Raw genomic sequence first — 56174 nt, forward strand, 5'->3', positions numbered from 1 at the left:
CAGCGCCGGCATCTCCTCTTTCCAGGCGCTGTGCACCACGCTGGCCGCGCGCGTCGGCACCGGCAATCTGACCGGCGTCGCCATCGCCCTGACCGCCGGCGGCCCCGGCGCCATCTTCTGGATGTGGGTGGTAGCGTTTATCGGCATGGCCACCTCATTTGTGGAAAGCTCGCTGGCGCAGCTCTACAAAACCAAGGACGATAACGGCAACTACCGCGGCGGCCCGGCCTACTACATGGAAAAAGGCCTTGGCATGCGCTGGATGGGCGTGTTGTTTTCCATTTTCTTGATCATCGCTTTCGGTCTGGTGTTCAACGCCGTACAGGCCAACTCCATCGCGCAGGCCTCCGCCGTCGCCTTCCACTTACAGCCGCTGCATGTCGGCATCGGCCTGGTGGTGCTGAGCGGCGTGGTGATCTTCGGCGGCATCCGCTCCATCGCCAAAGTGGCCGAGCTGGTGGTGCCACTGATGGCCGGCGCCTACCTGCTGCTGGCCCTCTGGGTGATTGGCCATAACATCGAACACATGCCGGCGATCCTGACGCTGATCTTCAAAAGCGCCTTCGGCCTGCAGGAAGCCGCGGCAGGCGCGGTCGGTTACGGCATTTCTCAGGCGATGACTCAGGGCGTGCAGCGCGGTCTGTTCTCCAACGAAGCCGGCATGGGATCGGCGCCCAACGCCGCGGCGTCCGCCTCGCCTTATCCGCCGCATCCCGCCTCACAGGGCTACGTGCAAATGCTCGGGGTGTTTATCGATACCATCGTCATCTGCAGCGCCACCGCGGCGATCATCCTCTCCTCCGGCATTCTCGATCAGCCGACCGACAGCATCAGCGGCATCGATCTGACCCAGCGCGCGCTGTCGACCGCCGTCGGCAGTTGGGGCGCGCCGTTCGTCGCCATCGCCATCTTCTTCTTCGCCTTTACCTCGATCATCGCCAACTACGCCTATGCCGAGAGCAACCTGGTGTTCCTCGAGCACAACCACCCGGGCGGCCTGCTGATCTTCCGCTGCGTGGCGCTGGGCATGGTGATGTTCGGCGCGCTGGCGGAGCTGCCGCTGGTGTGGAAAATGGCGGATACCTCCATGGCATTGATGGCGATCACCAACCTGACGGCGATCCTGCTACTGTCGCGGGTGGCGCTGAAGCTGGCCGACGATTACCACCGTCAGCGCCGCCTGGGCAAACTGCCGACCTTCGATGCCAACCGCTACCCGGAGCTGAAGTCGCAGCTGGAGCCGGGCGTGTGGGACGATCAACAGCCGCCGCGCTGAATTTTCCGGGGCGTGTGCGATGCGCGCCCCGCCTATTGGACCGATTGCCCCTTTTTTCCGCGCTTTTTGCTACAGTATGCGCACTTGGATAAACAGGATCTGGCCATGCTCGTTATTATTTCCCCTGCAAAAACGCTCGATTACGAAAGCCCGCTGGCGACACAACGCTTCACGCAGCCCGAACTGCTGGACAAGTCTCAGCGGCTTATCAAAATTTGCCGCGAGCTGACGCCGGCGCAAATCGCCAGCCTGATGAGCATCAGCGACAAGCTGGCCGGGCTCAACGCCGCGCGCTTTAGCGAATGGCAGCCGAAATTTACCCCGGACAACGCCCGCCAGGCGCTGCTGGCCTTCAAGGGCGATGTTTATACCGGCCTGCAGGCGCAGGATTTCAACGAAGCCGATTTCGACTTCGCCCAACAGCATTTGCGCATGCTGTCCGGCCTGTATGGCGTGCTGCGCCCGCTCGATCTGATGATGCCGTACCGGCTGGAGATGGGCATCAAGCTGGAAAACCCGAAAGGCAAAGACCTGTACAGCTTCTGGGGCGATCAGATCACCCAAAAACTCAACGAAGCGCTGGAGCAGCAGGGCGACGACGTGGTGGTCAACCTGGCGTCCGACGAGTATTTCAAGGCGGTGAAGCCGGCCAAACTGCATGGCGCGCTGATCAAGCCGGTGTTCCTCGACGAGAAGAACGGCAAGTACAAGGTCATCAGCTTCTACGCCAAAAAAGCGCGCGGGTTGATGAGCCGCTTTATCATCAAAAACCGCCTGACGCGCAGCGAACAGCTGGTGGACTTCAATCTGGAAGGCTACGCCTTCGACGAAGCCGCCTCGCAGGGCAACGAGCTGGTGTTCAAACGCCCGGAACAGGCATAAAAAAAGCCGTCGCAAGACGGCTTTTCGCATTTTAGCCGGCCGAACGTCAGGCCGGCAGCCCCATCAGGAATTTGCGCAGCTCGCCGAAATTGGCCGGCAGCGTGTGCGACAGCAGCGGCAGATCGGCCCGCAGCGCCAGCGCTTTCGGCAACGGCAGTTCCTGGCCGAGGATCGCTTCCACGCTCTCTTTAAACTTGGCCGGATGCGCGGTGCCGAGGAACAGCCCGAACTCCCCTTCCTGCAGCTGATCGCGCAGCGCGCGGTAAGCGATGGCCGCATGCGGTTCGGAGATATAGCCCAGCTCAGCCAGTTCACGCATGGTGTCTTGGGTGGTCTCATCGCTGACCGCCGCGTGCCCCAGCTCTTTCAGTTGCCAGACCTTACGACGGAACAGCTCCTCCACGCGCGGCCAGTTGTTTGGCTGGCTCACGTCCATGGCGTTGGACAGCGTCGCTACCGTGGCGTGCGGCTGCCACTGGCCGCTGGTCAGGAAGCGCGGCACGGTGTCGTTGGCGTTGGTCGCGGCGATGAAGCGCTTCACCGGCAGGCCCAGCGATTTGGCCAGCAACCCGGCGGTCAGATCGCCGAAGTTGCCGCTCGGCACCGAAATCACCAGCTGATTGCGCGCTTCCTGCGGCAACTGCGCCACCGCTTCGAAGTAGTAGCAGATCTGCGCCAGCAAGCGGCTGATGTTGATCGAGTTGGCCGAGTTCAGGTGCAGCGCCTCTTTCAACTCCTGATCGTCGAACGCCTGCTTCACCAGCGCCTGGCAGGCGTCGAAATCGCCGTCGATCGCCACGGTGTGAATATTGCCGCCCAGGGTGCAGAACAGCTTTTCCTGCAGCGGGCTGATTTTGCCCTGCGGGTAGAGGATCACCACCCGAACGTTCTTCAGGCCATAGAAGGCGTGCGCCACGGCAGCGCCGGTGTCGCCGGAGGTGGCGGTCAAAATGGTCACCGGCTGATCGCCGGCCACTTCCGCCAGCATCTGCGCCATAAAGCGGCCGCCGAAGTCTTTGAACGCCAGCGTCGGGCCGTGGAACAGCTCCAGGCAAGAGACATCCTCGGTCACTTTCGCTACCGGTGCCGGAAACTCAAAGGCGGCCTGCACGCGTTTTTTCAGCGCCGCCTCCGGCACTTCTTCGCCAATAAAGGCCGACAGAATGCGGCTGCTACGGGTGACAAAGTCCTGCTCCAGCAGTTGGTCAATCTCGGTCAGTTCGAACTCCGGCAGCTCCAGCGGGAAGAACAGCCCCTGCTGCTTGCCCAGGCCTTGTTTGATCGCCTGCGCGAAGCTGACCTGCTCGTTGTGATCCTTAAGGTTGTACAGTTTCATGCGTTATCCCAGTAGTCGAGCGCCTGCGGTATCCAGACGGCAAATATGAACAAAACCTTCGTCGTTTTGCAGATAGTGTTGTTGCAGCCAGGCGGCCATGCGTTGCGCGGTGGCGCCGTCGTTGCAGACGGCGAACAGCGTCGGGCCGGAGCCGGAGATGCCGCAGGCCAGCGCGCCGATCTCCTGCGCCGCCTTGCGCGCTTCGGCGAAGCCCGGCAGCAGCCGGGTGCGGTACGGTTCGGCGATCACGTCCTTCATCAATTTGGCGGCCAGCTGTGGCTGCCGGGTGTGGCAGGCGTGAATAAAGCCGGCCAGATAACGGCCATGGCTGATGCAATCCTGGCGGCGGTACTGCGCGGGTAAAATGGCGCGCGCTTCGGCGGTGGAGACCTTGATGCCCGGATAGGCCATCACCCACAGCCAATCGTCGAAGCACGGCACTTCCTGGCTGATAATGCCGTCTTCTTCCAGCATCAGCTGCAGACCGCCCAGGTAGCAAGGCGCTACGTTGTCGTAATGCACGCTGCCGGAAATGCGCCCTTCCAGCTCGCCCATCAACCCGAGCATTGTGTTTTTGTCCAGCGGGCGATCGCAGTATTCGTTCATCGCCATCAGCCCGGCGACCACCGAACAGGCGCTGGAACCCAGCCCCGAACCGATCGGCATGTTCTTTTCCAAACGCATCGCCACCGGTACTTCGCGGCCGATCTCCTGGCAGAAACGCTCCCAGCATTGATAGACGATGTTCTCTTTCGGATCGGCCGGCAGCTTGCTGACGAAGCGCCCGGCGTTTTGCAGACTGAACGTCTCGGCGGCTTCCACGCTGACGCAGTCGCCCAGCAGCGTGCCGTCGATCGGCGAAACCGCCGCGCCCAGCACATCAAAACCGACGCTGACGTTACCGATCGAGGCCGGTGCATACACCTTAACCATATTAAACTCCCAACTTCCATGACAGTGTGCGCAGCAGATCGGCGAACACGCCCGCTGCGGTCACATCGTTACCGGCGCCGTAGCCGCGCAGCACCAGCGGCAGCGGCTGATAGTAGCGGCTGTAGAAGGCCAGCGCGTTCTCGCCGTTCTTCACTTTATACAACGGATCGTTGCCGTCCACCGCCTCAATACGCACCTTGCAGCGCCCTTCGTCGATCAGGCCGACATAGCGCAGCACCTTGCCTTGCTCGGCGGCGTTGGCCACGTTGCGCGCGAACTCTTTATCCAGTTCCGGCAACCGCGCCAGGAACTGATCCACGTCGCCCGTGGCGTCGAAGGACGGCGGCAGCACCGGCTCGACCTCGATATCGCTCAGCTCCAGTTTGTAACCGGCCTCGCGCGCCAGGATCAGCAGCTTGCGCGCCACGTCCATACCGGACAGATCGTCACGCGGATCCGGCTCCGTGTAACCGTTGGCCCGGGCCTGCAGAGTCGCCGTCGACAGCGACAACCCTTCGTCCAGCTTGCCGAAGATAAAGGACAGCGAACCGGACAGGATGCCAGAGAAACGCACCAGCTCATCGCCGGCGTTCAGCAGGTTTTGCAGGTTCTCGATCACCGGCAGACCGGCGCCGACGTTGGTATCGTACAGGAACTTGCGATGCGAACCGGCGGCGGCCGCGCGCAGTTGCTGATAATAGTTCATCGACGAGGTGTTAGCCTTTTTGTTCGGCGTCACCACGTGGAAGCCGTCCGCCAGGAAGTCCGCGTATTGATCGGCCACCGCCTGGCTGGAGGTGCAGTCGACGATCACCGGGTTCAGCAGGTGATATTCTTTCACCAGCCGGATCAGGCGGCCGAGATTGAACGGCTCCTGCGCGCCGGCCAGCTCGTCGCGCCAGCTGTCCAGCGCGATGCCGTGCACGTTGGTCAGCATCACGCGCGAGTTGGCGATGCCGCACACCCGCAGATCGATATGCTTTTGCTTCAGCCACGGCTGCTGGCGGTAGATCTGCTCGATCAACGCCCCGCCGACGCCGCCGACGCCGATGACGAACACTTCGATCACCTGATCGGTATTGAACAGCATCTGGTGGCTGACGCGCACGCCGGTGGTGGCGGAGTCATTGCTGACCACCACCGAGATTGAGCGCTCGGAAGACCCCTGGGCGATGGCGACGATATTGATGTTGGCGCGCGCCAGCGCGGAGAAGAAGCGCGCGGAGATGCCGCGCAGGGTGCGCATGCCGTCGCCGACCACCGAGATGATCGCCAGGCGTTCCATCACATCCAGCGGATCCAGCACGCCGTCTTTCAACTCCAGATAAAACTCCTCTTCCAGCGCGCGACGGGCGCGCTGCAGCTCGCCTTGCGGCACGCAGAAGCTGATGCTGTATTCGGAAGAGGACTGGGTGATCAGCACCACCGAAATGCCGGCGCGCGACATCACGGCGAACACTCGGGCGGCCATGCCGACCATGCCTTTCATGCCCGGCCCGGAGACGTTGATCATCGCCATGTTGTTCAGGTTGGTGATGCCTTTCACCGGCATCGCGTCATCGGTGCCGTCCTGACCGATCAGCGTGCCGGGGGCCTGCGGGTTGGAGGTGTTTTTAATCAGGCAAGGGATTTGGAACTGGGCAATCGGCGTGATGGTGCGGGGGTGCAATACTTTGGCGCCGAAATAGGAGAGCTCCATCGCCTCTTGGTACGACATCGATTTCAGCAACCTGGCGTCTGGCACGGTGCGCGGATCGCAGGTATAAACGCCGTCGACGTCGGTCCAGATCTCGCAACAGTCGGCGCGCAGGCAGGCGGCCAACACCGCGGCAGAATAGTCGGAGCCGTTGCGGCCCAGCACTACCAGCTCGCCCTTGTCGTTACCGGCAGTGAAACCGGCCATCAGCACGATGTGGTCAGCCGGGATCGCCGCAGCAGCGATGCGCAGCGTGGATTCGGCGATGTCCACGGTGGACTCCAGGTAGTGGCCCTGCGCCAGCAGTTTCTCCACCGGATTGATTACCGTGACCGGGTAGCCCTTGGCGCGGAACACCCCTTCCATGATGGCGATGGAGAGCTTTTCGCCGCGGCAGATGATCGCCGCATTGACGCTATCCGGGCACTGCCCCAGCAGCGAGACGCCGTGCAGCACTTGCTTGAGCTGCGCGAATTCCTGCTCGACCATGCCTTTCAGGCGATCGTACTCAAAGCCCGGCAGCGCCTGCGCCAGGCCGCTCAGCAGGTCGGCAAAGATCCGCTCTGCGTCGCTGATATTCGGCAGAATGTCCTGACCCGCCACCGTTTTTTCGATCATCGCCACCAGATGGTTGGTGATCTTTGCGGGGGCGGACAAGACCGTGGCTACCTGTCCCTGACGCGCGTTACTCTCCATGATGTCGGCGACGCGCAGAAAACGTTCTGCATTCGCTACCGAGGTTCCGCCAAATTTCAGCACTCGCATTTGTGATCTCTCCGAATTTAAGCCGAAAAAAAAGCCCGCACTGATTAGGTGCGGGCTTTTTTCTGTGTTTCCTGTGCGCGTCAGCCCGCCCCGTTACCTGTGGTATCGGTGGTGGTAATAATTGTGGTATTCAGGCTGATGTTGCGCATGTTGTCTGTCTGTCTCATGAAATGTTCTGTCCCCTCTATTGGTTAAAGCAATCGCTATCCCAAGTCAAACGATTTCTTTTTTTTGCTTATTTTCCGTTCAACGGCATCATTGCGCGATATCGCAGGTAAAAAGCAAGATGACAGAACAAAAACACGACTTAGCGGCAATTTACCAGTAGATCACACTGAGTAACCACCTGATGTAGCCGCTATCACTTGGCGAGTTTTTTTTCGATGTCGTGCAGCAGCGTATGCAACATCGCCGTATCTCGCTGTTGCAGCGCACCGAGGCGCTGATGCAGCCAGTCGCGCAATTTTTGATCGTCGCCGACATCCAGGGTATTCAACAAAGCATCGGCGCGGCGGCGCAGCGCCTTGAGTTGCCCTTCCGACGCCGTGGTTTCCGGCGCCGTGCTGACGCCCATCAGGCTCGCCAGTTGGTAGCAGTACACCATCACCGCCTGCCCCAGGTTAAGCGACGGGTAATCCGCCTGCATCGGCACGCCGGTCAGCAAATCCGCCAGCGCCAGCTCTTCGTTGGTCAAGCCGGAATCCTCACGGCCAAACACCAACGCGGCCTGGCCGACCCATTGCCGGCGCTCGCTCAGCTGTTCCAGCAGTTCAGGCGGCGTGCAGTAGTAGTGAAAACGCGCGCGGCTGCGGGCGGTGGTGGCGACGGTGAAATCCACGTCCGCCAGCGCCTGTTCCAGCGTGGCGAACGTTTGCACGCCGTCGAGGATCTCGCCGGCCCCGTGTGCCACCCAGCGCGCCGCCGGCTGCAGATGTGCCTCGCTGTCGACGATGCGCAACGAAGCGAAGCCCATGGTTTTCATCGCGCGCGCCGCCGCGCCGACGTTTTCCGGCCGCGCCGGAGCCACTAAAACAATATGAAGCTGCATCACTCATCCACCGAAGGCGAGCCTGCGTTTTTGACGATGGCGCAGCGCCCGCTTATATTTACAATTGCGTAACAATAAACGCGTTAATAGCAACAAACAAGGTTAAACGGCTCGTTGAGCTAATAAACCCGTCGTAATAGTCATTATTCGTGCTTATGTTTTACCTCATTTATTTATCAATGAGTTAAAACAACACGATGATCAATAAGCGAATAATTGTATCCTATCGCACGAGATAATGCTGAATCGTTCACAGAATTTGAGGTTCTGTGACTTAAACTGGCATTTCTGTAAGTGTTTTTCACAAATCTGTTAACGTGCTACAATTGAATTTGATATATGTCAACAAAGCGTAGTTTTGTTGGGTGATGAATTCGGCACGCGCTGTTATATTGCTGTTAATGGGGTTAGGATATGCGCCGTTTTGGCACCTCAGGGGTTGTAGGGAACGGCATCCCCACCAAGCTAGCGATCTTGTTGACATGAGATGGAAAGTGCATCAAGAACGAGTTTACGTACTTTAGTCATTTGCTGAGAGGGAACGTGGCGCTATCTCTGCCCTCCTCTAAGAAAACAGAGACTTCTGTACTTCCGATTTTCTATTTTGTTGGCAATTTTAGGTAGCAAATATGCAGACCCCGCACATTCTGATTGTCGAAGACGAGTTAGTCACTCGTAACACCCTGAAGAGCATTTTCGAGGCGGAAGGCTACATTGTTCATGAAGCCAATGATGGTGCAGAGATGCACAATATCCTGTCCGAAAATGATATCAATCTGGTCATCATGGACATCAACCTGCCGGGCAAAAACGGCCTGCTGTTGGCGCGCGAACTGCGCGAACAGGCCAGCGTTGCCCTGATGTTCCTGACCGGTCGCGATAACGAAGTGGACAAAATCCTCGGCCTGGAAATCGGCGCCGACGATTACATCACTAAACCGTTCAACCCGCGTGAGCTGACTATCCGCGCGCGCAACCTGCTGTCGCGCACCATGAATCTGGGCAGCCTCGGTGAAGAGCGTCGCCTGGTCGAGAGCTACAAGTTCAACGGCTGGGAGCTGGACATCAACAGCCGCTCGCTGATCAGCCCGGCAGGCGAACAGTATAAGCTGCCGCGCAGCGAATTCCGCGCCATGCTGCACTTCTGCGAAAACCCGGGCAAGATCCAATCCCGTGGCGAACTGCTGAAGAAGATGACCGGTCGCGAGCTGAAGCCGCATGACCGCACCGTAGACGTCACCATCCGCCGCATTCGCAAGCACTTCGAATCGACGCCGGACACGCCGGAGATCATCGCCACCATTCACGGCGAAGGTTACCGCTTCTGCGGCGATCTGGAAGAGTAATTCCAGCCTGCCGTCATGAAAACGGGGTTCAGCATGCTGAACCCCGTTTTTTTATTTCGTCTCAGCCCACGGCATGATCGGCACCGCGCTCAGCGCGTTCTTCGGCGAACCGTCGATCACCTTGTCGGAGTAGCTCAGGTAAATCAGCGAATTGCGCTTGGCGTCGTAGAAACGCACCACCTGCAGCTTTTTGAATACCAGCGAAGTGCGTTTCTGGAATACCACATCGCCTTCCGCCTTGCCGTTTTTGATCTTGTCGCTCAGCTCGATAGGCCCCACCTGCTGGCAGGAAATGGCCGCGTCGGCGGTATCTTCCGCCAGCCCCAGGCCGCCTTTGATGCCACCGGTTTTGGCGCGACTGATATAACAAGTTACATTTTTAACATCAGGATCGTCGAACGCCTCCACCACGATTTTGTGGTCCGGCCCCAACAATTTAAACACCGTATCAACGGAACCGACCTGCTCCGCCTGTGCGCTACCCAGGGTTGCGCAAACCAAACCGAATAATAATATCCAGCTTTTTTTCATTTACTTAACTCCGATATAACCATGCCGTGAAAATAGGCTCGGCGATCACCATTATTTATGTCTAAGCTCACGGAATCGGGTTTTTACGGGTCCGCACCGTCCGTTTTAGCACAGAGCGTGACAAAAATCTTTGAGAGTCGCGGAGGAAAAAAATTGCTATGATGCGGCGTCGTTATTTCTTTGCGCCCACTACGGTGTACCCCAATCCAACTCTGGCGCGGCATGCGCAGCAGAGGCAAAGAGTGCAACGCATAATGGCTCATGGATCGGTCTGATAGCGCAGCACCAGCGTGACGAATCAACAGTTCGGGTTCCTACCCCCAAGCTTTACGAGGAAGATCTATGGATCAAGCCGGTATCATTCGTGATCTGCTTAGCTGGCTGGAAAGCCATTTGGACCAACCCTTGTCGCTGGATAACGTAGCGGCCAAGGCCGGCTACTCCAAATGGCACCTGCAACGGATGTTCAAAGATATTACCGGTAATGCCATCGGTGCTTACATCCGGGCAAGGAGGCTGTCCAAAGCCGCCGTCGCGCTGCGTCTGACCGGCCGGCCGATTTTGGATATCGCCCTGCAATATCGCTTCGACTCACAGCAGACCTTCACCCGCGCCTTCAAAAAACAGTTTGCGCAAACGCCGGCGCTCTACCGCCGTGCCGAGGACTGGAACGCGTTCGGCATCTGCCCGCCGATCCGTCTGGGAGCCTTCACCCTGCCGCAGCCGGAGTTCGTCTCGTTGCCGGATAAGCAGCTGGTCGGCCTGACCCAAAGCTACTCCTGTACGCTGGAACAGATCACCACCGTGCGCACCGAATTGCGCTCGCAGTTCTGGCGCCAGTTCCTCGGGGACGTAGAAACCCTGCCGCCGGTGCTGTACGGGCTGCATCACTCACGCCCGAGCCAGGAGAAGGACGACGAGCAGGAAGTGCTGTACACCACGGCGCTGGAGCCGGATCAGGTGCCGGAAAAGGTACAGGACGGCCAGCCACTGGTGCTGCCGGGCGGCGAGTTTGCCATGTTCAGCTATGAAGGGCCTACCGAGGGTCTGCAAGATTTTATTCTGACGGTCTACGGCACCTGCCTGCCGGCGCTCAAACTGACGCGCCGCAAAGGGCACGACATCGAACGTTTCTATCCGAAAGGCGAGCGCCGTCCACATCAGGCGCCTATCGAGATCAAGTGCGATTACCTGATCCCGATTCGGCGTTAACGCTGCAGTTCGTCCAACGCGGGCATGTCCAGATGCGTGACATCGCCCGCCGTTTCAACGATCCAGCCGGAAGCCAGCCACGGGCTTTGCTGGTGGTCGACGCGCGACAGTGAGCAGTTGCGCAAGCGCAAACGGCGTTCCGCATAGGCCGGCAGCCCCAACACCGTACTGATCAAACACCCCAACGCGATGCCATGGCTGACGAGCAGCGGCTTGCTGCCTTCCGGCAGCATCAGGCAGCTCTCCAGCGCGGCGCGCATGCGCTCGCCCAGCTCCTCCATGGATTCGCCTTGAGGGATGCGGCCGTCAGGAGTACCATCGACCATCTGTTTGCGCCACTGTTCTTCCTGCGGCGTCAAACTGTCGATCAGGCGTTCTTCCAGAACCCCCATGTGCAGCTCACGCAAACGCGGATCGCAAATCACTTCGCAGCCGCAGGCTTCGGCGATGATCTGCGCGGTGCGGCGCGTGCGCCCCAGATCGCTGGTAATGACGTGCGTGATGCCTTCCTTGCTGACGCGCCTGGCGACCAGGCGAGCCTGGTGCTCACCCATGGCGGTTAACGGGCTGTCGGACTGACCCTGGATGCGGCGAGCCGCGTTCCATTCCGTTTCGCCATGGCGAACGAGGTATACCTGTAACATTTTTGTTTTCCGTTATACTGCGTGAAATTTGCGTTTATCCCCGGCCCGGCGGCGCTGTTGCCGCTGCCCGGCGTATCGGCCAGAAGGATATCAAACCCGTTATGTACCATGTTGTCGCTGCAACTACCAACCCGGCAAAGATCAAGGCTATTCAGTTGGCCTTCGATGACGTCTTTGGCGCGGACCAGTACCGCATTGAATCCGTCGACGTCGCCAGCGGCGTCTCGCTGCAGCCGATAGGCAATCACGAAACCCGCACCGGCTCGCGTCAACGCGTGATGGAAGCGCGCCAGGTCAGGCCCGAGGCCGATTTTTGGGTCGGCGTGGAAGCCGGGATTGAAGAGAATATGACCTTCGCCTGGATGACCGTCGAGAACCCGCACATCCGCGGCGAATCCCGCTCGGCGAGCCTGATGCTGCCGGAAGTCATCTTACAGGGTATTCGCGACGGCCGCGAATTAGGCAGCGAAATGGCGGCGATCACCGGTAACGCCGAGGTGAAGCGTCAGGGCGGTGCCATCGGCGTCTTCACCGACGGCCGGCTGAGCCGCACCAGCGTTTACCATCAAGCGTTGCTGCTGGCGCTGGTGCCGTTCCACAACGCCATCTATCAGCAATAGCGCAGAGCCTGCTAGGGCGCATCGTGCAGCAGCTGTTGCTCAAGCCACTGTTTCAGCGCGGGCGACGCCGCTTTCAGGCTGTTCGAACCGCGGGTGATGGTGGCGATCCCCGCGCCCAGTTCATTTTTCAGCTCGCGTTGGCTCATCTCGCCGCGCATCAATTCCTGAATGATCCGTACCCGGGTGCCCAGCGCGGTGCGTTCGTCCGGCGTCAGCATCAGCTGCAACAGCGGTTGATGCAGTTCTTGCGCAAACGAATTCTGCAGCAGCGCGACGAAGCGCAGCCAATCCTCATTGCCTTGTTCTGAAAGAGCGGGGTCGTTTAACGATAATTGCGTCATGGCAGCCACCATACTATTTAACTAGTACAGCAGCATACCATAGGGCCGTCAAAATCAATAACGTCTCTGCCACTCGGCGTCGGTCAGCACCTTGGCCGGCCGATGCGTCAGGTAGCGGTAAAACGCGTCATAAGCCAGCACGTTCTTGACGTAGCCGCGGGTCTCCGAGAACGGGATGCTTTCGATGAACGCCACCGGATCGATCCGCCCCGCGCTGTTGCCCAGCCAGGTATTCACCCGCGACGGGCCGGCGTTATAGGCGGCGCTCGACAGAATACGGTTGCGACCGAATTGCTGATAGACCGACTCCAGATAGCTGGTGCCGATGGTGATGTTGGTCTGCGGGTCGAACAGCTGGCTCGGACCAACATAGCCGGGAATATTGAACATCTGCACCGTATGCTGCGCGGTGCGCGGCATGACCTGCATCAGGCCCGAAGCACCGACCGGCGACTGCGCCTTCGGATTCCAGGCGCTCTCCTGGCGCGCGATCGCCATCGCATAGCTGCTGGTGATCCCCTTGTCATCGGTGGCGCGGCGGAACTCCTGCGGCCAGGCAACCGGGAAACGTTCCTCCAGGTGGTCCCACAGCTTGCCGACGATAGTCGCCTGCACGCTCAGATCGGCCCATTTCTGCTCAAAGGCGTAACGCGCCAGCGCCTCTTGTTCAGGCCGGCTGCGGCTGGCGACGTAGGAGCCCCACTCGCTGCGGGCCAGGTTGTCCATGTTCCAGTACATCAGCTCGCGCACCCGGGCGACTTCAGGCCCGTCGGTCAGCGACGCGCGCGGCTTGGCCGCCACCGCCACCATCACCGGGTAAGTGGCGTTCAGCTTCTGCGCCGCCACCATCGGATAGAAGCCGCGTTCGGTCATCAGGTTGCGCAACATCTCCTCGCCTTCGGCGCGTTTGCCTTCGTCCATCAGCTGACTGGCGCGCCAGTAGCGCCACTCATCCTTGTTGCGCGACTCTTCCGGCAAGCGTGCCAGCCAGGTCGCCACCCCCTGCCGATCGCCGTTACCCAGCGCCATGCGCACCCGGCGCTCCAGCAGCGAAGGCGAACGGCTGCGCAGGATCACCTGATCGCGCCATTGCGCCTGCTCGTAGGTGGCATCGCTGCCCATCAGGCGCCAGGCCACCGCCTCTTCCAGCCCCAGCCGCTCGTCGTCGCTCATTTTCTGCAGCCGCGCGAGCGTCGGGATCATCGCCCGCGCGTTTTCCACATCCTGCCGCGCCAGGCGTTCAAAGGCGATGCCGGTGGCGGCGCGGGTAAAGTCGGTCGGCCCCACGCTGCGGGCGAAGGCTTCCACGGTGGTCGGATCGTTTTGCAAGCGCACCAGGGCGTTGCCCATGGTCTGATAATCGGCCGGCAGCTGGCTATAGAGGTTGCTGACCAGCGAGCTGTTGCCCTCTTTCAGCGCCAGCTTCATGCGCGCCAGAATATCCAGCGGGGTCTGCTTGCCTGCGCCGCGCCAGACGCTGAACAGCCGATCGCAGGCACCCGGCAGCGTTTTGCCGTTCAGCCACAGCTCGTCAGCGCCGCTCCAGGCCGCCTGCTGATCGCCGGTGGCCCATTTGGCGTAGTAATAGTTGCAGCGTGCCGCCACCGGTTTGGGCGGCTGCGGGCTGAAAGCCAACAGGGTGCGCCAGTCTTCGCGACGCGCCAGTTCATTGACGAAGCGCGGCGCCAGTGATTTAGCCGGTGGCAGCGTCGGATTGCGCTTGATGAAGTCGTTCACCTCGGAGAATCCCGCCTGGCTCAAATCCTGAGTCAGCTCGCGGTATTCCAGATAAGGATAAAGCGGGTAATCGCGTAGCGTCGGCATCAACTGCGCCACCACGTCCATCTGATTGCCGTCCCACGCCTGCTTGATCTGCTGGTAGCGCTGACGCTGCGCATCCAGAGAATCCGCCAGCGCCGCGCCAGAAAACGCCGTCAGGCACAGCCCCATCGCCAACAGCCGTCGCTTGTCCACCTTGACCATCCTCGCTCTTTCCTCACAGGTTGTGCCGCAGGAGCCGCCCAGCTCCCCGGTGACCGCCGCGCCACGGCGCCGCGGGACAAAATAAAACCGGGCGCACGGCCCGGACGCAGATATCTACCATAGACAGCGCGATCGCCCATCCATTCAATACTGTAGAAGAAGAAGTGTATCGCCATGGCGGGAGCCAGGTAAAAAACGTTTACTTAGGCTGACAAATCAGGACGCCCGGCTATTTTCGTCAGCCGGATTTTTATTAGCCGACCTCGCAGCTCAGAGATAAGTAAAATACCTTTTAATTATTAGCTATCACATTATTGCATTTACAGGATGGCGCAACCGTTGCGCAAATCGCCTGACAGCTGGCCAAACGCGCCAACTTTGCAGAAAAGCGGTGGCAAACCCGAGTGGGCATTTTTATACTATCAAAAATAAGTAGGATAATTCCGAGAAAACAGCACATAAAGCGCCCAACGAAGACATCTTATAATACAATCCGCGCCAATTATGGGTTAGATAGTGTTCATTAGGCAGTGCAACTGACAGCTTTCAGCAAAACGATTGTCCCTGCAAGCGGGCCGGATTTTCCCTTGTCGGGCCACGGCCTGCGGGCGGTGGATCAGACCGGAATGGCGGGTGAAGATGGCGAATAACACCGCGATAGTGATGCGTTGCGCAAAAAGCCCCGTGCCGGGCTTCCTTGCCGCACGTCTGCATATCGGCCGCCTGTTGCTGATCGTCCTGTTGGTTCTGCTGACGTTGCCCGGACCTGCGCACGCCGCCGATGATCCCTATCAAAAGCGCACGCACGCCGTGACGACCGTGGTGGTAGGCATCATCAGCTACGCCCGCTGGTCGCGTGAACCCAATCCTATCCGGTTGTGCGTGACCGCACCCACCCAGTATGCCGAGGGGTTGTTCGATCCGATTCTGCTGAGCGCGCCGCGTCCAATTAAAACTGAACGTGTGCCGTTCGACAGCCCAACGCTGAGTACCGGCTGTGATGTCATCTATCTAGGGAACATCAACGCCGCGCAGAGACAAAATTTCATGCAGCGCATTTCCGGCAACTCCATTCTCAGCATCAGCGAGAACGATAGCGAATGCTCCGCCGGCAGCGCATTCTGCCTGCAGATCGATGGGGATCAGGCCAGCTTCAAGGTCAACCTGGACGCCCTGGCGCGCAGCGGCGTACGCGTTCACCCCAACGTGCTGCAACTGGCGCGCAAACAGGCGCCGCCGCTATGAGACTGTTGCGTAAAAACCGTTCCGGCAATGCGCGCCCGACGCTGGGCCGGGTGCTGCAGCGGGTGCATCTTGGGCTGGCGCTGATCGCCGTCGGCACCGCCGGCATCTTTTTGACGCTGGTGGCGCTGTTTGCGCTGCGCGCTTACGCCAACCACAACCTGCATCTGATCGCGCGCTCCATCAGCTATACCGTTGAAGCGGCAGTGGTGTTTGAAGATCGCGCTGCCGCGCGCGAGGCGCTGATGCTGATTGCGTCCAACGAAGAGGTGTCGGACGCGCGGATCCTCGACAATAACGGCAAGATGCTGGCCAACTGGCGCCATCCCACCGACGGGCCGCTACACGGTCTGGAGCAGATCGTCGCGCACTGGGCGCTGCCCGAGCCGGTCATCCTGCCCATCACACATGAGGGCAAGCAGGTCGGTCAGGTCTGGCTGAGCGGCAACGGCGGCAGCCTGTTGCGTTTCCTGCTGCGCGGCCTGGTCGGCATGATCGCCTGTCTGGTGCTCAGTACCCTGTGCGCCCTGGTGCTGTCGCGCCGCATGCTGGTCGGCATCGTCAGTTCGCTGGACGACATCGCCAACGTGGCGCATGCGGTACGCCGCGATCGCACCTTCGGCCTGCGGGTGCCGTCGGCGCCGATCGCCGAACTGCACGAGCTCAGCAACGACTTCAACGGCTTGCTCGACGAGCTGGAGGCCTGGCAGGCCCACCTGAAACAGGAGAACGACTCGCTGGCCCACCGGGCGACGCACGACAGCCTGACCGGCTTGCCGAACCGCGCCTTCTTCGAAGGACGGCTGAGCCGCGCCCTGGGCGATATCGAGCCGTCAGCAAAATTGGCAGTGCTATTTATCGATGGCGATCGCTTCAAGGAAGTGAACGACAGTTACGGCCACGCCGCAGGCGATGCGGTGCTGACCACCATCGCCGGGCGCATTCGCGCGCAGCTGCGCGAAACCGATCTGGTCGCGCGCCTGGGAGGGGATGAGTTCGCCGTGCTGCTGGCGCCGGTGCACAGCACGGAAGATGTCCTGCAGATCGCCGATAATATTATCGACTGCATGACGCAGCCGGTCATTTTACCGAACGACGAGACGATCATCACCTCTCTAAGTATCGGTATTGCGCTGTACCCTGATCACGCGGCGACGCCTCAGGGTCTTTTGCACGAAGCTGACGATGCAATGTATCAGGCAAAGCATCGTTATCACGGAGGCTGGCGGCTGGCGATACACAAATAAGAGCCGCAGCTATAACACTTGAACTAGGGATTTTGACTATGATACAGCAACTGTTTAAAGGCCGTTTTTCACTGTTGACGATGGTGTTCGTCGCCCTGCTGACGCTCGCCGGCTGCCAGAGCAAACCGCAGGGGCTGACGCCCGAGCAGGTCGCGCTGCTGCAGTCGCAGGGCTTCAAACTGACCGACAACGGCTGGGAGTTCGGCCTGTCGGATAAAGTGCTGTTCGGCAACAACATCGGCAAGCTGAACCCGGAAAGCACCGAGACGGTGCAGAAGATGGGGCGCGCGCTGCTGAGCGTCGGCATCACCAAATTCCGTCTGGACGGTCATACCGACAACTACGGCGAAGACAGCTATAACGACCAGCTCTCCCTGCGCCGCGCCGATGCGGTGGCCGATCTGCTGGCCAGCGTCGGCATTCCGCGCGCCAATATCGAAACCCGCGGCATGGGCAAACGCGATCCCGTCGCCGACAACCGCACCTCCAGCGGCCGCGCAGAAAACCGCCGCGTCGCGATCGTCGTCACGCCATAAGCCACCAATATGCGCCTTTATCGGCGCATAAACGGTTATACTTAGCGATCGCTGAGCGATGTCTGGGATCCGAGATCGAAACGGGCTACACTCATGCCGCCAGACATCCTATAAATACTGATATAGAGAGGCTTAGAGCAACGTGGCTCAATACGTCTATACCATGCACCGCGTCGGCAAAGTGGTACCGCCGAAGCGTCATATTTTGAAAAACATCTCCCTGAGCTTCTTCCCTGGGGCAAAAATCGGCGTACTGGGCCTGAACGGCGCCGGTAAGTCCACCCTGCTGCGCATCATGGCCGGCATCGATACCGATATCGAAGGGGAAGCGCGCCCGCAGCCGGGCATCAAGATCGGTTACCTGCCGCAGGAGCCGCAGCTTAACCTCGAACACACCGTGCGTGAGTCGGTGGAAGAAGCGCTGGCGGAAGTGGTCGGCGCGCTGAAACGCCTGGACGAAGTGTACGCGCTGTACGCGGAAGAAGGCGCAGACTTCGACAAGCTGGCCGCCGAACAGGGCCGCCTGGAAGAGATCATTCAGGCGCACGACGGCCACAACCTCAACGCACAGCTGGAGCGCGCCGCCGATGCGCTGCGCCTGCCGGATTGGGACGCCAAAATCGCCCACCTGTCCGGCGGTGAACGCCGCCGCGTGGCGCTGTGCCGCCTGCTGCTGGAAAAACCGGACATGCTGCTGCTGGACGAACCGACCAACCACCTGGACGCCGAGTCCGTGGCCTGGCTGGAACGCTTCCTGCACGACTTCGAAGGCACCGTCGTCGCGATCACCCACGACCGTTACTTCCTGGACAACGTCGCCGGCTGGATCCTCGAGCTGGACCGTGGCGAGGGCATTCCGTGGGAAGGCAACTACTCATCCTGGCTGGAGCAGAAAGATGCGCGTCTGGCGCAGGAAGCATCCGCCGAAGCCGCTCGCCGCAAATCGATCGAGAAAGAGCTGGAGTGGGTGCGTCAGGGGGCCAAAGGCCGTCAGTCCAAAGGCAAGGCCCGCCTGGCCCGCTTTGAAGAGCTGAACAACACCGAATACCAAAAACGTAACGAAACCAACGAACTGTTCATTCCGCCTGGCGCACGCCTGGGCGATAAAGTGGTCGAAGTCAGCAACCTGCGTAAGTCCTATGGCGACCGCCTGTTGATCGACGACCTGTCGTTCTCGGTGCCAAAAGGCGCGATCGTCGGCATCATCGGCCCGAACGGTGCGGGTAAATCCACGCTGTTCCGCATGATGTCCGGCCAGGAGCAGCCTGATTCCGGCAGCATCGTGCTGGGCGACACCGTCAAGCTGGCATCCGTCGATCAGTTCCGCGACAGCATGGACGGTTCGAAAACCGTCTGGGAAGAAGTCTCCGGCGGGCAGGACATCATGCGCATCGGCAACACCGAGATGCCAAGCCGCGCCTATGTCGGCCGCTTCAACTTCAAGGGCGTCGATCAGGGCAAACGCGTGGGCGAGCTGTCCGGCGGTGAGCGTGGCCGTCTGCACCTGGCCAAGCTGCTGCAGGTTGGCGGCAACGTATTGCTGCTCGATGAACCGACCAACGACCTGGATATCGAAACCCTGCGCGCTCTGGAAAACGCCCTGCTGGAATTCCCTGGCTGCGCCATGGTGATCTCGCACGACCGTTGGTTCCTCGACCGTATCGCCACCCATATCCTGGACTACCAGGACGAAGGCAAGGTGGAATTCTTCGAAGGTAACTTCACCGAGTACGAAGAGTACAAGAAGCGTACGCTGGGCGCCGACGCGCTCGAGCCGCACCGCATCAAGTACAAAAAGATCGCCAAGTGATCCGAAAGGCGCCGCATGCGGCGCCTTTTTTTATGCCCGTATCCGGCGATACTCGCGCGGCGAGCACGCCATCACTCTCTTAAAGGCGTGGCTGAACGCGCTGTCTGAATCGTATCCCAAGCGCTGCGCGATGGCGGACACCGGTTCGCTGCCGGTACGCAAAGCCCGTGCAGCCAACAGCATGCGCCAGCGCGACACATACTCTAACGGCGCCATGCCGGCCTTCTGCTTAAAGCGCAACGCCAACGTCGAGCGGGAAACGCTCGCAGCGGCGGCCAGCGACGCCACCGTCCAGCGCCGGCCAGGATCAGCATGCACCGCCTGCATCGCGGCGCCGATGCGCGGATCGAACAAGGCGGGCAGCCAACCGGACGCCACGCTCTCTTCTCCCATCAGGTACATCCGCAGCGCCTGAGTCAACATGATCTGTCCCAGATGGTGTACCATCGAGGCACTGCCCGGCGAAGGCTTCAGCAGCTCGTCCGCCAGCCGCTGCAACGCCCATTGCAACACCGCGGCCTCTTCAGTGCCGCCTCGAATCACCATCAGCGCCGGCAAAGTACCCAATAACCGCTCCACCTCTTCGCCAAAGGTAAAACGCCCGCCGATAAACAGACAATCCTCCGCCTCGCCACAGCTCGCCACGCCGTTTTTTGCCTGCAGATAAAGTGCGTCAGCATCGAGTGCCGGCAGCGACAGATCGCTGCCAACGGTGACCGGCAAGCTGCGGGTCAGCAACAAACAGTCGCCGGCCGCCAGCCACAGCGGTTCGGCCAGCCCTTCCGCCGCCAGCCAACAGCCGCCACGCACCACAGCGTTGAACTTCCCGCTCTGCGGCGCAGGAAAATGAACAGCCCAGTCGCCGCCGGCCTTCAGGCCGCCGAAAAACGCATTCTGGCTGTTCAACGGCGCAAGCACTTCCGATAAAGGATCCATACCCTCTCCCCCTAAGGCCCTTTCAAGAGCATAGCCCGTGCGATGCCCCAGCCAAAGGTTTTAGGACGATGGCGACAGAAATTAGGTTTTTGTTGCATTCAGCCGCCGATAACGCCGACTTACACTCCCAGTGTCACAGTCAACTGCAGCGAGGAATTCCCAATGAACAGACAAGTGCCCCTCAACTCCGGCTTCAACGCTACCACCACCGCCGCCGACGTGCTCAAAGACCGTCAACTGGCCGGCATGACAGCGCTGGTGACCGGCGGTCATTCCGGCCTGGGGTTGGAAACGACTCGCGCTTTGACGCAGGCGGGGGCGAAGGTGATCGTCGCCGCCCGCGACCCCGTTATCGCCCACACGCGTCTGGCCATCGCCGGCATCAGCAACGCTGAGGTTTATGAGCTTGATTTGGCCGATCTGAGCAACATCAAAGGGTTCACGCAACAACTTCTGGCGACAGACGTCCACCTCGATATGTTGATCTGCGGCGCCGGCATCATGGCCTGTCCTGAAACCCGTATCGGCCCAGGCTGGGAGGCTCAATTCGCGATCAACCACCTTGGGCATTACGCTTTGGTGAACCACCTCTGGCCGGCGTTGATGGGCGACGCCCGCGTTGTCGTCATCTCCTCTTCCGGTCACCATGCCAGTGCCATACGCTGGAATGACGTCCAATTTCACAGCGGCTATGACAAGTGGCTGGCCTATGGCCAATCGAAAACCGCTAACGCGCTCTTCGCCCTGCAGCTTGACAAGCTGGGGAAAAACGCTGGCGTGCGCGCCTTCTCGCTGCATCCCGGCATGATCCCAACGCCGCTGCAGCGCTATCTCTCGCAGGAAGAGATGCTCGCGTTGGACTGGATCGACGCCGACGGCAAACCCGCTCACCCGGAAATGCTGAAAACCCCGCAACAAGGCGCGGCAACCCAGGTTTGGGCGGCGACATCGCCTCAACTCAATGGCCTTGGCGGATTGTATTGCGAAGATTGCGATGTCGCCCGGCGCAACGATGACAACGGCGTTTCCTTCAGCGGCGTAAAAAGCTACGCCGTCGATCCTGAACAAGCCCAACGCCTGTGGAAACTGTCGGCGCAACTCACCGGTGTCGATGCCTTCGGCAAGATTTAAACAGGGGACCTTCTATGCAGAATCGTCAAATCATCCTCGCTAAACTCCCGCAAGGAAAGCTGACCCTCGATTGTTTTCAGACTCGAGAGGCCCCCATGCCGCTCCCCGGCCCCGAAGAGGTGCTGTTGCGCACGCTTTACGTGCCACTGGATGCGGCCAGCAGAGCCTGGATGCAGGGCGTCACCTATCGTTCCGGATTGCAGGCGGGAGACGTCATGGCCGCAACCGCGCTGGCCGAAGTCGTCGAGTCGCGCTCTCCCCTGCTGGCCGCCGGAGATTTAGTGCTGGCGGAAACCGGCTGGCAAACCTTTGCGGCCGTACCGGCGGCTGGCGCGCTCAAGCAGTCGGACATCGTTCCGCATACGCACTTGCTCAGCGTTTACGGCGTGCCTGGACTCACCGCTTACTTCGGTCTGCTGGAATGCGGACGCCCAGAGGCCGGTGAAACCGTCGTCGTATCTGCCGCCGCGGGGGCGGTCGGCATGTTCGCCGGACAAATCGCCCGGCTTCGCGGCTGCCGCACGGTGGGCATTGCCGGCGGCGGCGCCAAAACGGCTCTGCTGACGGACAGACTGGGTTTCGACGCGGCGATAGATTATAAGAAGGAAAATCTGCATGACGCCCTGCGCCGCTCATGTCCCAACGGCATCGATGTGCTGTTCGATAACGTCGGCGGCGATATTTTGGCGGCCAGCCTGCCGCATATGGCGAAGCATGGACGCATCGTTTGCTGCGGTGCGGTGTCGCAGTACGATACGGCCTCCCCGCCGGCAGCGCCTGCCGGAATACCCGGTTTGTTGATCGTCAACAGTTTGACGATGCGGGGATTCCTGTTGGCCGATTTCCTTCATCGGCAAGAACAGGCGCTGGCGGCACTCGCGGCCTGGGTCACTGAAGAAAAACTCGCAATTATCGAAGACCTGATCACCGGTTTCGAGCTGCTGCCCGCCGCACTGATCGGCCTGCTGGCGGGCGAAAATAGAGGGAAACGCATCGTTCAGGTGGCGCGGCGCGCCGCCTGAACCTAAAAGGCTCTGCGCGCGCCCGCCGTCACTCCCGCGCCAGCTCGCGCGCGTAGTCGTCGAACGCCGGGTGCTGCAGCACCACATCAATGAAACAGGCCAGCGCCGGGGAGTTCAGCTTGCGGCTCGGGTAGACCAGATACAGCTCGTTGCCCTCTGCACGCCACGCCGGCAGCACTTCCACCAACAGCTTCTGCGCCACCACCTCACGGCTGAGAAACGCCGGCAGCAGCGTAATGCCGGCGCCGGCGATAGCGCATTCGCGCGCATACAGCAGGTTGTCGGTGGTGTGCGCCAGCGGCAACTGCCAGCGGTAGTAATCGTCGCCGCAACGCAGGTTCCAGGCCGTCCAGGCGCGATGGGCGATGCAGCGGTGCTGCTGCAGCTGTTGCGGATGTTCGATCGGCGGGTGCTGCGCCAGATAGGACGGCGCAGCCAGCAGATAGCGCGGCGCATAGCCGAGGCGGCGGCCGATCAGCGAAGAATCCTGCGGCTTGCCGGTGCGCAGCGCGGCGTCGAAACCTTCCTGCACCAGATCCACCATCGCGTCGGACACCGACACCTCCAGCGAAACGTCCGGGTACTGGCGTTGAAAATCCGCCGCCAGCCGCGCCACCAGGGTCGCGCCCAGCCCGGCCGGCGTCGAGATGCGCAGGCGCCCGCTCGGGTTATCGCGCAGCCGCTGCAGCGCCAGATCGGCCCGCTCGGCGGCGGACATCATCGCCTGACAATGCTCCAGATAGCGCTCGCCGGCGAAGGTGAGATTTAACTGGCGCGTGGTGCGATTGAGCAGCCGTAGCCCCAGCGTCTGCTCAAGCTGGCTGATACGCTGGCTGACGCTGGATTTCGGCAGCCCAACACGCTGCGCGGCGGCGGTGAAGCTGCCGCATTCCGCCACCAGCGCGAACAGCGCCATGTCCTGCAGCTGTTTGAATTCCATTGTTCACCTTAAACGAACACTCAGTTAGATATTGTCCATCTTATCACTCCACTATCGCGGGTCTACACTGTGGGCATCATTTGAAAGGAGTACAACCATGTCGATAAAAGCCATTGCCGTAGACCCGCAGAACCCTGCCGGTTTCATCGAAATCTCACCGGAGATGCCGATTCCCGGTCAGTACGATCTGCTGGTGGAAGTGAAAGCGGTGTCGGTTAACCCGGTGGATACTAAAGTGCACGCCGGCCTGCAGAAAAGCGGCCTGCAGCAGCCGCGCATTCTCGGCTGGGACGCCAGCGGCGTCGTGGTGAGCGCAGGCAGCAGCGTCAGCGGCTTCAAGCCCGGCGATGAAGTGTGGTACGCCGGCGACATCACCCGCCCCGGCAGCAACAGCAGCCACCAACTGATCGACTCACGCATCGCCGCGCACAAACCGCGCAGCCTGAACTGGGCCGAGTCCGCCGCCATGCCGCTGACCGCCCTCACCGCCTGGGAGGCGCTGTTCGAACACCTGAATATTCAGGACGCGCCGGAGCACAAGACGCTGCTGATCATCGGCGGCGCCGGCGGCGTAGGCTCGTTGGCGATCCCGCTGGCCGCGCTGCGCAGCAAGGTGAAAGTGATCGCCACCGCCTCAAGGCCTGAATCCGCCGCCTGGTGCCTCGAACGCGGCGCCGATCTGGTGGTGGATTACCGCGATTTGAAGGGCAACCTGGCGCAGCACGGCATCGAGCAGGTGGATTACATCCTGTGTCTGAACGATACCGACGGCCATTGGCCGGCGATGGCCGAGCTGGTCGCGCCGCTGGGCCATATCTGCACCATCGTCGAGAACGCGCAGCCGCTGGACCAAAACGCGCTGAAGCTGAAGAGCGCCGCGCTGCACTGGGAGTTCATGTTCACCCGCAGCATGTTCAGCACCCCGGACATCGCCCAGCAGGGCAAGATCCTGCAGCAGGTGGCGCAGCTGCTGGACGACGGCAAGCTGAGCACCACGCTGAGCGAAACCCTGCACGGGCTGACGGTGGAAACGCTGACCGCCGCGCATCAACAACTGCTCGGCGGCCATATGCAAGGCAAGCTGGTCATCGCGTACTGAGCCAACTCGCGGCGGCGCACAGCGCCGCCGTTACTGCGGCCGCACGAACCCGACGCATAGCCGTTGCTCATCGGCGTGCGGATCGGAACGGAACGTCATGTTCTGCTGCCAGTCGAGGCGCATCTTCGGCCAGTGGGCCAGCTCCCCGCCGAAATCGCTGTGCGCGCAATCGTCACCCAACCGGCCGAACAGGGCGACGCCATGCGGGGCAATCTGCGGATAGCTGATGTTGACGTTGTAGATATTTGGCCGCGCATGATTGGACCAGCGCGTAATGGTTTGTGGCCGGGAATCGGCATACACCGTCATCCATTGCGACAGATACTCACCGCCGACGTAGCGCAGATCGACGCCATAGCGCTCCCGCCAATGCTGTTCCACTTCACTGCTGAAGGCCTTGATGCCCACCATCTTCTGGCCGGCGTTGCGCACATTGCCCACCATCACTGCGGCATACCCCAAATAGACCGCCAGCGCCGCGCACATCAGCCCAATGGTCGCCGCGCGCAGCGAACGCACCGGCGGTTGACGCACGCAGCCGACCAGCAGCGCGGGCGCCAGCATGAAGAACGGCTGCAGCCACTCGGTCAGCCGGCCGCCGACGTTGAAGGAAAACCAGAAGGTGATGATGCCGAGCGGCAGCAGGTAGATCCACAGCAGCACCCGCATCGGCAACGCCTTCGGCCAGGCCAGCACCGCCCCGCTGCGGCGCAGGATCCACCACAGCACCAGCGACGGATAGAACACCAGCAGCAGCGACTGCAGCATGTCGAGATTGAGCTGCATCTTGATCTGTGAATCCACCCACTTGAAGGCGGCGAAGTCGTGATTCCACAGCCAGACCACGTTCGGCAGCACCAGCGCCAACCAGATCGCCACCGCCAGATAGAACTGCGGCTGGCGATAGCAGCGGCGAACCTGCGGCACGAACAACGTCGACAGCGCCGCGAAGTAAACGAAGGCGAAGGTCGAGTACTTGGCCATCATCGCCAGACCGGCGACCAACGCGAAGGCCGGCCACCAATTGGCCGAACGGGAGATCGCCATATGGAAGAACAACGCCATCCACGGCCATAGCATCACCAACAGGTAATTGTCGTTATAGGGAATGATGTCGAAATTGATGATGCCGGACAGGTTGAGCGTCAGCAGCGCCATCCAGGCCAGCGAGGTGCTGCCGCTCAGGCGTCGCGCCAACAGCCAGACGCCCAACATGCCGATGGCGATGGCGATGAAGTGCCCGCCATACCAGTAAACGTTTAGCGGCAGCCACGACAGCCAAATCGCCGGATGCATCGCCGCACCGACCAGCCACGGGTTTTTCGGTGAGCCCCACTCGCCGTTGAGGCCCCAGTTGAGCGCCTCGACGGCGTCGTAAGGCAGGGTAGGATCAAGATGAACCGTCAGCAGCGTCCAGGCTGCGGCATAGCAGACCAACCAGAGAGCAAGTAAGCGATAAGACATGTCTTCTTCTAAGCGTTATTGTAAAGAAAATCTTAACTTAGTCGCTGTCGAATGAACCATGTTTAAACAAGCCGTTAAATGTGCGCCCGGGTGACGTTTCTGCCGCCGCGATCGCACATTCCGCTAATTCTGCTCAGCCTGCGGCGTGGCGAGAAGCGGGCGCGCTCAACCGGCCGGCGTCCGCCGCCAGCAGCTGTTGCACCAGCTCGACGCAGCGCAGGAAACGCTCCTCGTAATCGCTGGATTCAACGTGCACATACTCGATATTGTTGGCGCGCAGCATCTCCTCCAGCAGGCGCTGGAACGCCAGCCGATCGGCGGTGCTGCCGAGGCTGCGCAGGCCGTCCGCCACCCACGGCGTATTGTTTTCCAGCAGGATCACCAGATCGAAACGGTATTCGTCGATCAGCGCCTGCACGAAGGGGTGTTCACGCCCTTCGTACTTTTTGCAAAACGCCTGGGTGGTGACGAAATCGGTATCGATAAACGCCACCTTGTTGGCGTACTTGACCGCAAAATCCACGTATTGCGCCTGCCCGAGGGCGATTTTGTCATAGTCGGAGTACTGCAGCGCCATCTCGTCGCCGCCCAGATGCGAAAACACATAGTCGCGGCCATATTCCCAGGCGCTGGTGGTGTTGAAGATGTTGGCCAGTTTGTTGACCAGCGTCGACTTGCCGCTCGATTCGCCGCCGAGGATCGCCACGGTACGCACGAAGAACGGCTTCACCTCGGTCGGGATGTAATCCCAATAGCGGAACGGATCCTGGCGGATCTGATTGCCGCTGATGTTCATGAATGAACGCTCGGGGTCGACCAGAATGGTTTCGATGCCCAGATGCTCGCGGTAACGCGGCGCATCCTGCGCTTCGCTGGAATAGATGAAGCTCGGCACGATGCCCTTCTGTTCCATAAAGGCCTTCATGCCGTCGCTCCATACGTTCCAGCCGTGCGGGTAGGGTTCGATGCCCTGCTCGTCGAATGAGTGGATATGGATGTTTTTCTGGTACTTGAAGGTCTGCAGCAGCCAGCGCAGGCGATCGCTGACCGTCGGCTGTTGCGACATCGAACTGTTCTCGAACAGTTCGCGGTCGCGCGGCTCGTCGTGGCACAAAATGACGTGCAGCTCATCCACCTGGCTGCAGGCGCGCTGGATCAGATAGATGTGGCCGGTGTGCAGCGGGTAAAATTTACCAAACACCACACCGACTTTGACCTCTTTACGCGGGAACTCAAGCCCGAGAAAACGGTGCAGCGCCTCCAGCTTTTGCGCGCTCGGGCTTTTGATCTTGTCGTTCAACAGCTGGCTGAGATAGCCTTTGGTCATGCCGCTGGCATCCGCCACCTGCTGCAAAGTACAGCCTTTTTGCTTGATGGACGTCTTCAGGTAATCAAATTGCGGCATGGCCACCTCCGTTTAGTATGCTAAACAAAATAGCATATCTCTCTCGCCGCCGGCGACATTAATAAAACTCTTCCAGCACGTCCAGTGCGTCCGCCAGCTTCTTGACCCCGAACACCTGCATGTTGGCCGGCGGCTTTTTCGGCATATTGCCGTGCGGCACGATGGCGCGCTTAAAGCCGTGCTTGGCCGCTTCGGAGATGCGTTCCTGACCGCTCGGCACCGGACGAATCTCTCCCGCCAGCCCCACTTCGCCGAACACCACCAGATCGTTCGGCAATGGCCGATCGCGCAGGCTTGAAACCAACGACATCAGCAACGCCAGATCGGCGCTGGTCTCGCTGACCTTCACCCCGCCGACCACGTTGACGAACACGTCTTGATCCGACATCTGCAGCCCGCCGTGTCGATGCAGCACCGCCAGCAGGATCGCCAGGCGGTTCTGTTCCAGGCCCACCGCCACGCGGCGCGGGTTGGACATCATCGAGTGATCCACCAGCGCCTGGATCTCCACCAGCAGCGGCCGGGTGCCTTCCCACACCACCATCACCGAGCTGCCGGAGGTGACTTCATCGCCGCGGCTGAGGAAAATCGCCGACGGGTTGCTGACTTCGCGCAGCCCCTGTTCGGTCATAGCGAACACCCCCAGCTCGTTGACCGCGCCGAAGCGGTTCTTGTGGCTGCGCAGGGTACGGAAGCGGGAATCGGCGTCGCCGTCCAGCAGCACCGAACAGTCGATACAGTGTTCCAGTACTTTTGGCCCGGCCAGCGAGCCGTCTTTGGTGACGTGGCCGACCATCACGATCGCCACGCCGCGCGTCTTGGCGAAGCGCGTCAGGTAGGCGGCGGTTTCACGCACCTGCGCCACGCTGCCCGGCGAGGACTGAATGTCCGCCATGTGCATCACCTGAATCGAGTCGATCACCATCAGCTTCGGCTGTTCCTGCTCGGCGATCAGGCAGATCTGCTCGATGCTGGTTTCCGACAGCATGTTCAGGCCGCCGGTCGGCAGCCCCAGACGGTGAGCGCGCATCGCCACCTGCTGCAGCGACTCCTCGCCGGTGACGTACAGGGTTTTCATCTGTTCGGACAGCTTGCACAACACCTGCAGCAACAGGGTGCTCTTGCCGGCGCCGGGGTTGCCGCCGATCAGAATCGCGCTGCCGGGCACCACGCCGCCGCCCAGCACGCGGTCGAACTCGAGAAAGCCGGTGGTGAAGCGCGGCAGCGCCTCTAGGCTGATTTCCGACAGCTTCTGCACCTTGCTGACGCCGGCGTCGCCGGCATAGCCGCTGAGGCGATCGTTGCGCGCCGCTGCGGGCGACGCGGCCAAACGCACTTCCGTGATGGTGTTCCAGGCATGACAGGCGCTGCACTGCCCCTGCCAACGCGGATAGTCCGCCCCGCACTCATTGCACACAAATGCCCGTTTTGCCGCTTTTGCCACGTCTTACCTCAATCTTTCGTTATCGCACTTCGTGTTTCAGGCTGCCGGTGAGAATGCACAGCACGCCCATCAGATCCGCATGCCGGATCGCCACCTGCGCTTTTTCATATACTTTCGGTTTGGCGTGGTAGGCGATGCCCAACCCCGCCGCCTGCATCATTTTCAAATCGTTGGCGCCGTCGCCGATGGCCACGGTTTGCGCCAGCGGGATCTCCAGCTTCTCCGCCAGCCGCAGCAGCGTATCGGCTTTGAACTGCGCGTCCACCACCGGCCCCAGCACTTCGCCGGTCAACTTGCCGTCGCGAATCTCCAGCTCATTGGCCGCCGCCGCCACCAGCCGCAGCCGGTTGCGCAGATGTTCGGCGTAGTAGGTGAAGCCGCCGGAGGCGATCGCCACATGCCAGCCCATCGCCTGCAGTTTACCCACCAGGCTGGTCAGCCCCGGCATCAGCGGCAGCTCGTCGCGCACCTGTTTGAGGATGTTGGCGTCGGCCCCTTTCAGCGTGCCGACGCGCTGACGCAGACTGGCGGTAAAGTCCAGCTCGCCGCGCATCGCGCGTTCGGTGACTTCCGCCACCTGCTCGCCGACGCCCGCCAACTTGGCGATCTCATCGATGCATTCGATCTCGATCGCCGTCGAATCCATGTCCATCACCAGCAGCCCCGGCGTGCGCAGGTGCGGGATCTTGCCGAGCGGCGCCACGTCCAGCCCGTTCTCCGCCGCCAGCAGCTTGGCGCGCGGCGTCAGGGTGCCCGCCAGCCGCACCACCTGGTAGTCGTCCACGCCCCAGGCGGTGACGATCACCATCGCCGCGCCCAGCTTGCGTTGAAATTGGGTAATGCGCGCCTTGTCCAGTTTTCTGCCGTACAACAGCCACCCGGTATTGCCCGCCCGGTAATCGAGCGGCATCACTTCGTCGCCGCTGAGCGAAAGGGGAAGACCCGGCCATTGAGAGATCTCCGCCGGAAGATCGCAATAGGTCAGACTGTTTGACATCATTGACTCCTGAATGGACAAAAACGCTGCATGATAAAACGACGCATCAAGCTATCCTATCGCCAGCGGTTCTGGCAACATAAAGTGTCCCCGATGCCCAAGGAACCTGCATGGCCCGCGCTAAACTGAAATTTCGCCTGCACCGCACCGCTATTATCCTGATTTGCCTGGCTTTGCTGGTGTTGCTGATGCAGGGCGCCTCTTATTTTAGCCTGAGTCACCAAATGGCGCGATCCGAGCAGGTTGAAGAGCTGGCCCAGACGCTGACCAAACAGGTCGCCTACAGCCTGGCACCGCTGCTGGACGACGACGGCAACAACCCGCGCATCGACGCCATCCTCAAGCAGCTCACCGATCACAGCCGCATTCTCGACGTCAGCGTTTATCAGTTGGACGGCACACTGGTCTCCCACGCCGGGGAACAGATAAGTATACGCGATCGCCTGTCGCTCGACGGCAAACGCGCCGGCAGCTACTTCAACCACCAGTTGGTCGAATCCATTCAGGGCAAAGACGGCCCGATCGGCTTTATCCGCATCACCCTCGACACCCACGTGCTGGCGACCGAATCCAAACAGGTGGACAACACCACCAACCTGCTGCGTCTGATGATCCTGCTGGCACTGGCGATCGGCATCATTCTGGCGCGCACCCTGCTGCAGCACCGCCGCAGCCGCTGGCAGCAGTCGCCGTACCTGTTGACCGCCAACACGCCGTTGGCAGAAGGCAATACTGTGGAAGACGACGAAGAGGATGCGCCGGAGAACAAGCAGGAAGCGCCGAAGAAAGAGTGACTCAGGCCAGGTGAAGTGAATAGATTGACAGGCGGGCGCCATAACGACGCCCGCCGGGGTATTAGGCTTTGTCGCCCAGCAGTACGGATTCCAGCGCGATAACGATCATTTCGTTAAAGGTGGTCTGGCGTTCCGCTGCAGTGGTCGCTTCGTGACGCAGGATGTGGTCAGACACGGTGCAGATGGTCAGCGCTTTACAGCCGAACTCTTCATACAGCTCCGCCGCCACGCCGTAGATGCCGGCCGCTTCCATTTCCACGCCCAGGATGCCGTACTTCTTCATCACCTGGAACATATCCGGATCCGGGGTATAGAACAGATCGGCGGAGAAGATGTTGCCCACGCGCGCCGGAATGCCCTGCGCCGCCGCGGCGTCGACCGCGTTGCGCACCATGTCGAAGTCGGCGATCGCCGCGTAGTCGTTGTCCTTGAAGCGCAGACGGTTCACCTTGGAGTCGGTGCACGCGCCCATGCCGATCACCACGTCACGCAGTTTGATATCGTCACGCACCGCGCCGCAGGAACCCACGCGAATGATCTTCTTCACGCCGAATTCGGCGATCAGCTCGCGCGCATAGATGGAGCAGGACGGGATGCCCATGCCGTGGCCCATTACGGAGATGCGGCGGCCTTTATAGGTGCCGGTGAAGCCCAACATGCCGCGCACGTTGTTCACTTCCACCGCGCCTTCCAGGAAGGTTTCGGCGATGTATTTTGCGCGCAGCGGATCGCCCGGCATCAGTACTACGTCAGCGAAATCACCCATCTCAGCATTAATGTGCGGCGTAGCCATAATTCTCTTCCTTTAAATCGTATTAAATAGCGTTAAACGTATAAACCGTGGCATGTCAGACGGCGGCCAGCTGCGCCGCCGTCTGAGACTCACGAATTAAAACATGCTCTTACCGTAATCCATCGGCGACAGGCCAAAATAATTGGCGACGGTCTGGCCGATGTCGGCGAAGGTCTCGCGGTGGCCCAACGAGCCCGGTTTCACTTTCGGGCCGTAGACCAGCACCGGGATATGTTCACGGGTGTGGTCGGTGCCTGGCCAGGTCGGATCGCAGCCGTGGTCGGCGGTGAAAATGATGATGTCTTCATCTTTCACCAGCTTCAGCAGCTCCGGCAGGCGGCGGTCGAACAGCTCCAGCGCGGCGGCGTAGCCCGCCACGTCGCGGCGGTGGCCGTAGGAAGAGTCAAAGTCCACGAAGTTGGTGAACACGATGGTGTTGTCGCCGGCCTTTTCCATTTCCGTCAGGGTCGCGTCGAACAGCGCATCGATGCCGGTCGCTTTCACCTTCTTGGTGATGCCGACGTTGGCGTAGATGTCGGCGATTTTACCGATCGACACCACTTCACCGCCCTTCTCGTCCACCAGCTTTTTCAGCACGGTCGGCGCCGGCGGCTCTACCGCCAGATCGTGACGGTTGCCGGTGCGCTGGAAGTGACCCGCTTTGTCGCCGACGAACGGACGCGCGATCACGCGGCCAATGTTGTAACCGCCTTCGGTCAATTCTTCACGCGCGATTTCGCACAGCTCGTACAGGCGCTCCAGGCCGAAGGTTTCTTCATGGCAGGCGATCTGGAACACCGAGTCGGCGGAGGTGTAGAAAATCGGCTTGCCGGTTTTCATGTGCTCTTCGCCCAGCTGATCGAGGATCACGGTGCCGGATGAGTGGCAGTTGCCCAGGTAGCCCGGCAGGTTGGCGCGCTCCACCAGCTTATCCAGCAGCTCCTGCGGGAAGCTGTTGTGCTCGTCCTTGAAGTAGCCCCAGTCGAACAGTACCGGCACGCCGGCGATTTCCCAGTGGCCCGACGGCGTGTCTTTACCGGAAGAGAGCTCGCTGGCGTAAGCATAAGCGCCGATGATATCGGCATTGCGATCCAGCCCCTGCGGGAAGTTGCCGGTGGACTCTTCCGCCGCTTTGCCGAGACCCAGACGGCTCAGGTTAGGCAGCGTCAGCGGGCCCTGACGGCCCACGTTGGCTTCACCGCGCGCGCAAACCTCGGCGATGTGGCCCAGAGTGTCGGAACCCTGGTCGCCAAAACGTTCGGCGTCTTCGCTGGCGCCGATGCCGAAGGAGTCCAATACCATAATAAATGTGCGTTTCATCTGTGCTCTCCTGCGTGTTCTCACGCTTTGGACGGCCGCGAAAAAGCCGCGGCCGTTCCTGATTCTTGGGTTATTCCGTGATGCGCTTATACACCACCGGCGTCGCTTCCGGCGCCTTATCGCTCAGCGTCATCGCGCTGCGCACCGCATCGGCCGCCTGCTGCCAGCTCTCTTCATCATTGGCGTGGATCATCGCCAGCGGCTGCTGGGCATCCACCTTATCGCCCAGGCGCGCCACCTCGGTCAGACCGACGCTGTAATCGATGGCGTCGCTCGCCCGGCGGCGGCCGCCACCCAGCGAAACCACCGCCATGCCCAGCGCGCGGGTATCCATAGCGCTGATGATGCCTGGCTTTTCAGCATACACCGGCTTGCTCAGCGTCGCCGCCGGCAGATAGCTATCATAGCGTTCGACGAAGTCTATCGGCCCCTGCTGCGCCGCCACCATGCGGCCAAACACCTCCGCCGCCTTGCCGTTGTCCAGCACCGCCTGCAGTTTGGCGCGCGCGTCGGCCTCGTCTTGCGCCAGGCCGCCGGACAGCAGCATCTCGACGCACAGCGCCAGCGTCACTTCCAGCAGACGCGGATTGCGGTATTCGCCGGTCAGGAAGCGCACCGCTTCGCGCACTTCCACCGCGTTACCGGCGCTGGAGGCCAGCACCTGGTTCATGTCGGTCAGCAGCGCGGTGGTCTTGCAGCCCGCGCCGTTGGCCACGCCGACGATCGCCTGCGCCAGATCTTGCGACAGGGCGTAGGTCGGCATAAAGGCGCCGGAACCGACCTTCACGTCCATCACCAGCGCATCCAGCCCTTCCGCCAGCTTCTTGGCCAGAATGGAGGCGGTGATCAGCGGGATCGAATCCACGGTGGCGGTAATGTCGCGGGTGGCGTAAAAACGTTTGTCTGCCGGCGCCAGCGAGCTGGTCTGGCCGATGATCGCCACGCCGACGTCCTGAATGATTTTACGGAAGGCGTTATCGTCCGGGAAAATATTGAAGCCCGGAATGGCTTCCAGTTTGTCCAGCGTGCCGCCGGTATGCCCCAGGCCGCGGCCGGAGATCATCGGCACATAGCCGCCACAGGCCGCCACCATCGGGCCGAGCATCAGCGACGTCACGTCGCCCACGCCGCCGGTCGAATGCTTGTCGACGATCGGGCCATTCAGCGCCAGGCTCTTCCAGTCCAGCACGGTGCCGGAATCGCGCATCGCCATGGTGAGCGCCACGCGCTCCGGCATGCTCATGTCGTGGAAATAAATGGTCATCGCCAGCGCGGCGATCTGCCCTTCCGACACCACGTTGTCGCGAATGCCGTTGATGAAAAAGCGGATTTCCGCTTCGCTTAACGGCTGGCCGTCGCGTTTTTTACGAATAATTTCTTGAGCCAGGAACAAGGCATCCCCCTGTGTCGCCGAGAGTCGGTGCAGACGGGCGCGCCTGGCGCCCGCCAACGAAATCGATCAGTAGCCGCCACCGGCGGTCTGGGTCTGGTGGCCCAGCGCGGTCAGCAAGCTGGCCAGCAGACTGGAAGCGCCAAAGCGGAAATGCCGCGCGTCGGCCCAGCCCTCGCCCAGAATACGATCGGCAAGTTGCAGATAATGCAGCGCGTCTTCCGCAGTGCGCACGCCGCCGGCCGGCTTGAAGCCCACCGTCTTCGCCACGCCCATATCGCGGATCACCGACATCATCAGCTCGGCGCTCTCCAGTGTGGCGTTAACCGGCACCTTGCCGGTGGAGGTCTTGATAAAGTCAGCCCCGGCCTTGATGGCGATCTCGGACGCCTTGCGGATCAAATCGGCCTGTTTCAGTTCGCCGGTTTCGATGATCACTTTCAGCAGCACGTTGGCCGCCTGGCAAGCCTGTTTGCACTGTTTCACCAGCTCGAAGCCAACCTGCTCGTTGCCGGCAATCAGCGCACGGTAAGGGAACACCACGTCCACTTCATCCGCACCATAGGCGATCGCCGCGCGGGTTTCCGCCAGCGCGATGTCGATATCGTCATTGCCATGCGGGAAGTTGGTCACGGTGGCGATACGAATGTCCGGCGTGCCTTGCTCGCGCAGCGCCTTACGCGCCACCGGAATAAAACGCGGGTAAATGCAGATGGCCGCCGTGTGGCCGGCCGGGCTGTTGGCCTGACGACAGAGCGCGATCACTTTCTCATCGGTATCGTCATCATTCAGCGTGGTTAAATCCATCAGGTTCAGCGCACGTTGCGCTGCTGCGGTTAATTCGGTCATAAAACTCTCCAACTGAGTACCTGGGTGTTGGCGAGCGGACTTGGTTCCATGAAGATAGCGCTGGGGAACGGCGTTCCCGCGGCGGCAACTGAGATCCTTCTCACCGCACATGGCCACCCGCCTTGCGGCCGGCCAGTAATAGCTATTTGAACACGAATGCCGGGGGCGATTCGCGTTCAGCGTCACACTATATGAAATAGCACTGTAACAGACCGGAATTATATGTGAAGAACATCACAAAATAACGCGATATCGTTCACAAATTCGCTAAAGAAGCGGCTGAAGATCGCGGGTGCGGCAAGCACCCGCGTTGCTTAGAGTATAGGCGGAGTCCCGCGATCGGTCGCACCGTCGCGGGCTCTGGGATGGCTTACAGCGCCAGGAAGAAGCCGGCGATGGTGGCGCTCATCAGGTTGGAGAGCGTGCCCGCCGCCACGGCCTTCAGGCCGAAGCGCGCGATGTCGTGACGACGGTTAGGCGCCATGCTGCCCAAACCGCCCAGCAGGATCGCCACCGAGGAGAGGTTGGCGAAACCGCACAGCGCAAAGGAGATGATCGCCTTGGTGTGGGCCGACAGCACCTGCAGGCCTTCCGCCGCCACCACGTCGTCCGGACGCAGATAGGCGCCGAAGTTCATGTAGGCGACGAACTCGTTGACGATGATCTTCTGGCCGATAAACGAACCGGCGGTCATCGCCTCGCTCCACGGCACGCCGATCAGGAAGGCGATCGGCGAGAACACCCAGCCGAGGATCAGTTCGAGCGACAGCTGCGGATAATCGAACCAGCCGCCGATACCGCCGAGAATGCCGTTAAGCAAGGCGATCAGCGCGATAAACGCCAGCAGCATCGCACCGACGTTCAGCGCCAGCTGCATGCCGGAAGCCGCACCGGAAGCCGCCGCGTCGATCACGTTGGCCGGACGATCTTCTTCGGCGATCAGCTTCATCGCATCGTCTTTATCGTGGGTCTGCTCGGTTTCCGGCACCATCAGCTTGGCGAACAACAGCCCGCCCGGCGCCGCCATGAAGGACGCGGCGATCAGGTATTCCAGCGGCACGCCCATCTGCGCGTACCCCGCCAACACCGAACCGGCCACCGAGGCCAGGCCGCCGCACATCACGGCGAACAGTTCCGATTGGCTCATGGTGGCGATATACGGACGCACCACCAGCGGCGCTTCGGTCTGGCCGACGAAAATGTTGGCGGTCGCCGACAGCGATTCGGTGCGCGAAGTGCCCAGCAGCTTATGCAGGCCGCCGCCCAGAACGCGGATCACCAACTGCATGATGCCGAGGTAGTACAGCACCGCAATCAGCGAGGAGAAGAACACGATCACCGGCAGGACGCGCAGCGCGAACACGAAGCCACCGCCGCCGAACACCTCGAACATCTTGTCGGACACCAGCCCGCCGAAGATGAACGAAATGCCCTGATTGCCGTAGGCGATAACGTTTGCCACACCGTTAGACATACTGCCGAGGATGCTGCGGCCCAGCGGCACGTACAGCACCAGCGCACCGATGCCGACCTGAATGATGAACGCCCACACGACGGTGCGCAATTTGATGGCCCGGCGGTTGCTGGAGAGCAGCACCGCAATGGCGATCAGCACCGCCATGCCAACCAGACTCATGATGAGTTGCATGCAAAGTTTCCCTGTTGCAAAAAATAAAATACATCCCTGCTCATGAAGAGAGGTCTGCTATTGGAGAGTTTCGGGGGGGATTATACTGAGCGAGGTCACCCTCGCACCGATTTATGTCACAAATGTATACAACGAGACGCAAATGAAAATCTTATAACGTGACGCAGGTCACGTTATGGTCATCTCAGTTCGGCATGGCGAACAGCGCCTGAGTATTGCGTTGCAGGTGGGCGGCGATCTCGTCGGCCGGTTCCGGCCGCAGCGCGCACAGCGTTTGAAACACCTCGGCGGCGCGTTCGGGGCGATTCGGCTGCCCCTGATAGCCGGCCAGCGGCATATCCGGCGCATCGGTCTCCAGCAGCAGCGCCTCGAGCGGCAGCTGCGCCATCACGCCGCGCGTTTTCTGCGCCCGCTCATAGGTGATAGTGCCGCCCACGCCGATATAATAGCCAAGGCGAATAAACGCCTGTGCCTGCGACAGGCTGCCGGCGAAGCCGTGCACCACGCCGCGACGCGGCAGCTGTATGCGCCGCAGCGCCGCGGCCAGCTGATCGTGAGTGCGGCGCGAGTGCAGGATCACCGGCAGGTCATGCTGTTTCGCCAGCCTCAGTTGGGCCAGCAGCACGCTTTGCTGCCGCTCGAACTGCGGGTTGTCCATATACAGATCGAGCCCGATTTCCCCCACCGCCACCAGCTTGTGCGGCCGTTCGGCCAGCAACGCCGCCAGCTGTTCCAACTGCGGTTCATGATGCTGCGCGATATACAGCGGGTGCAGCCCCAGCGCGGCGAACAGCGGCGCGTGCTCCTGCGCCAGCCGCAGCACCCGCGCGAAGCGATCGGCGGTAACCGTCGGCACGATGATGCGCTGCACGCCGGCGTCGGCTGCCCGCGCCAGGCTCTCGGCCTCATGCCCGGTAAAGGGTGGGAAATCGAAATGGCAGTGGGTATCGGTAAAGGCGTAACTCACAGCGCGCCCCCTTCACCCGGCGGCAGATCGCCCGGCAGGATAATTTTCGGCGCCGCCACCGCGGCCTCCGGCTGCGCGCCCAGATCGGACGGCATGGCGATATCGGTCACGATCGGCGAAGGCATTCTGACGTTCTCCGGCTGGATCAGACGGCGCGACAGCGATTTCTTCACCTTCATGCCGTCCGGCTCCGGCTGCGCCATCCACTGGCCGACGGTGGCCAGGAAGTAACGGCCGCAGCGGCGCCCCAGATGATAATCCTGATTGAGCGAACCCAGTCGGCTGCCCAGCGCATTGCTGGCCAGCGGCTTCGGTGGAAAGATTTCGAAGATGCGCAGCTTGCCCGGCGGCTTCTCGATAAAGCGCTGGATGCGGTGGTAGCTTTGCTCGTGGTGCTGCAGGATGCGCACCATCTGCTGCAGACTGCTGTCGCTCAGCCAGTGCTCCATGCGCTTCATCCACTGCGGGGTGTAGTACATCTGCGAAGGGACGGTGCGGATCACCACGATGGTGTCGGCGCCGCGACGGTAGGCCTCTTCCACCGGGATCGCATCGCTGATGCCGCCGTCCTGATAGCTGACGCCATCCAGCTCCACGCCCTGACGATAAAAGCCGGGAATGGCACTGGACGCCTTGATGGCCGGCAGCCAGCGTTCACGCTGCGCCGGCAGATAGGTCGGTTCAAAATCATCGCTGCGGCAGGCGCACAGCAGGAACTCGCGCCCATCGGTGAGGTGTTGTTCCGCCACGTCCATCGCCAGCGGCATCTGTGCCGCCGCCGTGTCGACCAACCAATCGAGATCGATCAGATGCCCGCCGCGTACGAAACGCAGCGGATTGAAAAATTGCGCCGACGTAGTGTAACGGGTGATCACTCGACGCGCGTAGCCCATCTGGCCGCAGATGTAGGCGGACAGATTTTGCGCGCCGGCAGACGTGCCGATCAACAAATCGAAAGGGTTAAAGCCCGCGCGCTGAAACTCGTCCAACACGCCGGCGGTGAAAATGCCGCGCTGGCCGCCGCCTTCGCAGACCAACGCCATTTTTCCTGGCCGAAAGGGTTTAGACGCCAGCGGTTCTATATTGCCGAGCGTGATGGGTATTCTGTATCCCAACTTGGCATCCTCAGTGAGACGTTTTTTCCGAGGATACCGCGTCTCGCTCTCTTCCGTAATCCTCTTGCAGCACGCCGGCGAGGAAATCATTGCTGCCGACCAGCCAGGCGCAATCGCTGCCGGACCATTCGGCCCACGCCTGCCATACCTGGCCTTTCAGCTGTTTCCAGCGTCCGACGACGATATCGCTGTTCATGGCCGGCCCTCCCGACGTGAGAAAAGGAATTAAGCTTTGTTACAGTTTACAGGAAAATGCCGGCCGGCTAAGGGCGCCGGCGGCCGGTGAATAGGCTGACCAGGAACAGGATGATGCCGACGACGAACACCACCTTGGCGGCCCAGGCGGCGGTACCCGCCAGCGAACCGAACCCCAGCGCCGCAGCGATAAGCGCGATGACTAAAAAGATAATGCCCCAACGAAACATAAGCTTCTCCTTACCATTGTGAAAAAATCGCTGCTGTCTCCCGCCCCGACAACGGGGCATCGACGGCAAATCAGTTTCTTTTTTTGGTGGTACACGTCGGGCCGCCTTCACGGCCCGACAGATGCGGCTTGTTGTGACTTGTTACGGGCGCCTGGCGGGATTACTGCTTGACCACCAGGTCATTTTTCACGCTTTTCACGCCGTCGATGGCCTTGGCGATGCTTTCCGCACGCTCAGACTGCGCCTGCGTTTTCACTTCGCCGGAAAGCTGCACCACACCGTCGGTGGTTTCCACTTTCACATTGCGCGACGGCACGATGTCGTCGGCCAGCAACTTGGCTTTCAGCTCGCTGGTGGTGGCGGTGTCGCCGGCATACGATTTGATCGACTGGTTGGCTTCATCTTTCACGTGCAGCTTGTCGCTGACGGTCTTGACGCCTTCCACCTTACCGGCAACCGCGACCGCATGTTCCGCCTGCGCCTGGCTGCCGACGAACCCGCTCAGGGTCACCGTGCCTTTTTCGGTTTTCACCGAAATGTCAGAACTTTTGATGGTCTTATCTTCCACCAACGCACTTTTAACTTTAGCCGTTATCGCGCTGTCATCCATGTAACCGTCAACTTTTTTCATGGAGCTATCGATTTTGGCACCGGCACTATCCGCGGCGTTAGACGCCTTGTTGAGCAGACTGTCTTCGGCCAGCGCACTGCCGCTCACCAAAACAGAACCCAATACGACAGCCATCAGCGAGTGTGCAAATTTGGTCTTTTTCATCGATCTCTTCCTTTTGTTGGGGGCCCTCAGCGCCAGAGCGCCGGAACCCTGCGGCCGCCTTCACGCGGCCTGCTCGGTAAATACTTCATCATCGCTATACGATTAAGCGTTCACGACAGGAGTACTGCAACCGTCGTGCCAACTCAATAAATACATTTAAAATCAAACATATAAATCATTACGTCGGATTTTTAATCAAAAAACTGTCGCCTATTGACGACAGACTAAGTGACACAAAACGGTAAAATAGCCATCTCATTGATATTCAAGGAAACACACTGTCTCCTATCGGCAACACATTGGAATAAGTCACCAAATAACCAACGCATTACAGTGATTTACTCTCAAACAATGTGTGGGCATCTTGTTAAACATAGACCATCAGACGAAAAACGCAGGCCAAACGAACGCTGCCTGGCGACATCGGTTTGCGGCATAAAAGGTGAGGAAGTTTTATTAATTAGCGGAGTGAGGATGAGGGAGGTTGGCAGGGCGCACCGGGCGCCCTGCCGATTTATCAGTGTTCGCGCGTCTTGCGGAAGGTCACGTCAGGATAGCGTTCCTGCGTCAGGTTGAGGTTCACCATGGTCGGCGCGATGTAGGACAGGTTGTCCCCACCGTCCAGCGCCAGGTTGATCTCGTTCTTGCGCTTGAACTCTTCGAACTTTTTCACGTCGTCGCACTCGACCCAGCGCGCGGTCGACACGTTGACCGACTCATACAGCGCTTCCACGTTGTACTCGCTCTTCAAGCGCGCCACCACCACGTCGAACTGCAGCACACCGACCGCGCCGACGATCAGATCGTTGTTGGCGATCGGACGGAATACCTGCACCGCGCCCTCTTCGGACAGCTGCACCAGCCCTTTCAGCAGCTGTTTCTGCTTCAGCGGGTCGCGCAGGCGAATGCGGCGGAACAGTTCAGGCGCGAAGTTCGGAATACCGGTGAACTTCATGTCTTCACCCTGGGTGAAGGTATCGCCGATCTGAATGGTGCCGTGGTTGTGCAGACCAATGATGTCGCCCGGGTAGGCTTCTTCCACGTGCGAGCGGTCACCGGCCATAAAGGTCAGCGCGTCGGAGATCACCACGTCTTTGCCGGTGCGCACCTGGCGCAGCTTCATGCCCTTCTCATAACGGCCGGACACGACGCGCATAAAGGCCACGCGGTCGCGGTGCTTCGGATCCATGTTGGCCTGGATCTTGAACACGAAGCCGGTGAATTTCTCTTCCGCCGCCGTCACTTCGCGGGTATCGGTTTTGCGCGGCATCGGCGCCGGCGCCCAGGCCACCAGGCCGTCCAGCATGTGATCCACGCCGAAGTTGCCGAGTGCGGTACCGAAGAACACCGGGGTCAGTTCGCCGCTCAGGAAAGCCTCCTGATCGAACTCATGGGAAGCGCCCTGCACCAGTTCCAGCTCATCGCGCAGCTGCGCCGCCAGATCTTCGCCCACGGCGACATCCAGTTCCGGGTTATTCAGGCCTTTGACGATGCGCACTTCCTGAATGGTGTGGCCTTTACCGGTCTGATACAGGTAGGTTTCATCCTTGTACAGGTGGTAAACGCCTTTGAACAGCTTGCCGCAGCCGATCGGCCAGGTGATGGGCGAGCAGGCGATCTTCAGTTCACGCTCAACTTCGTCCATCACTTCCATCGGATCGCGGATGTCGCGGTCCAGTTTGTTCATGAAGGTCAGGATCGGCGTGTCGCGCAAACGGGTGACTTCCATCAGTTTGCGGGTGCGATCCTCAACGCCCTTGGCGGCGTCGATCACCATCAGACAGCAGTCGACGGCGGTCAGGGTACGGTAAGTATCTTCGGAGAAGTCTTCGTGCCCCGGGGTGTCCAGCAGGTTGACCAGGCTGTCGCGATACGGGAACTGCATCACCGAGGTGGTGATCGAGATCCCACGCTGCTTTTCCATTTCCATCCAGTCGGATTTGGCGTGCTGGCTGGAGCCGCGGCCTTTTACCGTACCGGCGGTCTGGATCGCCTGTCCGAACAGCAGCACTTTTTCGGTAATGGTGGTCTTACCGGCATCGGGGTGCGAGATGATGGCGAAAGTTCTTCTTTTGGAGACTTCGCGGGCAAATTCACTAGGAGACATGGTTTTCAGGTTCTACGGTTAGTCCGCCCTGCGACATCATCAGAACGCGCCGATCGCGGCGCCGGGCAAAGCGGTGAATAAAAGATAACAGCCGGGCATTTTCGCCGATTTGCCAACCGGTGACAATCAATGGATCCGATTTCCCGCTAACGCAGGCGGAAATCGGGGGACAAGGCAGCCCAATGCCGACGCAATATCGATTTGTGATCGTCCGCCATCGGCAGGTTTTCCAACAATGCCGGCCACAAAGCTCGCGCCTTGTCGATGGCATCCAAGAGATGCACCCGTATTGCAGGCCAGGGAATATCGACTCGATCAGACCAGCGCTCGAAGGTTCGCATTGAGATCCTATCCCAGCGTTTTTCCTTCGCCATATTGAGCGCAACCTCAGACTCACCAGGGATATAAGCCAATGTAGTGACGATGTCATAAGCGGGGGCAAGCCGCACATCGGCCTGGTTTGGATAGATCATGGACCAATTTTTTACGTGAGCATCGCCATTGGCGAGCAGAATATTCGCCAACAGACGGCGCGCCATTTGCTGCGTATCCGCTAAAGATTCACTGCCAAACTCATAGAGATAAGCCGCTATCTGATCGTAATTTTTGCCGCGGTATTTGTCGTGTGGATAGATCTCGAATATCTGGGCAAAATCTTCTGTATGCACTCGCCCACTTTCACTGCGGTCAAAACGACGAATGGCATAAGCATAGGGTTCATCCGCCAAGCGAATATCAGGCAAGTGTTCAAGCCGTGTCAGCTCAACCAGCTCAATATCGGGAATATCCACGCCGATGGCTTGCGCCAAACGCATTGCCGTATATTCATTTTCGGGGAGATGACGATGAACGGTTGAAGGCGTTTTAATGATCCAGCTATCAGCGCCCACCTGAGAAGAAATGTTGAAGCGGCCATCTTTGCGCACAGAGGAAAATTTCATTTGTACCCCTGCCAGAGAAAATTTCTGCGCCACCACTCCAACATCAATTTGCACGGCTTCCAGCTCTCCGCGCGACATTAACGCCCAAGCGGGAATATCACTTGCGGCCAGCGGCCGTGCTTCAAGCGCTCCCGGCAAGTTTTCCCCCGCCCAGGCAATTAAAGGAAACTCCTCATTCACATGGGTTTTCAACGACTGGGCCAACCAACTGCGCAGTGCGCCTTCGGGCAATAAATTGGATAAGACGGGCGGAAGGCGCTGCGATGACTGTAAAACTTGCTCAAGATACCCTGCGTGCGCCTTCTGCCTTAGCGTAAACAGGGGACGAACAGGCTCCGGCAAAGCGAGGTAGTGCGGATCAAACGTCAGGATGTTTCTGCCGCCGCTGTAGTGCGCCAGCACGCCCACCCGCACACCATGCAATATCAAGGCTAACGCCTGCACCGATTCAACCTGTCGCCGCCCTTTCATTCGCTAGTCCTCGAGATCTTTCAGTTTTTCTTCGAAATTCTGTAAGTTACTCACTTCTGGTGCATGACTCACCGTCTGTTGCAGCAAGCACTCCACATCACGGACAGACCTTTTCGGCACGATAACATATTCCAAATCCATCGCCGCCAATATCCGTAGCAGCGTGCTCATCCGCATATCGCTGCCCGACTCAACACGCTGATATTGCTGTTGAGTCATGCCAATCTTCATCAAAAAGTCTTTTTGGCTCCAGCCCAACTCAATGCGCTTTTCTTTCAGCAACGCTGATATTTCTGATAATTTTCTCATCCCCACCTCCAAACAACGCATTGATTGTTTCCTCAACAATAAACAACAAATTAGTTGTCGTCACAGCGAAAAACAACTTGTTTGATGTAAATTAATCAGGAAACAACTTTTAAGTTGTTAAAGGGAAGAAAACAATCAATAGGATGTTTTTAGATTACGCCAACGGCAGCGCCATCACGATCGCGTCTTCGCGGCCGTGGGCGCTCGGGTAATAATTGCGGCGCACGGTGACTTCGTTGAAGCCGAGATCTTCATACAGCGCGATCGCCGCCTGGTTGGAGGCGCGCACCTCCAGCCACAGCGTGACCACGCCGCGACTCTCCAGCTGTTCGATCAACGCGTTGAGCAGCAGGCGGCCAAAACCCCGGCGCTGCCACTGCGGATGGATGGCGATGTTGAACAGCGTGGCTTCATCCAGCACGATTTGCGTGATGGCGAATCCCGCCATCTCCCCGTCGGCGCTCAGCTTCAGGTTAAGGTAGCGATCGCCCTGATTGCTGGCGAAGGTGGTTTCCGTCCAGGGAAAGGCGTGGCTGGCTTGCTCAATGGTGAAGGCTGTGGCCAGGTCGGCCGCCGTCAGGGTAGAAATCGTGTTCATGATGACAAATCTGCTGCCAGAGGGCGCGTTTGGCCCCCGCGTCTTGGGAAAGCTCGGCCAGCGCCGGGCTGTGTAGCTGCGCGCCGGCAACCGCGAGCGGTTCCGCCACGCCCAGCCGCCAACTGTTGCATGTGGTCTCTTCAGGCAGCATCGCCGCCTGTTCCGGCGTCAGGCTGTAGGTTTGCGCCGGCGTCAGCCCCAGGCTGCGCAGCACGTCGCAAAACAGCGGATCGTCGGGCGCGGGCAGCGTCTGCGCGACCACCAGCAGGCGCGCCTCGGGTGGCAGACTGACCGCCACTTCGCCCTGCAACACGCCCGGGCGGCGCAATGTCCACTGCGTAATACCCAGTTGTTGTAACAGCCAGTCGCGTTTTGATGCCATGCCGATTCCTACCCGTTGTGGTGCGCCATGCCTGCCATGCGCCGCGCTATGCTAACAAACCCGCGCAGCCCGCGCCAACAAACCCGTCGAACATATCGCCACAAAGCTCTATAATCCCCGGTCTCATTTCCAGGAGCCAATATCTGATGTCTGCATTAACCCCCGCCAGTGAAGTCATGCTGCGCCACAGTGATGAATTTATCGAACGCCGCGTGCTGTTTGCCGGCGACCTGCAGGACAGCCTGCCGGCCCAATTCGAGGCCGCGGACGTGCGCGTCCACACTCAGCATTACCATCACTGGCAGTTACTGAACCGGACGATGGGCGATAACGTGCAGTTCGGTTTGACCGTCGATCCCGCTTTCGTCGCCGACTGCGACACGCTGGTTTACTACTGGCCGAAGAGCAAGCAGGAGGCGCAATTCCAACTGTGCAACCTCCTGGCGCTGTTGCCGGTAGGCGTGGACGTGTTCGTGGTCGGTGAAAACCGCAGCGGCGTGCGCAGCGCCGAGCCAACGCTGGAAGGCCACGTTGCGCTGGTGAAAATCGACAGCGCACGGCGCTGCGGCCTGTATCACGGCCGCCTGGACGCGCAGACCGAGTTCGATTTGAACGACTGGTGGGACAGCTATCAGCTGCACGATCTGGAAGTGAAAACGCTGCCGGGCGTGTTCAGCCGCGATGGCCTGGACGTCGGCAGCTCGCTGCTGCTGTCGACGCTGGAAAAACACATGAAAGGCAAGGTGCTGGACATCGGCTGCGGCGCCGGCGTGATGGCCTCGGTGATGGCCAAGCTGTCGCCGAAGGTGAAACTGACCCTCAGCGACGTCAACGCCGCCGCGGTGGAATCCAGCCGTGCGACGCTGGCTGCCAACGGCATCGAAGGCGAAGTGATCGTCAGCAACGTTTACTCCGACATCACCGGCCGTTTCGACATGATCATCTCCAACCCGCCGTTCCACGACGGGCTGCAGACCAGCCTGACCGCCGCGGAAACCCTGATCCGCGGCGCGGTGAAGCATTTGCCGATCGGCGGCCAGCTGCGCATCGTCGCCAACGCCTTCCTGCCGTACCCGGACATTCTGGACGCCACCTTCGGCAGCCACGAAGTGCTGGCGCAGAACGGCCGCTTCAAGGTGTACCAGGCTACCGTCGGCCGCCCGCCGCGCGCGCCGAAGAAGAAATAAGTTCCCGTTGGCGGAAAACGACAGAGCGCGGCCCGAGGCCGCGCTTTTTTTTAGCCGTTGATATAGGTCATCGACTCCGCGCCGTAGCGATCGCCGGCCGCCGCGCTCAGCGGAAACACCGCTTCTATCGCCGCCAGTTCAGCCGCGCTCAGCGTTATCTCCGCCGCGGCGACGTTCTCTTCCAGATAGCGCCGGCGTTTGGTGCCGGGGATCGGCACGATGTGCTCGCCCTGCGCCAACACCCAGGCCAGCGCCAGCTGTGAAGGCTTGACGCCCTTCTGCGCCGCCAGCTCGCCCACCTTCTCCACCAGCGCCAGGTTGCGGGCGAAGTTTTCCCCCTGGAAGCGCGGGTTACTGCGGCGGAAATCGTCCTCGGCCAGATCCTCCGGCCGCCGAATAGCGCCGGTGAGAAAACCGCGCCCTAACGGGCTGTATGGCACAAAGCCGATGCCCAGACGCTCACAGGCCGCCAGCATGCCCTGTTCGGCGTCGCGCGTCCACAGCGAATACTCGGTCTGCAGCGCAGTGATCGGATGCACCTTGTGCGCCCGCTCCAGCGTGGCGACCGACGCCTCGCTCAGGCCGATATGGCGGATCTTGCCTTCGCGGATCAGATCCGCCATCGTGCCCACGACATCTTCGATCGGCACCTGCGGATCGACCCGGTGCTGATAATAGAGATCGATCTCCTCCACGCCCAAGCGCCGCAGACTGCCTTCCACCGAGCGCCGGATATACTCGGGCCGGCTGCTGACGCCGCGCGCCGACGGATCCGCCGGATCGCGCAGAATGCCGAACTTGGTGGCCAGGAACACCTGTTGCCGCTTGCCCTTGATCGCCTCCCCCACCAGCTGTTCGTTGGTGTGCGGCCCGTACATGTCGGCGGTGTCGAGCAGCGTGACGCCCAACTCCAGCGCCCGGTGCAGCGTGGCAATGGCTTCTTGCCGATCGGCGCCGGTGGAATAGAAGTCGCTCATGCCCATGCACCCCAGCCCCAGAGCGGAGACGACGGGACCGTGGGAACCGAGTTTACGTTGTTGCATTGTGCTGCCCTCATGCGGTGAATGGATAACGCAGCAAAGTCTGGTTGTTTACGCGGCAAAGATAAATAATGCAGATTGCACATCACTGTTTAAAAATCGCCAACAATCCGGAGTGGACATGGATCAGGTTCAAGCCATGCGCATTTTTACCCGCATCGTCGAACTGGGCAGCTTCAGCCGGGCGGCCGAACGCCTGCAGCTGCCGCGCGCCACGGTCAGCAACGCGCTGAAACGGCTGGAACAGCGGCTGGGCGTGCGCCTGCTGATCCGCACTACCCGCCAGGTGCAGGTGACCAGCGAAGGCAGCCTCTATTACCAGCGCTGCGTGCAGTTGCTGGGGGCGCTGGAAGAAGCGGACACGCTGTTCAGCCAGCATAAGCTGCAGCCGTCCGGCAAGGTGCGCATCGATATGCCCCATTCGCTGGCGCGCGAGGTGGTGATTCCGGCGCTGGACGACTTTTATCGGCGGTATCCCGACATCACGCTGGCGCTGGGCGCCAACGACACCCACGTCGATCTGTTGCGCGAAGGCGTAGACTGCGTGCTGCGCGCCTGGGAAACCGAAGACGACGGCCTGGCGGCGCGGCGCATCGCCCAGCTGCCGCAGGTGACCTGCGCGTCCCCCGCTTATCTGCAGGCTCACGGCACGCCGCTCGACATCGATAGCCTGGCGCCGCATCGCGCGGTGGGCTATTTTTCCCTGGCCAGCAACCGCGATTACCCGCTGGAATTCTGCCGCGGCGGCAAGCTGGAACTGCGCGAGCTGCCCGCGCGGCTCAGCGTCAGCGGCGCCGATGCCTACATCGCCGGCGCGCGCGCCGGCATGGGATTGATTCAGGCGGCGCGCTATTCGCTGGCACCCTGGCTGAAACAGGGGGAGCTGGTGGAGGTGTTGACGGAAACGCCGCCTCCGCCGATGCCGATTTACATCATGTATCCACCCGGCCGTTTCCTGGCGCCGCGGGTCAGAGTGTTGATTGATTGGCTGATTTGGCTGTTTGACCAGCAGAAAAGCGGCGATATGGCTGTTTTTCCAGCAAACGCCCGCAAAGCGGGGAAATAACTATTGACGTGTCCGCCAAAATCTCTAGAATTCGCCTCCGTGGTAACGTTACTCCGGTAATGTTTCTGGTACGCGAAGGTGGCGGAATTGGTAGACGCGCTAGCTTCAGGTGTTAGTGTCCTTACGGACGTGAGGGTTCAATTCCCTCTCTTCGCACCAATAACCACATGATTTATATTGCACTCAGCATCGATGCGAAGGTGGCGGAATTGGTAGACGCGCTAGCTTCAGGTGTTAGTGTTCTTACGGACGTGAGGGTTCAAGTCCCTCTCTTCGCACCAAGCTGGCGACGTAATATAAATCAAAGCAACAACATCGACTGTGCGAAGGTGGCGGAATTGGTAGACGCGCTAGCTTCAGGTGTTAGTGTCCTTACGGACGTGAGGGTTCAAGTCCCTCTCTTCGCACCAATTGATGATCTATCCGGCAGTTCCCTCGAAAAAATCCCAACGCATTGATAATAAACACGCATAAGCGTGGTTTTGCCGTTTCCGGCGTTTAGCCGACGCTGAAGTTCAGACTGATGGCCGCCAGGCCGCCCGCCAACGCCATACAGGAAGGCAGCAGCAGATAGTGACGCAGCCGGCTGTTAAACAACATCACCAGCGTCGCCAACATCGCTATCACGATCAGGGTGCGCAACTGCATCATATCCAGGTCGATCAAGGCCAGCAGCGGCATCAGCGCGCACGGCAGCAAAACGCCCCAGGCGCTGGCCAGACGATCGCCGAGGCACCAACTGACGCCCCACAGCCCGCATGCGGCAATCATGGCAGTAAGCATGACACCCCCTTCAAGTGATAATGATAACCAATATCATATAACACTTTTTTGGCCGCCGCATCATTTTCGCTACGGTGACCAAACCCAGATGACACCAGCATGAAAAAATGATAATTTGACATAAGAAAATTCCTAGTCCTGTTTGCATGATAATAATCACAACGGTCAACCATGCAATTCAAGTGGATATTTCGCGCCGAGGGAATGCTTCTCAACCTTAATTATTCGACAGTACGACTTTGCAAAGAGTGACCTCCGTATGAACGCCCGTTCTTATCAGGAATTACTGAACAGCAAGCAGCGCCTGGCATTATTTATTTTTCTAATGATGAATGCCGCCTCTTCCATATTTACGTTATTGTTCCCTTTTAGGGATGTCCCTTCTTTTACTCTGCCTTTATTATGCATACCGTTATTTTGTCTGGCGGCGGCGCTATTTTCGCTGTACACACCGCGGCAATACCAGTGTAAACTCAACCTGTTCGCCAGCGTGCTCGGCCTGCTGTGGGCCGCACATATCTATGTCAAAAGTCAGTATTGCCTACCGAATAACCAAGATTTTTTATTAATTAGTTTGTTCAGTATCTTTTTTATCAGCGCTATTTCTCTGACGGATAACTTCACCGCCTTTTGTTTGCACGCCGTGCCCTCTGCAATGATGATCCTGGCCCTGGACGGCATGCATAATACCCTGCGGATATTATTCACTACGGTATTACCTATTATTGCTTTCTCGCTACATCATCTGATGTTGAAACGCAGCGAAATCTTCACCCATGCGTTGGTGGCCAATCTGTATAACGAACGGGACAGATTCAATAATTTGAGCATGATCGATCCCCTGACCGGTCTTTATAACCGACGTGGGCTGGAGAATAAGATCAATATGCTGCTGGAGCCGCAAACCGGCCGCCACTACGTATTGCTGCTGGATATCGACCACTTTAAGGTCTACAACGACAGCTACGGCCATGCGATGGGCGATCGGGCGCTGGTGCAAGTGGCGGTCGCCATCCGCGATGCGGTGCGTTCGCGCGATATCGTGGTGCGCTACGGCGGGGAAGAGTTTTTGGTGCTGCTGACCAACGTGCACGAAGGCTACGCGGCGCAGCTGGCAGAACGGGTACGCCAGCGGGTGGCGGAACTGAACATCCCGCACGGCGCCAGCCCACAGCACAGCGGCACGCTGACGCTCAGCGCCGGCATCTCGGCATTGGAAAAGCTGGACGTCGAATCGGCGATCGGTGCAGCCGACGCTGCGCTCTACCTGGCGAAACACAGCGGCCGCAACAATATCCAGCTGGCGCAAAACGTCCAGCCCGCTCCCCTTCACTCCTAAGCCGCCGCCGCAACGCGCGGTGGCCGGCTTCAACATTTAAGCGACGGGAAAACGCAGCCCGTTCAGCAACAGGTTCAGACCGGCTAACGCCTGTTCCAACGCCGTTTCTTTTTCCGGCTGATGTGCGACCCACAGCGCAGCATCCATCAGGCCGCCATTGATTAAATGCGCCAGCGCTTCCGGTTCGGCGGTAGCGATACGCCGCTGCGCCATCAACGCCTGTAAAGCCCCCGTCATCCAGGTGATGCAACCCAACTTGCTGGCCTGCAGATAGTCGGCTCCCAGCACCGAAGGCGAATCGCGTAACAGAATGCGCTGCGCATGCGGCTCCGTCATCATGATCAGGTAACCGCGGCAACGCCCCGCGAAGGCCTCCCAGTCATCCGGCGTGCTCGCGGTAATGTCGGCCAGGCGTGTATCCATTTCGGCGTCGATTTCCTGCACGACGGCCAAAAACAATCCCTTCTTGTCGCCAAAATGGTGATAGAGCGCACCACGCGTCATACCGGCTTGCGCGGTAAGCTCATCCATCACCGTCTCGGCATACCCCACGCCGCCGAACTGCTGACGGGCGGCCGCCACCAGCTTACGCCGGGTTTCTTCAATCATTTCTGTGCGCGCTTTACGTGCCATGGATTCACTCCCGTCTCGCCATTGATGACGTTATAATTGACATACGCCATGTATGTCAATTAACGTAACATACGTGGCGTATGTCAATGATGGGCATTGCGCGAATACCGAGCCGCCAACATTCAGGAGCCCTTTTCATGGCAAATCCTTATTTCACACTGTTCAGCGCACCGGGCAGCAAGGCGTTTTCCTCTGCCGGGTTGATCGCACGCCTGCCGATCTCAATGACCGGTATCGGCATCATCACCATGCTTTCGCAGGTACGCGGCTCCTATTGGCTGGCGGGTGCGGTGGCGGCGACATTCGCCTTTTCCATGGCGCTGCTCGCGCCGCAAATCGCACGCGCGGCGGACCGCCACGGCCAAAACCGCGTGCTGCCCTACGCCACCGGGGTCAGCGCACTCGCCCTGTTGCTGCTGCTGATCTGCACCCACTATCGGGCGCCGGACTGGACGCTGTTCGTCTTCGCCGCGCTCGCGGGCGGCATGCCCAGCATCTCCGCGATGGTCAGAGCCCGCTGGAGCGAAATTTATCGCGGCACACCGCAGCTGCACACGGCATTTTCATTCGAATCCGTACTGGATGAGGTCGCCTTTATCATCGGCCCGCCGATCGCCGTGGGGCTCAGCGTTTCACTCTTCCCTGAGGCCGGCCCTTTGGCGGCCGCGCTGCTTCTGGTGGCGGGCGTCACGGCGTTCGCCTGGCAAAAAAGCACTCAGCCTCCGGTTTACCCCCGCACTCGCCAGCGGCAGCGCGCCATCCTGGCGATGCCGTCGATGCAGATCCTGGTGCTGGCGCTGATCGCGCTGGGCACCATCGTCGGCACCGTGGACGTCATCAGCGTGGCCTTCGCCGAGCAGCAAGGGCAGCCGGCCGCCGCCAGCATCGTGCTGTCTGTTTATGCAGGCGGCTCCTGCCTCGCCGGGCTGATTTTCGGCGCAATAAAGCTGCCGTCTCCCTTGCCCCGGCAGTTCTTATACGCCGCCTTCGCCACCGCACTCACCACGCTGCCGCTGCTGTGGGTGCACAATGTCTTAACGCTGGCGGCGGCGATGTTTGTCGCCGGACTGTTTTTCGCGCCAACCATGATCGTCGCCATGGGGTTGGTTGAACGCCTCGTGCCGCCTTCACGCTTGACGGAAGGATTGACCTGGATGGTGACCGGCCTGGGGATTGGCGTGGCGCTCGGCGCCGCCCTGGCGGGGCTGGCGATCGATGCGGTGGGGATCAAGGCCGGCTTCGGCGTCACGCTCATTGCCGGCCTGGTGGTCATGGCGGTGGCGGCCGGCGGCTATCGCTTAATGCGGCGAACGCTGGCCGTGCAAGCGGCGTGAGCCGCCCGCGCTAAGCGGTTTCCCAAATCGCCTTGCCCTGCCAGCGCTGTTCGATCGCCGCGAGGAACAGCTTCACCTTGGGGGAGAGGTGGCGCCGGCTGGGATAGACGGCGCAGATCGGCGGCCCTGGGCGACAATAGCGCTCCAGCACCGGTACCAGCGTGCCGGCCGCAATCTGTTCGCCGACCAGAAACGCCCCCACCTGGCACAGGCCGGCCCCGGCGACGGCCGCATCCCGCAAGGCCTCGACGTTGTTGAAACGCATCCGGCCGCGCACCGGCTGTTCGTGCAGTTGACCGTTGACCCGATAGCGCCAGGGCGCCGGCAGCCCCTGATGGCTGAAGACCAGCGTCTGGTGATCGCCCAACGCCTCCGGTTTCGCAGGCGTACCGTGCCGCACCAGATAGTCCGGCGCAGCGCAGGTGATCAGACGATGCGGCGCGAGCACCCGCCGCACCAGCCGGCTGTCGTCGCTGCCGCCGACGCGGACAGCCACGTCGATGCCGTCGCGCACCAGATCGCTGTAATCATCGGAAAAGCTGACGTCGGCGTCCACCTCCGGCCACTGCGCCAAAAACTCCCGCAAAATCGGCAGAATATGCAACCGCCCCAACGCGACCGGCAAATCCAGCCGCAGCCGCCCGCGCGGGGTTTGCCGCCGCGTATTGAGCGCTGTTTCCGCCTCTTCGGCCTGCGACAGGATGCGCTGCGCATATTCGTAAAACACCGCGCCGTCTTCGGTCAGGCTGACGCTGCGCGTGGTGCGCTGCAGCAGCCGGGTGGCCAGTCGCTCCTCCAACCGGTTCACGCATTTGCCCGCCGCCGATCGGGAGATGCCCAGCCTCTCGGCCGCCAGCGTGAAGCTACAGGCGTCGGCGACGCGAATGAACACCAGCAGATCGGTCAGGTTATCCAACGGCATAGACGGTAAATTAGCCACGTTTTGTCCCCAATATTGCGCATCAAGGCCAGTTTATCAGCCATTTTGGCGCGGATACACTGAGGTTATTCATCTGCTGGGAGGATCCTTATGAATGCCTTACACGCCGACGGCGGCGCAAAACCCTGGCTGGCGACCTTCGCCATCGGCCTGTCCACCTTCACCGTCGTTACCGCAGAAATGCTACCCGTCGGGCTGCTGACCCCGATCGTCAGCACGCTGAACGCGACGGTCGGCCGCGCGGGGCTGCTGATTTCTCTGCCAGCCCTGTTCGCCGCGCTGTTCGCCCCGCTGGTGGTGCTGGGCGCCCGGCGCACGGATCGCCGCCGCCTGTTGGTGGGCTTTCTGCTGCTGCTGATCGCCGCCAACCTGCTGGCCGCCGCCGCCACCTCCATGGCCCTGCTGTTCGCCGCTCGCATCCTGCTGGGCTTTTGCATCGGCGGTATCTGGGTCATCGCCGGCGGGCTGGCGGAACGTCTGGTGCCGCCGGCCTCCGTCGGATTGGCGCTGTCGATCATCTTCGGCGGCGTGGCGGCGGCCTCGGTGTTCGGCGTGCCGCTCGGGGTGTTCCTCGGCGAAGCGCTGGGCTGGCGTATGGCGTTTCAGGCCGTCGCCGTCCTGGCGGCGCTGACCCTGCTGCTGCTGCTGTGCGTGCTGCCGCCGCTGCCGGTCACGCAGGCGGTGAGCTGGCGGTCGTTCACCGCGCAGCGCGCGAATCGCCGGCTGCTGACCGGGCTGCTGCTGACGTTTCTGCTGGTCGCCGGCCACTTTATGGCTTACACCTTTGTCCGCCCGCTGCTGCAGACGGTTGCCGGCATCGAGGGCCGCTGGATGGGGCCGTTGCTGTTCACCTACGGCGTCGCCGGCATCATCGGGAATTTCATCGCCGGCCAGGCCGCCGCCAAACGGCTGTGCCGCACCCTGGCGCTGATCGCCCTCGGGCTGGCGCTCGCCGTCCTGCTGCTGCCACTGCTGGGTCACGCGCCGATGAGCGGCGGCGCCTTCCTCCTGCTGTGGGGCATCGCCTACGGCGGCGTTTCCGTTTCGCTGATGGCGTGGATGCTCAAGGCGGCGCCCGACGCGGTCGAGGTCGCCTCTTCGCTGTATATCGCGCTGTTTAACCTGGCGATTTCCTGCGGTTCGCTGGCGGGCGGGCTGGTGGTGGACGCCGGAGGCTTGACGATAAACGGTGCGCTGTCCGGCATGGTGCTACTGCTGGCGTTGGCGATCCTGATGCGAACGCGCCCACAGACGCTGACAACGGCGGCGAAGGCCGATTCGCCGCCGGGTTGAATCAGGCGCGGCGCTGCCGCAGGCCGTAAACCAGCACCACCGCGAAGCACAGTAGCGGCAGCAGATAAGAGAGCGCGGTGCTGTAGCGGTCGGCCAGCGCCCCCATAAAGTACGGCATGATGGCGCCGCCGACGATCGCCATGATCATAAAGGAGCTGGCGCGCTTGGTGTGCCTGCCCAGATTTTTCACCCCCAGGGCGAAAATGGTTGGGAACATGATCGACATAAAGAAGAACACCGCGATGAGCGCCACCACCGACACCCCGTCGACGCTCAGCATCACCACGCCGCATAGCGCGATGTTGATCAGCGCATAGGCCGCCAGCAGCGTCGCCGGCTTGACCCGCCCCATCAGCCAGGTGCTGAAGAAGCGCCCGACCATAAAGCAGATCATGGCGATCGACAGCAGGTAAGAAGCGCTCTGGTTGGACACCTCGCGCCAGTGCTCGGTGGCGTAGTTGATGAAGAATGCCCCCACGCCCACCTGCGCCGCCACGTAAAAGAACTGCGTGATGACCCCGCCGACGAAATGCGGATGCTGCCACAATCCCTGCGCTATCACGCCGTGCACCGGTTTCTCCTCCTCGCGGATCGCCGGCAGCCGGGTGCGGCTGAACAACAGCGCGATCAGCAGTACCAGCGCGGCGATCGCCACGTAGGTCATCTTCACCGCGCTCTGATCGCCGCCGCCGGCGGATTGGCTGGCGGAGAAGAACAGCGTGCCGCCGATCAGCGGGCCGATAAACTGCCCGAGGCCGTTGAACGACTGGGCCAGGTTCAGCCGCCGTTCGGCGCCCTGCGCGTCGCCCAGCACCGTGGCGTAAGGGTTGGCCGCCGTTTCCAGGCAGCCCAGGCCGCTGGCGATAACGAACAACGCGAACAGGAACACGCCGAAGCTGTTGGCCGACGCCGCCGGCACGAACAGCAGCGCCCCCAGCGCATACAGGCACAGCCCGACCAGAATGCCCGCCTTATAGCCCTTGCGGTCCATGAAATAGCCGGCGGGCAGCGCCACCAGGAAATAGGCGCCGAAATAGGCCGCCTGCAGCAGCCCCGACTGCGCCTTGGTGACGTGCAGCGTCTCCTGAAAATGTTTGTTTAATACGTCCAGCAGGCCATAGGACAGCCCCCACATGAAGAACAGGCTGGTGACCAGGATAAAGGCCCAGCGCAGGTTGGCGGTCACGGGGACGCCCGGCTGCGCGGAGGCCGCGCTTTTTTCAGCAAGCATGGTGATATCCTCGTATCGGCTAGCGATGTTGATGTCGGCGTTATTGCTGTTGCAGAGAGAAAATCCGCGTCATTTCCACCCATTTTTCGCCCTGCGGCGTCCAGGGGGTGGCGGCCTGGTAGTGCCACATCAGCGCTTCCCATCGCTGTACTTCGGGGTTATTCAGGCTGGCGGCGTCAAAGCGCGCGGCGTCGAAGTCGGCGCTGACCTCCACGATCATGAACAGCCGGGTGCCCAACCGGTAAATCTCCATCTCCAGAATGCCGTGCTCGCGCAAATGCGCGGCGATGCCCGGCCAAATGCGCTGGTGATGCTGCTGGTACTCCGCAATCAGCGCCGGTGAGTCGATCAGATCGAGCGCCTGGCAGAAACGGCGCCGCCCAGCCGCCGCGCCGCTCACGTCAGCGCCCGATCGAGATGCAGGTAGCCGCCGTCCACCGACAGCCATTGCCCGGTGGTGTGCGATGACCGCGACGACAGCAGAAACGCCACGGTATCGGCGATCTCCTGCGGCGTGGTCATGCGCTGTCCGAGCGGAATGCGCGCGGTGATTTTCTC

55 protein-coding genes, 3 tRNA genes and 1 other annotated feature (2 of these 59 only partly in view) are annotated in these 56174 nt (G+C 60.6%); of the genes, 21 read left to right on the forward strand and 37 right to left on the reverse strand.

Annotated elements, in window-relative coordinates:
• Positions 1-1276, forward strand: partial view of an alanine/glycine:cation symporter family protein gene (locus AC6BYQ_RS16845; RefSeq protein WP_063918135.1) — the 3' portion only. 161 nt of this gene lie to the left of the window's left edge; only the last 1276 of its 1437 coding nucleotides appear in the window; its start codon lies beyond the left edge, outside the window; the stop codon is at positions 1274-1276.
• A 105-nt stretch (positions 1277-1381) separates the two neighbouring features.
• On the forward strand, positions 1382-2158 hold the full coding sequence (gene yaaA / locus AC6BYQ_RS16850; RefSeq protein ID WP_025159625.1) for a peroxide stress protein YaaA: 777 nt from the start codon (positions 1382-1384) through the stop codon (positions 2156-2158).
• 46 nt (positions 2159-2204) lie between these two features.
• Here yaaA and thrC read toward each other — a convergent pair whose 3' ends face one another.
• From thrC to AC6BYQ_RS16875, 5 genes are all read right to left on the reverse strand, one after another.
• Entirely contained in the window at positions 2205-3494 is a 1290-nt protein-coding gene (gene thrC, locus AC6BYQ_RS16855; RefSeq protein WP_063918134.1) for a threonine synthase, read from the reverse strand.
• A gap of 3 nt (positions 3495-3497) precedes the next feature.
• Positions 3498-4427 carry a homoserine kinase gene (gene thrB / locus AC6BYQ_RS16860; protein WP_063918133.1) on the reverse strand — a complete coding sequence of 310 codons (930 nt, stop codon included), beginning with the start codon at positions 4425-4427 and terminating at the stop codon, positions 3498-3500.
• Position 4428: 1 nt separating this feature from the next.
• Positions 4429-6888, reverse strand: a complete 2460-nt coding sequence (gene thrA, locus AC6BYQ_RS16865; protein ID WP_498057240.1) for a bifunctional aspartate kinase/homoserine dehydrogenase I — start codon at positions 6886-6888, stop codon at positions 4429-4431.
• Positions 6889-6912: 24 nt separating this feature from the next.
• Positions 6913-7030, reverse strand: a sequence feature (Thr leader region).
• Positions 6969-7055, reverse strand: coding sequence for a thr operon leader peptide (gene thrL / locus AC6BYQ_RS16870; protein WP_071532847.1), 87 nt, complete (start codon positions 7053-7055; stop codon positions 6969-6971). (Overlaps the previous feature by 62 nt.)
• 194 nt (positions 7056-7249) lie before the next feature.
• Positions 7250-7936 carry a tRNA/rRNA methyltransferase gene (locus AC6BYQ_RS16875; RefSeq protein ID WP_019455011.1) on the reverse strand — a complete coding sequence of 229 codons (687 nt, stop codon included), beginning with the start codon at positions 7934-7936 and terminating at the stop codon, positions 7250-7252.
• A gap of 629 nt (positions 7937-8565) precedes the next feature.
• On the opposite strand from AC6BYQ_RS16875, the gene arcA reads away from it, so the two are divergent.
• The gene (arcA, locus tag AC6BYQ_RS16880) at positions 8566-9282 is read left to right on the forward strand and encodes a two-component system response regulator ArcA (RefSeq protein ID WP_004933003.1); all 717 of its coding nucleotides are present in this window, start codon (positions 8566-8568) and stop codon (positions 9280-9282) included.
• A gap of 51 nt (positions 9283-9333) precedes the next feature.
• Here the strand turns inward: arcA and creA are convergent, their stop codons facing one another.
• Positions 9334-9813 (reverse strand): protein CreA, encoded by a 480-nt coding sequence (gene creA / locus AC6BYQ_RS16885; protein ID WP_019455010.1) that lies wholly within the window; start codon positions 9811-9813, stop codon positions 9334-9336.
• Positions 9814-10155: 342 nt separating this feature from the next.
• Between creA and robA the strand changes: the two genes are divergently transcribed.
• Positions 10156-11025, forward strand: a complete 870-nt coding sequence (gene robA, locus AC6BYQ_RS16890; protein ID WP_019455009.1) for an MDR efflux pump AcrAB transcriptional activator RobA — start codon at positions 10156-10158, stop codon at positions 11023-11025.
• On the opposite strand, the gene gpmB is transcribed toward robA, so the two are convergent.
• Positions 11022-11669 (reverse strand): 2,3-diphosphoglycerate-dependent phosphoglycerate mutase GpmB, encoded by a 648-nt coding sequence (gene gpmB, locus AC6BYQ_RS16895; RefSeq protein ID WP_019455008.1) that lies wholly within the window; start codon positions 11667-11669, stop codon positions 11022-11024. The two genes, robA and gpmB, sit on opposite strands and share 4 nt — an antisense overlap.
• 101 nt (positions 11670-11770) lie before the next feature.
• On the opposite strand from gpmB, the gene yjjX reads away from it, so the two are divergent.
• On the forward strand, positions 11771-12289 hold the full coding sequence (gene yjjX / locus AC6BYQ_RS16900; RefSeq protein ID WP_025159624.1) for an inosine/xanthosine triphosphatase: 519 nt from the start codon (positions 11771-11773) through the stop codon (positions 12287-12289).
• 11 nt (positions 12290-12300) lie between these two features.
• On the opposite strand, the gene trpR is transcribed toward yjjX, so the two are convergent.
• Together trpR and sltY are read right to left on the reverse strand one after the other, a co-directional pair.
• Positions 12301-12630, reverse strand: coding sequence for a trp operon repressor (gene trpR, locus AC6BYQ_RS16905; protein ID WP_016929152.1), 330 nt, complete (start codon positions 12628-12630; stop codon positions 12301-12303).
• A 54-nt stretch (positions 12631-12684) separates the two neighbouring features.
• Positions 12685-14613, reverse strand: coding sequence for a murein transglycosylase (gene sltY / locus AC6BYQ_RS16910; protein ID WP_232094146.1), 1929 nt, complete (start codon positions 14611-14613; stop codon positions 12685-12687).
• A gap of 633 nt (positions 14614-15246) precedes the next feature.
• Between sltY and yfiR the strand changes: the two genes are divergently transcribed.
• The 4 genes from yfiR (at position 15247) to ettA (ending at position 19448) form a co-directional block, all read left to right on the forward strand.
• Positions 15247-15858, forward strand: a complete 612-nt coding sequence (gene yfiR, locus AC6BYQ_RS16915; RefSeq protein ID WP_025159622.1) for a regulatory sequestration protein YfiR — start codon at positions 15247-15249, stop codon at positions 15856-15858.
• On the forward strand, positions 15855-17102 hold the full coding sequence (dgcN, locus tag AC6BYQ_RS16920; RefSeq protein ID WP_019455004.1) for a diguanylate cyclase DgcN/YfiN: 1248 nt from the start codon (positions 15855-15857) through the stop codon (positions 17100-17102). Before yfiR ends, dgcN begins: the two co-directional genes overlap by 4 nt.
• Positions 17103-17140: 38 nt before the next feature.
• Complete coding sequence (gene yfiB / locus AC6BYQ_RS16925) at positions 17141-17638, forward strand: outer membrane lipoprotein YfiB (protein ID WP_498057241.1); 498 nt, start codon at positions 17141-17143, stop codon at positions 17636-17638.
• A 142-nt stretch (positions 17639-17780) separates the two neighbouring features.
• Positions 17781-19448 carry an energy-dependent translational throttle protein EttA gene (gene ettA / locus AC6BYQ_RS16930; protein WP_025159620.1) on the forward strand — a complete coding sequence of 556 codons (1668 nt, stop codon included), beginning with the start codon at positions 17781-17783 and terminating at the stop codon, positions 19446-19448.
• 30 nt (positions 19449-19478) lie between these two features.
• On the opposite strand, the gene AC6BYQ_RS16935 is transcribed toward ettA, so the two are convergent.
• The gene (locus AC6BYQ_RS16935) at positions 19479-20384 is read right to left on the reverse strand and encodes an AraC family transcriptional regulator (protein WP_498057242.1); all 906 of its coding nucleotides are present in this window, start codon (positions 20382-20384) and stop codon (positions 19479-19481) included.
• A gap of 162 nt (positions 20385-20546) precedes the next feature.
• Here AC6BYQ_RS16935 and AC6BYQ_RS16940 point away from each other — a divergent pair, with 162 nt between their 5' ends.
• Positions 20547-21515 (forward strand): SDR family NAD(P)-dependent oxidoreductase, encoded by a 969-nt coding sequence (locus tag AC6BYQ_RS16940; protein ID WP_075684810.1) that lies wholly within the window; start codon positions 20547-20549, stop codon positions 21513-21515.
• 14 nt (positions 21516-21529) lie between these two features.
• Positions 21530-22537, forward strand: coding sequence for an NADP-dependent oxidoreductase (locus AC6BYQ_RS16945; RefSeq protein WP_198635809.1), 1008 nt, complete (start codon positions 21530-21532; stop codon positions 22535-22537).
• 28 nt (positions 22538-22565) lie between these two features.
• Here AC6BYQ_RS16945 and AC6BYQ_RS16950 read toward each other — a convergent pair whose 3' ends face one another.
• Positions 22566-23477, reverse strand: coding sequence for a LysR family transcriptional regulator (locus AC6BYQ_RS16950; protein WP_038878520.1), 912 nt, complete (start codon positions 23475-23477; stop codon positions 22566-22568).
• A gap of 97 nt (positions 23478-23574) precedes the next feature.
• Here AC6BYQ_RS16950 and AC6BYQ_RS16955 point away from each other — a divergent pair, with 97 nt between their 5' ends.
• The gene (locus AC6BYQ_RS16955) at positions 23575-24576 is read left to right on the forward strand and encodes a zinc-binding alcohol dehydrogenase family protein (protein ID WP_432525788.1); all 1002 of its coding nucleotides are present in this window, start codon (positions 23575-23577) and stop codon (positions 24574-24576) included.
• A gap of 30 nt (positions 24577-24606) precedes the next feature.
• Here the strand turns inward: AC6BYQ_RS16955 and AC6BYQ_RS16960 are convergent, their stop codons facing one another.
• From AC6BYQ_RS16960 to serB, 4 genes are all read right to left on the reverse strand, one after another.
• Positions 24607-26040 (reverse strand): glycosyltransferase family 39 protein, encoded by a 1434-nt coding sequence (locus AC6BYQ_RS16960; protein WP_498057243.1) that lies wholly within the window; start codon positions 26038-26040, stop codon positions 24607-24609.
• Between the two features lie 133 nt (positions 26041-26173).
• Entirely contained in the window at positions 26174-27445 is a 1272-nt protein-coding gene (gene nadR / locus AC6BYQ_RS16965) for a multifunctional transcriptional regulator/nicotinamide-nucleotide adenylyltransferase/ribosylnicotinamide kinase NadR (protein WP_019454996.1), read from the reverse strand.
• A gap of 58 nt (positions 27446-27503) precedes the next feature.
• Positions 27504-28889 (reverse strand): DNA repair protein RadA, encoded by a 1386-nt coding sequence (gene radA, locus AC6BYQ_RS16970; RefSeq protein ID WP_025159617.1) that lies wholly within the window; start codon positions 28887-28889, stop codon positions 27504-27506.
• Positions 28890-28908: 19 nt separating this feature from the next.
• Positions 28909-29886, reverse strand: a complete 978-nt coding sequence (gene serB, locus AC6BYQ_RS16975) for a phosphoserine phosphatase (protein WP_025159616.1) — start codon at positions 29884-29886, stop codon at positions 28909-28911.
• Positions 29887-29996: 110 nt separating this feature from the next.
• Between serB and AC6BYQ_RS16980 the strand changes: the two genes are divergently transcribed.
• Entirely contained in the window at positions 29997-30680 is a 684-nt protein-coding gene (locus AC6BYQ_RS16980; protein WP_019454993.1) for a YtjB family periplasmic protein, read from the forward strand.
• 61 nt (positions 30681-30741) lie between these two features.
• Here AC6BYQ_RS16980 and deoD read toward each other — a convergent pair whose 3' ends face one another.
• The 15 genes from deoD to AC6BYQ_RS17055 form a co-directional block, all read right to left on the reverse strand.
• On the reverse strand, positions 30742-31473 hold the full coding sequence (gene deoD / locus AC6BYQ_RS16985) for a purine-nucleoside phosphorylase (protein ID WP_004933059.1): 732 nt from the start codon (positions 31471-31473) through the stop codon (positions 30742-30744).
• 96 nt (positions 31474-31569) lie between these two features.
• On the reverse strand, positions 31570-32793 hold the full coding sequence (deoB, locus tag AC6BYQ_RS16990) for a phosphopentomutase (protein ID WP_197667708.1): 1224 nt from the start codon (positions 32791-32793) through the stop codon (positions 31570-31572).
• A gap of 70 nt (positions 32794-32863) precedes the next feature.
• A complete protein-coding gene (deoA, locus tag AC6BYQ_RS16995) occupies positions 32864-34186 on the reverse strand; it encodes a thymidine phosphorylase (protein ID WP_019454991.1) in 1323 nt (440 codons plus the stop codon).
• Positions 34187-34252: 66 nt separating this feature from the next.
• Positions 34253-35032, reverse strand: coding sequence for a deoxyribose-phosphate aldolase (gene deoC, locus AC6BYQ_RS17000; RefSeq protein WP_016929165.1), 780 nt, complete (start codon positions 35030-35032; stop codon positions 34253-34255).
• Between the two features lie 370 nt (positions 35033-35402).
• Positions 35403-36680: a NupC/NupG family nucleoside CNT transporter gene (locus tag AC6BYQ_RS17005; protein WP_019454990.1), complete on the reverse strand. Its 1278-nt coding sequence runs from the start codon at positions 36678-36680 to the stop codon at positions 35403-35405.
• Positions 36681-36864: 184 nt separating this feature from the next.
• A complete protein-coding gene (locus AC6BYQ_RS17010; protein WP_421079899.1) occupies positions 36865-37647 on the reverse strand; it encodes a TatD family hydrolase in 783 nt (260 codons plus the stop codon).
• A complete protein-coding gene (locus AC6BYQ_RS17015) occupies positions 37644-38762 on the reverse strand; it encodes a patatin-like phospholipase family protein (protein WP_074055303.1) in 1119 nt (372 codons plus the stop codon). Before AC6BYQ_RS17015 ends, AC6BYQ_RS17010 begins: the two co-directional genes overlap by 4 nt.
• A 10-nt stretch (positions 38763-38772) precedes the next feature.
• Positions 38773-38958: a CsbD family protein gene (locus AC6BYQ_RS17020; RefSeq protein WP_498057244.1), complete on the reverse strand. Its 186-nt coding sequence runs from the start codon at positions 38956-38958 to the stop codon at positions 38773-38775.
• Positions 38959-39025: 67 nt separating this feature from the next.
• The gene (locus AC6BYQ_RS17025) at positions 39026-39187 is read right to left on the reverse strand and encodes a DUF1328 domain-containing protein (protein WP_004933089.1); all 162 of its coding nucleotides are present in this window, start codon (positions 39185-39187) and stop codon (positions 39026-39028) included.
• Positions 39188-39347: 160 nt separating this feature from the next.
• Positions 39348-39962 (reverse strand): molecular chaperone OsmY, encoded by a 615-nt coding sequence (osmY, locus tag AC6BYQ_RS17030; RefSeq protein WP_063918121.1) that lies wholly within the window; start codon positions 39960-39962, stop codon positions 39348-39350.
• Between the two features lie 517 nt (positions 39963-40479).
• A complete protein-coding gene (prfC, locus tag AC6BYQ_RS17035; RefSeq protein ID WP_049241937.1) occupies positions 40480-42069 on the reverse strand; it encodes a peptide chain release factor 3 in 1590 nt (529 codons plus the stop codon).
• A gap of 146 nt (positions 42070-42215) precedes the next feature.
• Entirely contained in the window at positions 42216-43481 is a 1266-nt protein-coding gene (locus AC6BYQ_RS17040) for a type II toxin-antitoxin system HipA family toxin (RefSeq protein WP_498057245.1), read from the reverse strand.
• Between the two features lie 3 nt (positions 43482-43484).
• A complete protein-coding gene (locus tag AC6BYQ_RS17045; RefSeq protein ID WP_019454983.1) occupies positions 43485-43790 on the reverse strand; it encodes a helix-turn-helix domain-containing protein in 306 nt (101 codons plus the stop codon).
• 154 nt (positions 43791-43944) lie between these two features.
• The gene (rimI, locus tag AC6BYQ_RS17050; RefSeq protein ID WP_019454982.1) at positions 43945-44388 is read right to left on the reverse strand and encodes a ribosomal protein S18-alanine N-acetyltransferase; all 444 of its coding nucleotides are present in this window, start codon (positions 44386-44388) and stop codon (positions 43945-43947) included.
• A complete protein-coding gene (locus AC6BYQ_RS17055; RefSeq protein ID WP_019454981.1) occupies positions 44333-44770 on the reverse strand; it encodes a DNA polymerase III subunit psi in 438 nt (145 codons plus the stop codon). Before AC6BYQ_RS17055 ends, rimI begins: the two co-directional genes overlap by 56 nt.
• 146 nt (positions 44771-44916) lie before the next feature.
• On the opposite strand from AC6BYQ_RS17055, the gene rsmC reads away from it, so the two are divergent.
• The gene (gene rsmC, locus AC6BYQ_RS17060) at positions 44917-45957 is read left to right on the forward strand and encodes a 16S rRNA (guanine(1207)-N(2))-methyltransferase RsmC (protein WP_049241930.1); all 1041 of its coding nucleotides are present in this window, start codon (positions 44917-44919) and stop codon (positions 45955-45957) included.
• 50 nt (positions 45958-46007) lie between these two features.
• Here rsmC and AC6BYQ_RS17065 read toward each other — a convergent pair whose 3' ends face one another.
• Positions 46008-47000, reverse strand: a complete 993-nt coding sequence (locus AC6BYQ_RS17065) for an aldo/keto reductase (protein ID WP_498057246.1) — start codon at positions 46998-47000, stop codon at positions 46008-46010.
• Positions 47001-47118: 118 nt separating this feature from the next.
• Between AC6BYQ_RS17065 and AC6BYQ_RS17070 the strand changes: the two genes are divergently transcribed.
• From AC6BYQ_RS17070 to AC6BYQ_RS17085, 4 genes are all read left to right on the forward strand, one after another.
• On the forward strand, positions 47119-48063 hold the full coding sequence (locus AC6BYQ_RS17070) for a LysR family transcriptional regulator (protein ID WP_498057247.1): 945 nt from the start codon (positions 47119-47121) through the stop codon (positions 48061-48063).
• A gap of 72 nt (positions 48064-48135) precedes the next feature.
• A tRNA-Leu gene (locus tag AC6BYQ_RS17075) sits at positions 48136-48222 on the forward strand.
• Positions 48223-48257: 35 nt separating this feature from the next.
• Positions 48258-48344 (forward strand) — tRNA-Leu (locus AC6BYQ_RS17080).
• Positions 48345-48386: 42 nt separating this feature from the next.
• Positions 48387-48473, forward strand: a tRNA-Leu gene (locus AC6BYQ_RS17085).
• Positions 48474-48561: 88 nt separating this feature from the next.
• On the opposite strand, the gene AC6BYQ_RS17090 is transcribed toward AC6BYQ_RS17085, so the two are convergent.
• Complete coding sequence (locus AC6BYQ_RS17090) at positions 48562-48846, reverse strand: DUF1435 domain-containing protein (RefSeq protein ID WP_025159611.1); 285 nt, start codon at positions 48844-48846, stop codon at positions 48562-48564.
• Between the two features lie 259 nt (positions 48847-49105).
• Here AC6BYQ_RS17090 and AC6BYQ_RS17095 point away from each other — a divergent pair, with 259 nt between their 5' ends.
• On the forward strand, positions 49106-50185 hold the full coding sequence (locus AC6BYQ_RS17095; RefSeq protein ID WP_154747232.1) for a GGDEF domain-containing protein: 1080 nt from the start codon (positions 49106-49108) through the stop codon (positions 50183-50185).
• A gap of 36 nt (positions 50186-50221) precedes the next feature.
• Here the strand turns inward: AC6BYQ_RS17095 and AC6BYQ_RS17100 are convergent, their stop codons facing one another.
• A complete protein-coding gene (locus tag AC6BYQ_RS17100; RefSeq protein ID WP_154747130.1) occupies positions 50222-50818 on the reverse strand; it encodes a TetR/AcrR family transcriptional regulator in 597 nt (198 codons plus the stop codon).
• 137 nt (positions 50819-50955) lie between these two features.
• Here AC6BYQ_RS17100 and AC6BYQ_RS17105 point away from each other — a divergent pair, with 137 nt between their 5' ends.
• Entirely contained in the window at positions 50956-52152 is a 1197-nt protein-coding gene (locus AC6BYQ_RS17105) for an MFS transporter (protein ID WP_154747131.1), read from the forward strand.
• A 10-nt stretch (positions 52153-52162) separates the two neighbouring features.
• On the opposite strand, the gene AC6BYQ_RS17110 is transcribed toward AC6BYQ_RS17105, so the two are convergent.
• A complete protein-coding gene (locus AC6BYQ_RS17110; RefSeq protein ID WP_063918116.1) occupies positions 52163-53074 on the reverse strand; it encodes a LysR family transcriptional regulator in 912 nt (303 codons plus the stop codon).
• Between the two features lie 108 nt (positions 53075-53182).
• On the opposite strand from AC6BYQ_RS17110, the gene AC6BYQ_RS17115 reads away from it, so the two are divergent.
• A complete protein-coding gene (locus tag AC6BYQ_RS17115) occupies positions 53183-54385 on the forward strand; it encodes an MFS transporter (protein WP_498057248.1) in 1203 nt (400 codons plus the stop codon).
• Position 54386: 1 nt separating this feature from the next.
• Here the strand turns inward: AC6BYQ_RS17115 and fucP are convergent, their stop codons facing one another.
• The 3 genes in view from fucP to AC6BYQ_RS17130 are tightly spaced (at most 40 nt apart) and all read right to left on the reverse strand, a layout consistent with a single transcriptional unit that may run on beyond the window.
• Positions 54387-55616, reverse strand: coding sequence for an L-fucose:H+ symporter permease (gene fucP, locus AC6BYQ_RS17120; RefSeq protein ID WP_498057249.1), 1230 nt, complete (start codon positions 55614-55616; stop codon positions 54387-54389).
• A gap of 40 nt (positions 55617-55656) precedes the next feature.
• Positions 55657-56016, reverse strand: coding sequence for an L-rhamnose mutarotase (locus tag AC6BYQ_RS17125; RefSeq protein ID WP_074055314.1), 360 nt, complete (start codon positions 56014-56016; stop codon positions 55657-55659).
• Positions 56013-56174: the 3' portion of an SDR family oxidoreductase gene (locus AC6BYQ_RS17130; RefSeq protein WP_498057251.1), read on the reverse strand. The gene runs 615 nt beyond the window's last position; only the last 162 of its 777 coding nucleotides appear in the window; the start codon falls outside the window, past its right edge; its stop codon occupies positions 56013-56015. The genes AC6BYQ_RS17125 and AC6BYQ_RS17130 overlap by 4 nt, the downstream gene beginning before the upstream one ends.

Source organism: Serratia sp. LTN-2, from assembly GCF_059740205.1.

Bases quoted from the DNA above. Each gene is read 5' to 3' on its own strand.
- yaaA (WP_025159625.1), top strand. From the start codon at position 1,382: ATGCTCGTTATTATTTCCCCTGCAAAAACGCTCGATTACGAAAGCCCG.
- thrC (WP_063918134.1), bottom strand. From the start codon at position 3,494: ATGAAACTGTACAACCTTAAGGATCACAACGAGCAGGTCAGCTTCGCG.
- thrB (WP_063918133.1), bottom strand. From the start codon at position 4,427: ATGGTTAAGGTGTATGCACCGGCCTCGATCGGTAACGTCAGCGTCGGT.
- thrA (WP_498057240.1), bottom strand. From the start codon at position 6,888: ATGCGAGTGCTGAAATTTGGCGGAACCTCGGTAGCGAATGCAGAACGT.
- thrL (WP_071532847.1), bottom strand. From the start codon at position 7,055: ATGAGACAGACAGACAACATGCGCAACATCAGCCTGAATACCACAATT.
- AC6BYQ_RS16875 (WP_019455011.1), bottom strand. From the start codon at position 7,936: ATGCAGCTTCATATTGTTTTAGTGGCTCCGGCGCGGCCGGAAAACGTC.
- arcA (WP_004933003.1), top strand. From the start codon at position 8,566: ATGCAGACCCCGCACATTCTGATTGTCGAAGACGAGTTAGTCACTCGT.
- creA (WP_019455010.1), bottom strand. From the start codon at position 9,813: ATGAAAAAAAGCTGGATATTATTATTCGGTTTGGTTTGCGCAACCCTG.
- robA (WP_019455009.1), top strand. From the start codon at position 10,156: ATGGATCAAGCCGGTATCATTCGTGATCTGCTTAGCTGGCTGGAAAGC.
- gpmB (WP_019455008.1), bottom strand. From the start codon at position 11,669: ATGTTACAGGTATACCTCGTTCGCCATGGCGAAACGGAATGGAACGCG.
- yjjX (WP_025159624.1), top strand. From the start codon at position 11,771: ATGTACCATGTTGTCGCTGCAACTACCAACCCGGCAAAGATCAAGGCT.
- trpR (WP_016929152.1), bottom strand. From the start codon at position 12,630: ATGACGCAATTATCGTTAAACGACCCCGCTCTTTCAGAACAAGGCAAT.
- sltY (WP_232094146.1), bottom strand. From the start codon at position 14,613: ATGGTCAAGGTGGACAAGCGACGGCTGTTGGCGATGGGGCTGTGCCTG.
- dgcN (WP_019455004.1), top strand. From the start codon at position 15,855: ATGAGACTGTTGCGTAAAAACCGTTCCGGCAATGCGCGCCCGACGCTG.
- yfiB (WP_498057241.1), top strand. From the start codon at position 17,141: ATGATACAGCAACTGTTTAAAGGCCGTTTTTCACTGTTGACGATGGTG.
- AC6BYQ_RS16935 (WP_498057242.1), bottom strand. From the start codon at position 20,384: ATGGATCCTTTATCGGAAGTGCTTGCGCCGTTGAACAGCCAGAATGCG.
- AC6BYQ_RS16940 (WP_075684810.1), top strand. From the start codon at position 20,547: ATGAACAGACAAGTGCCCCTCAACTCCGGCTTCAACGCTACCACCACC.
- AC6BYQ_RS16945 (WP_198635809.1), top strand. From the start codon at position 21,530: ATGCAGAATCGTCAAATCATCCTCGCTAAACTCCCGCAAGGAAAGCTG.
- AC6BYQ_RS16950 (WP_038878520.1), bottom strand. From the start codon at position 23,477: ATGGAATTCAAACAGCTGCAGGACATGGCGCTGTTCGCGCTGGTGGCG.
- AC6BYQ_RS16955 (WP_432525788.1), top strand. From the start codon at position 23,575: ATGTCGATAAAAGCCATTGCCGTAGACCCGCAGAACCCTGCCGGTTTC.
- AC6BYQ_RS16960 (WP_498057243.1), bottom strand. From the start codon at position 26,040: ATGTCTTATCGCTTACTTGCTCTCTGGTTGGTCTGCTATGCCGCAGCC.
- nadR (WP_019454996.1), bottom strand. From the start codon at position 27,445: ATGCCGCAATTTGATTACCTGAAGACGTCCATCAAGCAAAAAGGCTGT.
- serB (WP_025159616.1), bottom strand. From the start codon at position 29,886: ATGTCAAACAGTCTGACCTATTGCGATCTTCCGGCGGAGATCTCTCAA.
- AC6BYQ_RS16980 (WP_019454993.1), top strand. From the start codon at position 29,997: ATGGCCCGCGCTAAACTGAAATTTCGCCTGCACCGCACCGCTATTATC.
- deoD (WP_004933059.1), bottom strand. From the start codon at position 31,473: ATGGCTACGCCGCACATTAATGCTGAGATGGGTGATTTCGCTGACGTA.
- deoB (WP_197667708.1), bottom strand. From the start codon at position 32,793: ATGAAACGCACATTTATTATGGTATTGGACTCCTTCGGCATCGGCGCC.
- deoC (WP_016929165.1), bottom strand. From the start codon at position 35,032: ATGACCGAATTAACCGCAGCAGCGCAACGTGCGCTGAACCTGATGGAT.
- AC6BYQ_RS17005 (WP_019454990.1), bottom strand. From the start codon at position 36,680: ATGCAACTCATCATGAGTCTGGTTGGCATGGCGGTGCTGATCGCCATT.
- AC6BYQ_RS17020 (WP_498057244.1), bottom strand. From the start codon at position 38,958: ATGAACAGCGATATCGTCGTCGGACGCTGGAAACAGCTGAAAGGCCAG.
- AC6BYQ_RS17025 (WP_004933089.1), bottom strand. From the start codon at position 39,187: ATGTTTCGTTGGGGCATTATCTTTTTAGTCATCGCGCTTATCGCTGCG.
- osmY (WP_063918121.1), bottom strand. From the start codon at position 39,962: ATGAAAAAGACCAAATTTGCACACTCGCTGATGGCTGTCGTATTGGGT.
- prfC (WP_049241937.1), bottom strand. From the start codon at position 42,069: ATGTCTCCTAGTGAATTTGCCCGCGAAGTCTCCAAAAGAAGAACTTTC.
- AC6BYQ_RS17040 (WP_498057245.1), bottom strand. From the start codon at position 43,481: ATGAAAGGGCGGCGACAGGTTGAATCGGTGCAGGCGTTAGCCTTGATA.
- AC6BYQ_RS17045 (WP_019454983.1), bottom strand. From the start codon at position 43,790: ATGAGAAAATTATCAGAAATATCAGCGTTGCTGAAAGAAAAGCGCATT.
- rimI (WP_019454982.1), bottom strand. From the start codon at position 44,388: ATGAACACGATTTCTACCCTGACGGCGGCCGACCTGGCCACAGCCTTC.
- AC6BYQ_RS17055 (WP_019454981.1), bottom strand. From the start codon at position 44,770: ATGGCATCAAAACGCGACTGGCTGTTACAACAACTGGGTATTACGCAG.
- rsmC (WP_049241930.1), top strand. From the start codon at position 44,917: ATGTCTGCATTAACCCCCGCCAGTGAAGTCATGCTGCGCCACAGTGAT.
- AC6BYQ_RS17065 (WP_498057246.1), bottom strand. From the start codon at position 47,000: ATGCAACAACGTAAACTCGGTTCCCACGGTCCCGTCGTCTCCGCTCTG.
- AC6BYQ_RS17070 (WP_498057247.1), top strand. From the start codon at position 47,119: ATGGATCAGGTTCAAGCCATGCGCATTTTTACCCGCATCGTCGAACTG.
- AC6BYQ_RS17090 (WP_025159611.1), bottom strand. From the start codon at position 48,846: ATGCTTACTGCCATGATTGCCGCATGCGGGCTGTGGGGCGTCAGTTGG.
- AC6BYQ_RS17095 (WP_154747232.1), top strand. From the start codon at position 49,106: ATGAACGCCCGTTCTTATCAGGAATTACTGAACAGCAAGCAGCGCCTG.
- AC6BYQ_RS17100 (WP_154747130.1), bottom strand. From the start codon at position 50,818: ATGGCACGTAAAGCGCGCACAGAAATGATTGAAGAAACCCGGCGTAAG.
- AC6BYQ_RS17105 (WP_154747131.1), top strand. From the start codon at position 50,956: ATGGCAAATCCTTATTTCACACTGTTCAGCGCACCGGGCAGCAAGGCG.
- AC6BYQ_RS17110 (WP_063918116.1), bottom strand. From the start codon at position 53,074: ATGCCGTTGGATAACCTGACCGATCTGCTGGTGTTCATTCGCGTCGCC.
- AC6BYQ_RS17115 (WP_498057248.1), top strand. From the start codon at position 53,183: ATGAATGCCTTACACGCCGACGGCGGCGCAAAACCCTGGCTGGCGACC.
- fucP (WP_498057249.1), bottom strand. From the start codon at position 55,616: ATGCTTGCTGAAAAAAGCGCGGCCTCCGCGCAGCCGGGCGTCCCCGTG.